Below are 57,671 nucleotides of genomic sequence, written 5' to 3'. Positions count from 1 at the left end.
CCCAGCGGCGGCCTTCGGCGATGCGGCCGGTGGTCGGGTCGACGATCGCGATCGCGGCACCGCGGGGGTCGGCGGCGCCGGGCGCCGCGCCGGCCGCCGGTGCGATCACGATGTAGTCGAGGTCGCGCTGCAGCACGTGGCGGGCCGCGAGTGCGGTGGCGATCGTGTCCTCGCGGTGGCGGGCGTTCTTCCAGACCGGTTGCAGCCGGGCGGCCAGCGCGCCGATGCGCGCGCGGCCGGCGTCGGTCAACGTGACGCGGCGCTCGCGCGGGTGCGGCACGAAGTCGCGCCCGGCGTCGAGCCGGCCCGACAGCGCCCAGGCCTGCCACAGGAAGGCGCGGCCGGCGCTGGCGTCGACCTCGCGCGACAGGACCAGCGGCGTCTGCGCTTCGTCGATCAGGATCGAGTCGGCCTCGTCGACGATCGCCATGCACAGGCCGCGCAGCAGGCGCTGCGGCCGATCGCCACCGCTCGCGCGCTGCGCGATCGCGTCGACGCGCTGCTGCAGCGCCGAGCTGCCGCCGCCGTGCGACAGGCGATCGCGCAGGTAGTCGAACGCGACTTCGCGGGCTGTGACGTAGACGATCGCGTGCGCGTAGGCGCTGCGGCGCGCGTCCGGCTGGTCGCGCTGCACGACGCTGGCGACCCCGAGGCCGAGCCGCTCGAACAGCGGCTTGAAGGTCCGCGCGTCGCGCACCACCAGGTAGTCGTTGGCGGTGATCACGTGGACCGGGATGCCGGCGAGCCCCGCCATGCCCGCGGCGAGCGCCACCGCGAGCGACTTGCCCTCGCCCGTCGCCATCTCGGCGAGCCGGTTGTCGAGCATGTGCAGCGCGGCCAGCACCTGGCCGTCGTAGGCCCGCTGGCCGAGCGCCCGCCGCGCCGCCTCGACGACGAAGGCGCAGCAGCGATCGGCCTGCTGGGTGGCCAGGCCGTGGCGCGCGATCGCCAGGTGCAGGTCGTGCCGCGCGTCGAGGAGCGCCGACTCGGTCAGGGTCGCCCAGGCGCCGGCGTGCGCGCGCACGCGCTCGAGGCGGCGCGCGGCCTCGCGGGCGCCGAACGGCCGGCCGGTGCGGCGCGGCGGCGCGTCGGGCGTGGCGCCGCCGGGTTCGGCCAGTTCGGGGTAGTCGCCCCAGCGGATGCCGGGAAAGGGCAGCGCGTGGGCGCCATCGAAGCGCGGAGTCATGACGGGTCTCATCCAGCGGGGTTGAAGTGCTGCAGCACGAGCTGCCGCAGCTGGCGCAGCGCCTGCTGCACCACGGGCAGGGTGCCGTGATCGAAGCGCACCAGCGCGCGCGCACCGATGCGCTCGCCGATGTCGGCCGGCCGGACGCCGGCGAGCTCCACGTCCAACAGCACCACCGGCGCGCGCGGGGTCATGCCGTCCTTCTCGGTCGGGTCGATCGCGATGGCGCCCCCGCCGAGTTCCCCGAGCGCGGCGCTGGGCAGGCGCGTGACGGCCCCGTCCATGTCGCGTCGCACGCTGCCGGTTCGCAGGCGGCCCGGGTCCTCGGCCAGGCGTACACCCACGGGGAGGGACGCGCTGCCGGTGCGGCGGCGCACCAGGTCGGCCTGCTCCTGCGGCAGCGCGACGCGCACGGTCAGCGGGTCGCCGGTGATCAGGTGGCCGACCAGGTCGCCCTTCTTGAAATGGCTGCCGACCAGATCGGCCTGGTGCGGCACCACGAGCACGCCGTCGGCTGGCGCGCGCAGTTCGAGCTGCGCGATCTTCTCGTCGTTGCGCGCGGCCTCGGCGCGGCTGTAGGCGAGCTTCTCGCGCAGCGCGGGCACCTTGTCGGGCTCGTTGGCCTGGGCCTGGAACATCGCGACCTCCAGATCGGTCGCGTCGGCGGCCAGGGCCGCGGCCGTGGCTTGCAGCCGGTCGTCGCGCAGCGTCGCGATCAGTTCGCCGGCGTGCACGCGCTGGCCGTCGCGCGCGGCGAACTGCGCGATGAAGCCGTCGGTGCCGGCGCGGATCTGCGCGCGCTCGGGCAGCCAGACGACGCCTTGCGCCAGCGTGCTGAACGGCACCGGGATCAGCGTGAGGGCGACGCACAGGGCGGCGCCGGCCGCCACGCCGCGCAAGACGCCGCGCAGCGAGCCGCTGCCGAAGACCACGCGCAGGCCGGCCCGCAGCGGCTTGAGCACGGTGCCGTAGACGATGAAGATGCCGATGGCGACGCCGAGCAGCGCCGAGAAGCTGCCGACCCACAGGCCGACGGCGAGCGCGAGCGCGAACCGGTAGAGGGTCGCCAGCGGCGCGTACGCCGCGAGCCACACGCGCTCGCCCGGCAGCGGGCGCAGCGGGGCGGCCGGCGGCGTGCCGAGCAGGACGCGGGCGAGGCACTGGGTCCACCACTGGGTGCTGCGCAGGCCGAGGTTGCGCAGGTCGAGCAGGTCGCAGAAGAGGTAGTAGCCGTCGAAACGCATCAGCGGGTTGCCGTTGACGAGCACGGTCGAGACCGCGCCGATCAGCACCGCGAGCAGCGCCAGGTCCTGCACCAGGCCGGGCTGCACGACCGACCAGACGGCCAGCGCGAGCGCCGCGATCGCCAGCTCGGCCATGATGCCGGCGGCGCTGACCAGCGCGCGCTGGTGGCGGTGGCGGAAGCCGTCGGCGGCCGAGGCGTTGACGAACGGCACCGGCGTCAGCATCAGCAGCGTCACGCCGGCCTGGTGCACCGCGGCGCCCCAGCGCTGCACCGCCAGCGCATGCGCGGCTTCGTGCACCGCCTTGATCAGCGGGTACATCAACCAGGTCATGAAAACGTAGCCGGGCGAGGCCAGCAGCCGCGCGGCGTGCGCGAACAGCCCGCCGGCCTGCATCGCGGCGGACGTGGCGGCGCACAGCACGCCGACCAGCCACAGCGCCAGCATGCCGCTCGAGAAGACCCACGGCGCGAGCGGCTGCAGCCGGGTCAACAGCGCCGACGGATCGAACATCGCGAGCCGGAAGGCGAGCGGGTTGACGCCCTGCAGGCGCTGGCGCCGTCGCTTGACGGCGCGCGCGCGGAACACCGCCTCGACGTTCGCCGCCCGATCGAAGTCGACCAGTCCGCGCTCGTGCAGCGCCATCAGCAGGCGCACGATCTCGTCCTGCGTCATCGCCTCCTCGGGGCGGGCGGCGAGCAGTGCCTCCCAGATCTCCTGGACGGTCAGCGTGCCGTCGCAGCGGCCGACGAATTCATAGGCCAGGCGGTTCAGGCGCCGCACCTCGTCGGACGATTCGTCGAGCAGCAGGAACCACGCGACGCCGCGCTGGTCCTGCCGGCGCAGCTCGACCTGGGCGCGCAATTGCGGCCGCAGCGAGGCGACGCGGTACCAGCGCGGGCTGAACAGGGTCTCCTGCATCACGCCCACCACGCCCACGCCTTCAGGCGCACCCAGTCGACGAGTCGATGCGACCAGGCCCAGGCGAGCGGGCGCTGGTCCACGGTCAGCTTGGCGACGCCTTCCAGCCCGGGCCGGATGTGCGCGGCGACGTCGGCACGGGCGGCGCCGCTCAGTTCGGCCTCGACCTCGAACACGTTGTGGCCGTCGACGCTGCGCGCGATCGGCGTGACGCGGCTCACCGCGATCGGCAGCGTGTCCCACGGCAGCGCGCCGAGCGCGAGCGCCCCCGGCTGGCCGGCCTGCACTTGGCCGATGTCGCGCTCGTCGACCTCGACGACGATGCGGTAGGCCGCGCTCGGCGCGATCACCAGCAGCGGCTTGCCCCGCTCCACCGGCGAGCCGATCGCCTGCGCCAGATCGCCCTGGATCACGACGCCGTCCAGCGGGGCGACGATCCGGGCGCGGGCGATGTCCGCGTCCACCATCGCGAGCTGCGCGCGGGCCTGGTCGGCGCGCGCGAGCGCGACGACCAGGGCCGACCGATCGGCGCGGGCCAGCGCCAGCGCATGGGCGCTCTCGTGCTGGCCCAGCTCGCTGGCCCACTTGCGGCGTTGCAGCTGCAGGTCCTGGTCGGCCATCTCGACCAGCACCTGGCCTTGCGTCACGTGGTCGCCCGGGCGCACATGCACCGTCTTGAGATAACCGTCTGCGGGGGCGACCACCGAGCGCTGCAGCAGGCCCTCGACGCGCGCGTGCCCACCGACGCGGTACGGCGCCGGCACCGCGCAGAGCGCGGCCAGGCCGAGCACGCCGGCGGCCAGCAGTACCTGCACGCGCCGGTCGTGCAGGTCCCGCAGGCGCTGCAGGCCACGGCGCACCACGCCGCGGGCCCGCTCATGCCACGGCGCTTCGCGCAGCCGCATCAGGTTCAGCACCGGGCCGATCAGGTTGACCAGGGTTTCGATGCGGTCGACCTCGTTCGCCAGCGCGGCCGGCACCGCGGCCCATTCGCAGCTGACGGCGCCCACCACGTCCCCGGCATGCAGCAGCGGCACGCTGGCGATGGCGCCACCCTGGCGCTGCAGCTGACGCAGGTGGGCGATCCGGATCACCGAGCGCGCCCCGGGTTGGGCCGGCAGGTGGACGCTCGCGCCTTGCTGGACCGACTCGTCCATCGCCGCGGCGATCGCGTCGAAACCTGCGCCCACCAGCGCATCGCCGCGGCCGTGCGAGGTGGCGACGAGCTCGATCACGCTGCGGCGGACGAAGCCGAGGGTGACCCGCGCGCAGCCGAATCCGGCCGCCAGCTCGGTCGCGAAGGCGGTCGCGGCCGGCTTCATCGTCGCGTGGGCCAGTACCGCGGCTTGCAGCACCAGCGCGCGACGCGCCAGATCGGCGTCCGAGCGCTGCGCGACCCCGGGCGAGCCGGCCAGGTCGGCCAGTGTCGAGGGGGAGATCGGCGGGGCGGCGAGTGTCATGCGGGTGGGGCGTGGGGTCGAACGGCAGTCCGGCTGTCCGGCTTGTGAAGCTCTTCGACGTGGGACGGAACCCGCTTGAGCAGACGCGCGGCCGGGCGCTGCAGCGTTTGTCAGCATTGGGACAATGACGAGAAAGTTGTGGCAATGCCAACGAATAGCGCGAACTCATTCGCGTGTAAGTCGGCGATTTGCTTGATGGTGCTTATTGGCCGCGCAGCAATAACGTGAACTGACTTTCACGCCTTAGATGCACCAACGCTTGACAGACATTTCGTAAACCGGATTTCGCATCCCGAAATAGCGTAAGCGCGGCCCTAAGCAGACTCGGGTCATTCGGAAGACATGGCGCAAGGCTTTCGGTGCTACGGTGCGAACCATGAAAGACGCAGTTCCAGCATTCCGCCGTGCGCTGACGCAGGCAGAGTTTTTTGCTGCCGGCGAACGCGCGTGGCAGGCCTATCTGCGTACGGGGCTGTCGCGTCCGGCAAACCAAGTCTTCGACCGCATTCAGAGCCGCATCGATGCGCGGCGGCGGGAGCTAACTGAGAAGCTCTAGCGGCAGTCCGTCACCGGCTCTGGCTAATTCCACGACACCTCATTCCCTATGTACTTCTCTGCGAGGAAGGCAAGAGTCGGTTCAGGCATTGCATAGATGTAAACCTAGGTTCAGTCGTGGTGTTTAGCTTTCAGCTTGGGAAGAAATCGCGCATGGGCTGAGATCGCGGAGATGAAGCCTACATCCCCAAATCGAAGCAACGTCGGTTTTTTTGCTTTGATGCGACTGGGGTGAAAGCCTGAGAAACTCCGAATTCGGCGACCGGTTGCATGACGTGAATGTTCGTGCGCGCGGCGCACGGATCGTGCAGGAGCACGAGCCGATTCCCGTCGCTGTGGGCCGCCGTGGAGTCGATCGCTCTGAAGATCGGTTGCAGACCACAGACGCTGCTCGGATGGGTGAAGCTGCAGGAGGCTGATGCTGGCGTCCGCGAGGGCGTGACCACTTCCGAAGCGCAGCGCGTCAACGAGCTAGAGCGCCTCGGCCAACGAGATCCAGCAACGACGTCCCGAGCCCACGTGCCAGTCATTAGGGTTTCGCGCAGCCACACTCGTTTGGCGACGAAAAAAGGGACGATCGCCATCTGGCGGTCGTCCGAGGAATGACTGACACCCTTGTCAGGTCACTCGCGAATAAAGCGGGTGACTTTCATCGTCGGGCACCACGAAGAAGGCGTGATACCACTTGCAGGCGCGGAGCAGCGGTACCGAATCCTCTAGGCAAGCGGGCAATGCATCGACGAGTTGCTCTGCACCGGCCAACCACTCGACAGCATCGACTCTTGCTCTACCTTCTGTATCGGCAAGTGCAGTGTGCCAAAACGGTACCTTCGGGAGGCTTAAACAGAGCAGGCCGTCCTTGGCGACAACCAGCTGTGGCAAGCATTCCGCGTCGTGGTGCTGTTTCATGGCGCTACGAAGTGCGGCGTCCAAGGGATTCAGCAGTTGCATGAAGACATGGTGCCCAACTGTGATTACGAACAATGCTGTGGGGGTTGAACTGTCTCCGTTGAGCAATATCCCGAATTGTTGGTCCTGGGGAGTACGAATCGGCAGGTTGGTATCGAGGCCCAAGAGAATTCCCGGGAGGCGCGAGTGCGGGTGGTCTGGAGCCGCCGGCAAGATGCGCGTCAGGTCGGTCATCAGGGCGAAGTGCTTGGTGATTGGTCTTGGTTTAGCAAAAATCTTAATTCGGTTGTTCGGATGCATGAGAGTCCTCGAAGTGAATGCCTAGGACTCATGTAGCGAGGCCACTTTATACGCAGCCTCTTTTCCAGACCCTAGCGTGACAAATTAACGCTAGTCCCGAAGAAGAAGCAACGGCACTTCCTTTTTCGCTTACCAGGATCTGGGTAAGGCTCTCCTGGCTGGCAGCATCGCAAGCTGAGGCATAACAAAAAAACAGCCAATGTTTGGTCGGCCGCTGTAAAGCACTTGAAACCGAGGTGGGTCACCTTACTCGCCAGTGGAGCGGGTGATTCTCATCATCAGGCACGACAAAGTACATGTGAAAGTGGCTGGCTGAATTGAATCGGCCGCTCGTCCGATAGGCATCAGGCAAATCCTCAGCAATACGCTGTGCGCTTAAGAGCCAAATCTCCGGGTCAACTGACCCACGTCCTTCAGTTTCCGCCAGCGCGACATCCCAGTGGCGCATTCGAGGTAAGCGCGGCTTCGCGTTACCTCCTTTACCGATAATCAGCTGAGGGAACGTCATAGCGTCTCTATGTTGCTCCATAGCTTTGCGAAGAGCCGGGTCTAGGGGATTAAGCAACTCAACGAATACGTGCTGACCGAGCGTCATCGCGTACACGGCCGTTGGCGGCTGCGAGTCACTGTCCAGGAGGCATCCGCTGTACTTTTCTTGGCTATCAGGGTTGGGCAAATATTGCTCGAGCCTCATCACTACACCGGGTACAGGAGACGAGTGATGCTCGGGCGCAGTGGGGGAATAGCGGCTGAGGTCGGTCATCATCGCGAAGTGCGTCGAAATTGACGGCGGTCGCGCGTGTGGTTTGGAACCGAAGATGGTCTGCATGGCTGTCCTATGAGGTAGATGGCTAGGACACGTTTAGGAAGCCAGCTTATATGCGCCGGAGTTATTGGCTTCGACGTGACAAGTTCACGTTCTTGGCGCATGGCGCGAGGCAGAGGGAGACATGGCTCCAAGACTCCGTGAAATGAGGATGTTCCTTGTGGAAAGCGGCCCGGGGGCGCGCTTGACTCGCATCTGCGCGTAATCGAGGAGCGGCTGAATGGGTGCTTTCACGCCGCGTTAGACGGTTAACTCCCATGAAGCAAGCGATGAATCGTCATCCGCAATGCCCCGATGTCCGACTTGGCGCTTGTTAACCCCAGCCGGTCTTGCCAAACGGTCTCATCTCCGGACACTTCCGTGGACTGTTTGGGCAGTTGACGAGCATTCAGGCTCACAGTGCACCGGTGGCTGCGATGCGAGCGAGAACAACCGACAGGGCATCTGTCAGCTTCTTGCGTGCGCTACCAACGAGCCTGCGTGCTCTCGGGTACGCCACACCGCTTTCCGCACCTCAGCGAGAGCGCGTGTTGACGTTCACACCGCGGACCGGATCCTACGTAGCTCGGACAGAGCGGCAGCTGATGCGAGCTCGCTCCTCATCCGTATGGATGAGGGCTGCAATCACCTAAAGACTTTACAGTTTCGGCGCACGCCAGCAGCCGTCGTCGACGATGCTACAGCTGCCATGTCGACAGCCAACGGAGCTACTGATGACCGCTCGTTTTCGGCTCATTGATCGCCTTCGATGCATACATGGTCCTCTTGTCCCGCGCGTCAGCTGCGGTAGCTGCCGGCTATACGCTCGTAAACCCTGTAATCGCGATGCTGCTTGGGGTCTGGCTCGCTAACAAGCAGGTCACACCGTTCGAGGCCATTTCCGCGGGCGTCATCCTTCGCGGCGTGCTCCTGTTGTGGCGGCGATCAACTACAGCTTGAATCTCCAGCCTCGAGCGAATGCATGTAGCAAGTCGTCCCATGGGCGGAATCTCTTCGCTAAACTCTTGACGATCAATCATGAAAATCATCCGAACGCGGGATTTCACCGGAACCAGAGCCTGGGATGCGATCCCCGTGGCAAACATGCGCGGAATCACGACTCGGGTTCATTGGACTAACGAGCCCTACAAGTGGCACACGAACGAGGGTGAGGAAGTCTTCGCAGTGCTAGACGGCGAAGTTGATATGTACTACCGGGTGGATGGCGTGGAACACAAGGCACAACTCGCGGCTGGCGATGTGTTCTTCGCGTCAATAGGGACCGAGCATGTGGCTCACCCAGTGGGTGAGGCGCGGATACTGGTCGTGGAGTCAGAAGGTACCGTTTAAGTTTCGGGGAAATCGGCCTCACCGGCGCTAGCGGCGCAGTGTTAGCTCTCAGCAGTGAATCTGTGCCGAGTCGAGCAAACCTCCAGCGCTAGCGCTGTGCCTGAAGCACCGCTCCGAAGGTCTGATTGGCACGTTCCGTTTGCCAGGGCCTATGTCCGAACCGCGGGTGCCGCAGTGATTGGTTGTTTCCCTATGGTGTTAACAATGATCACCGGTGAGGGCTAACAAGCCACCCATGATTGCCCCCACTGCAGGGGCCTCATGCAGCCAGACGACACTGATGACGGTCGAGATCGGCGGCACCAGGTACAAGAAACTGACTGCTCGGCTGACGGGCAAACGCGCCATGGCGTACGACCAGGCGAGATACGCGATAGCAGCCGGTCTAACTCCCAGGAATACGATGGAAAGGATGGCTGTTGAAGATGCGGTCTTCAAGGCGTCGAGAGCGGCGGGCGCGAACGGCATCAGCAGAAGTGTTCCCGTCCAGATCCAGATAAGCCATGCGGTCACAGGCAAGGCGCCGTAGCGGGCCATCGGGCTTTTAAAGTACGAACTGAGCGGCCATGCAAACAGCGGCCCCGAGCACGAGCAGGGTCCCCGACTTGAACTGCAGCGTACCTTGAGTCGAAGCAATGACGGCGATGCCGCTGAAACTGATCGCGAAGCCGCTCCATGCCCAGACCCGCGACCGCTCCTTCAGAAAAAGCATCCCGAATATCGCCGTGAAAATAGGGGCCATGTTGACGATGAATGCAGCGGTCCCTGCGTCAACCGTCAACTCACCTGAGTTCAAAAGCAATTTGTAAGCTGCAATGCCCAAGGCCCCGGCAACCACGATTCTAGGTACGTCCCTCAATGCCGGCGCTGCAGGTCTGACAAGCGCCATGTACGCGCCCAGGACAATGGACGCAATGCTAAAGAGAAGGGCGGCGAGTTCGCCGGGTTGAAATGAAGTCAGTGCAGCCCGGATTGCAGGGAAAGCGCATGCCCAAAGAACTACCGGCATCTGTCAGCTTCTTGCGTGCGCTACCAACGAGCCTGCGTGCTCTCGGGTACGCCACACCGCTTTCCGCACCTCAGCGAGAGCGCGTGTTGACGTAGCGAATCAGTTTCACACCGCGGACCGGATCCTACGTAGCTCGGACACAGCGGCAGCTATGCGAGCTCGCTCCTCATCCTTATGGATGAGGGCTGCAATCACCTAAAGACTTTACAGTTCCGGCGCACGCCAGCAGCCGTCGTCGACGATGCTACAGCTGCCATGTCGACAGCCAACGGAGCTACTGATGACCGTGTACGTGATCTCCTATGACCTCAATCGCCCGGGTCAGAACTATCCAGAACTGTTTGAAGCCATCAAGGCATGCGGCAGTTGGTGGCACTGCTTGACGTCGACTTGGATGGTTTCTTCGTCAATGTCTGCACTGGATATCGCGACCAAGTTGTGGGCCGTGATGGATGCAAACGACAAGCTGCTTGTCAATCCGGTTGCAAAAGGCTCCTCGTGGGCCGGGTTCACTGGCGACTGTGAGTCTTGGATAAAGAACAACCTCTGAGATAACGACTCCTACTGATTGTCCAGAAATTGGCCCGGTTCGGGCGATCAGTCGCCAGCGCTGCTCGTAGCCTTGGGCCTCGTAAACCACTAAGCGACTCAAGACCGTCCTTTCGAAGCGGGTGACATCAGCGAGTCGCGCTCAGGCTTTCACTGCACTTGCCAGACCCACGACCTACCGTGAATAAAGACGAGATTCGCAACACAAGAAGAGCAGTGGCAGCATTGACCTGTGGGCGCAAAAATGGGCATGAAGCAACAAACCCCGCAGGGAGCCAATCAGAACGACCGCGGATCACATAGCCAAAGGCGGTCGTGACATGAAGTAGCTCACCTTGTGAGCTGCCCGTCTGCGAAGATTGCATCCGATGAGGGTGACCGAATCCAATCGAGGCTCCGCCGCGCCAGACTATGACCTTGGTCTGTGGCGCGTCGTTCTAGTCGGGCACCCCGGCCCGCACAGGCAGACCACCATCCATCTTGTCGGATGCGACTTTGAGCGCATGCGCTGTCGGGTATCCAGCCAGATCCAGACGTACGACGCGAGCACATCGTGCATGGGTACGTCCACCGGCCGCATTTACCGGCTCGTAGGGCCTACTCGATATTACGCTCGTGCTGCAGAGTTCTACCGGGACTGGCTGGCGAAGCGAGGTTGCACGAGCGCAGGACATATCAGCGACGATTTCAGCCGGGTGCTGTTGGAACTAGCGCTTCGTTCCCCAAACCTTCGCTCTTGAGCGGTCGACTTCTTCGGCCGCTGCCCCTGGCCGGCGCGCGGTTCTTGCTGCAGGGTGAAGAGACGTGGTCTACGCTAGAACCGCACTTCAGAGTGCTGAGACTTCATGCCTTGAACTGCGCGCGGTTCCCACATCTGGGGTGACATGACAATACGAGAGAAGATGTAGGAAAGCGTTCGCGATCCAGGCGGCGCCCTGCAGGGCGCCTGCGCGAAATCGCGTTGCCGCTTGCCACCCGTATTCGGCGCCGATGTAGGACTGTCAGCTGGACCACGCCGCGAATTCCGCCTCACGAATGCTTTGCTCCTTCTTCAAGGCGGCGGCCATGGCTTCTGTAGTCTCGTTAACGATGGATAACCAAAGAGCGTCCTTCCAGCTAGAGCAAGCCGGCAGCTTGTCCTTTTCAGTCAACAGAATAGCCAACAAGGTCTCTCGTGTAGGCAACACCAATTCTTCCTGTATCCAGATGAGCGGGTCCAAGTCACTACATGCATCCGGGTCCATGCGCAGAGCGACGCGTAGCAAGGGCAGGCCATCGCTCGTGGGCGACAAGTTCCACGAACGCTCTTCCTTCCGGATAGACGTCGGGCCGCGAGGCGCGTCTAACAGCGTCAGAAACTTTCCTAGCCACGCCCGGGTCCAGCTCGCCTCGCCCTTAAGCGCCATTTGGAGCTCGTTGAGCTTAGTTAGGCTGGTGCACAAGAAGTCCAGGTATTCATTTAGTGCTTGTTCGCCTTTAGCGGACTTCGCTGCTACTGCGTTTCTGAGTTTCCCCATGTAGTTCTGGGCATCGTCCATAGTGAACGATGGAACGCGGGCGAGTAGCCGATAGAGAAACGAAAACGACTGAAAATCATGTCCTCCTCCCATTCCCCAGGAGCGTACAAGGTCCGGAGAAGCGCCATCAAGAACCGTGCTGGCCGCCACATCTTGCTTATTGAGGCGTTCCGCATGCGCCTGAAGCTCGATTGGGAGGTGCCAATTCCTAGTTGTTGTGTCCTTCTCCCGCGCTGCGCTTCCAGCATCGCACAAAATGGTTTTAATGAAGTTCTCGTCGGGAAGTTCACCCACGCCGTCCTCGAGCCACCGCAGCGCCACGTCGAAGCATTCATGAAGCCTCCACAGCTGTTGGTGGCATGCGAACTTGTCGGCCAATGCTCTGATAACTGCGCCCGCCGCGAGGTGGCTCGCCATTTGATGCACGTATTCCGCGCGTAGGTCAGGGCCCTGACACCAAGGCCAGTAGTTCTTGTCGTTGTCCACGGCTCTGTCGGGATATCCAACCCTGAGGGAGGCGGCCTTTCTCGCGAGTGCTCCTATGAGCATGGGCCCCCGTGCCAGCCAGGCATCCGCGCTATCTGAGCGAAACTGAAAGCCGCCAAAGGCCTTCAGCACTCGAAGCTTCGGCCCACGCAGGCGATCGCCCTTGTGCTGGAAAGACTCACCTGCGTCATCGAAGAGCGGCGAAAGCCACCCTGCTGGTCCGTCCTGGAGGGCCATCGCAGAAACTTGGCGAGCCTCTTCTATGACTTTTGAGAGATAGGGCGGCGGACTGAGCGCAGTTCGGGTCCACCGTTCGCCAACGGTGCCGCACGGTGGGTCGAACTCTGAGTCCATCGCACTTTCGTCCTCCCCGTGCCAGTGGCGGTAGTTGTATATATTGTCTTCCGTAGGAGCTATAGGCCAATTTCGAGTCGCTTTGCTCCCTAGCGGAGGATGCAGGAGTGAAAAATGTGAGCGATTGGAAGAGTCGATGAATGTCCTGACATCAAACGCCATTGACGAAAAGTCGTTCCATAGGGCGTCCGCCGGTGACATAAATGTCGCGAAGAACATGGAGCGAACCGATACATCGACACCCATCCGGCGAAGCTCTGTTCGCCTGCGATGCGCAATATCAATGACCATGGCACACACTTCAATTTCAGCACTCTTTCGATAAAGCCGCGTTCCATACATTCTTCTTGACGCGAGCCTCGGCATGCCAGGACATGCGTCAATCTGCGAATGGATATGACTCCCAGAAGTGGCGCAGACGAAGGTCAACGGCAGCTTCCCCGTGAACCACCAACGGTCAAAGTGCATTCGCGTATGCAAGCTTGAGAGCTGAAGTTGCAGAAACAGGTCTACCGTACCGACGTTCAAGAAGAGCACGGGCTCGCAGTCGGCAGCCCTCGCCCCCAATCTGTTCGACCAGCTAGTCAGACTCCACATCTCCGCGATGTCGAATGCCAGTTCCGAAGGGGCTTCGACCGAGGTGAATTGACTTAGTGAATCGAAAGTCCGGGCATCAACCTCGACCTTTAAGCGCGGTGGAAGAGGGATGTCGTCCCGGCCGTCAACCATTGCTTGCAGTGCGCCGTACTCTTCATAGCCGTCTCCCCAGGGTTGGGGCTTGAGAATTGTGGGGCCGATGTTCACGAGGTAGACCGGAAGTTGTGGTGTTCGGTCTAGCGGCGGCACTTATATCTCGCCCTCTCTCGAAGTCGATCATGCAGCACGCCAGGAAAGGCATTGCCAACAGGGACAGGAGGCGGTTGCGTTTCGGTCGACGACGTGGAAATCTCGCAAATCTGCGTCCGCGGGTGCACGCTCTTGCGTCGCGAGGTAGCGCTTCACAGGGTTTAGGCTGGCGGCCCGCGACGCTGCATCTTGCATTGAGCCGGCTGCACAGTGGTCACCCGGTTGCCGATAGACGCCAGTCGGAACCAGCGGACGGTCAGGCGCAGTCGTGACGCTTTAGTAGCTCCTAAGAATGCGATCACCGGGCTAAAGCCAGGCTTTTAAAGGTAAGGGATAAACCCACGAACCTATTCGTGGGATGACCTTTCATCTCTCCCCTCCCGTCGCCCCTTGTGCCCTCACAGACTTCCTACCCGCATCGCTCAGGAACGTCTCCGTCACCAAGGACCTAATTCCCCGACTAGCAAAGGACCCGGGCGCCATGGCCGAGCTTGCCGGTGCCGCGCGCTCGGTGCCAACGACCCACCAGCTTCTGAATGCTGATGCCCGCGAGATGGCATTCCTTGCGCCCGCCAGCGTTCATCTGGTCCTGACCTCACCACCGTACTGGAACTTGAAGGAGTACGAGAGTGCGGACGGACAACTCGGCTCGATGGCCAATTACGAGCTATTCCTCAAGCAACTCGACTTGGTCTGGCAACGGTGCTTCGATGCCCTTGTCCCCGGTGGGCGCCTCATCTGTGTTGTCGGCGACGTCTGCCTGAGTCGCCGGAGGAACGGCGGCGTTCACACTGTTGTTCCGCTTCACGCTTCGATTCAAGAGCATTGCCGCGACATCGGGTACCTTAATTTGACACCCATCCTCTGGCACAAGATTGCGAACGCAAGCTTCGAAGGGTCCGCTGGGGGAGGGCTGCTGGGCAAGCCCTACGAGCCAAACGCTGTAATCAAGAATGACGCGGAGTTCATTTTGATGGGCCGCAAGCCCGGTGGGTACCGGAGCCCCAGCGACGCTGCGCGCCTGCTCAGTGCCATCAGCGCTGAGGAACACAGCGCGTGGTTTCGTCAGCTTTGGTGCGACGTGCCGGGCGCTTCCACCCGCGGTCATCCGGCGCCATATCCGCTGGAGCTTGCACGACGACTCATCCGAATGTTCAGTTTCGTCGGAGACACCGTCCTTGACCCATTTGTGGGGTCCGGTACGTCCATGTTGGCAGCAGCTGGCTGCGGCCGCAACTCGATTGGCGTGGAGGTCGTCGCGGAGTACTGCGACATGACTTACAAAAGACTTTCCGGGGCAATGACGGAAATCTCGACCGCAACAGTAATTAGGGGTTCCCGCTAAGTACTGGCGCAACGGTGTCAGCCAAAGGACGATGTCGGTTGGGTCAGACCACGCCTTCGGCAAGCAGTCCGGGACGCACACCAGTTGCTCTAGTTTCTCGCTTTAGGCTCCAGACTGATCTCGGACATGCGGACTTCGCGCGCGAACGACTGCAGCGGAGGCCGAAGCGGACGTCCACACGCGCGTTGACCGAGACCGATTGCTGCCGACACCGCCGCAGTTCATCCGCTGGGCTTGATTCTGCAAAGCCGGCCGATCAGTGACACTTCGCGAGCGTCGCGGGCCCGACGACATTTGTTACTGAACGTGCCAGAATCGTCAGAAGAATGAGAGGCGGAGGACGGATGGTTCGAGTTCGCGAAGTCGACCTGGGGCAGCTCGGCGTAGAGCTGCCGCTCCACAGCGTTGGAATGGCAATCGCGCAGCCCTACGTCGATTTCACTGCGCACGAACCTTTCACTTGGCTGCCAGTCCAGCGCGCGAGGGCGCTTGAGTGCGTGGACACCACGCTTGCTGTAGCTCGTATAAGAGCGCATCGCGCCGATAAGACGCACTTCACAGTTTTTCCTGAACTGTCGATACCCGGTATCGAAGGCGTTGCGCGCATCCGTGCCGCGATGCAGCAGGACGACTGGCCGGTTGGAACCATCGTCATCGGCGGAGTCGAAGGGCTCACGCGAAACCAGTACGCAGAGTTGCTGGCACAGCCCAATACGAACCACGATGCAGAGGTGAACGGACCGAAAACCGTTCCCGTCGGGCAGTGGATCAACAGCAGCATGACCTGGGTCAAGGCTGAAGATGGCGAGGTCCACTGCTGGGTTCAACCGAAGTTGGTTCCAGCCTGGGTTGAGCTCAACCGCAACTACGAGGCGATGTACAGAGGGCGCTCAATTTACGTCTTCAAGGGGATCTTTGCCGGTACCCAGCTGCCGTTCCGCTTTGCGACTCTTCTTTGCTTCGACTGGATTGGCACGACCGAAGCCCTCCGCGTGTGGGCATGGCTTCTCCAGGGCATCAACGACGCCGCCGCGGCAGTCCACGCGACCTTGCCTCTCACATGGCTGTTCGTTGCACAGTGCAATCCCCAGCCCTCCCATCCCTCCTTCATGGGCGAGGTCCCAAACTTCTACGACGGAACGAACTTCCTAAATGTCTCTCGCGACGACACGTGCCTCGTGATGGCGAATGTTGCGGGAGCGAAAGCGCCAGGCAAGGCATTGGAGTACGGGTGCTCTGCCGTCATCAACACGTCGAAATTCTCGAAGCCAACCTGCATGCCTACCTACAACAATGGCGGCGGGAACTATCGAGGGGGCCACACGTTAGATAACTTCCGCGATGCAGTCTTCCGCGAGCGCGGCGCTTGTGTGCACTCCTTACTCGTCGTCAATCCCCGCTCGCTTGTGACGGGCAACGCGGGAAAGGACATCGCCGTCCGAGAGGCTACGGTCCATCCCTTTGGGCCGTCGGTCGACCCCAGGGCCCCTGCCGCTGCTGTGCAGGCGGTCGTCAAATGGATGAACGATGACTTGGACGAGCCCAGCAAGTCCTTGGCGGTGCGTCACGCAATGGCCAGCCTGGCCGGCGTTTGTGCGACTGCTCATAGCCAAGTCGTCTCGTCACTTCGACCGATGCCTGCGCCGGATCTCACAGACTTGGTGTTGGCGTCGGCTGCTGGCATGAAGACTTCTAGCCCGGACACCTGGACCGACAAAGAGTCCACGGCGGTCGAGCACGTGCTACACACGTTCTCAATCTTCGGGACTGCACAGTATCCCTGCGAGTTTCACGGCCAAGGCTCACAAGCTACCGTCACCAAGGGTGACCGAACCTTCGAGGCGATAGCGGTTCGCGGAGAGACGCACGAGGCGTGCGCAGACCATGTTAAGGAACGAGCGGCACAGCGCCGTGGAATGCTCGTCGTGGTCTCTAGAGACGCCGATAACCTTGCCTGGCATACAAGGCTAGGGAGCATCCTTGATGCGGGCAAACCGTTGTCCGAGGATTACAAGTTCACCGACCCGAGTAGCGCCGTTATCCAGGTTGGCTATCGCACCTTCATTGATGCATATCTGGGCGCAGCCGAGCGCGCAGAGTTAGAAGAGGCAATCCATGACGCTATCGGCTGAGCTCAAGGCCTTGCCGGCCGCCTTGAAGGCGGCACTGGGCGATGCGATTGGCAACATGGACTTAAGCGAGGTGCAGCTCGTCGAGAACTGCCCTCCGATGGTCTTGATGCAGCGTGGGCACGCGCTGGAAGCTTTCGCGTTTGGCAGTGAGGCCGAATACGCGCCGCTGTACACGGCGTTCAAGAAGCATTTCATGGCTCAGGGCGCGTCCTGGGCTACGAAAGACGTGTCCTTCATCTATTGCCTTCCCACCGGGATCCCGGCAACGGAGGAGTTCTGCTCGAAGGTCGAAGTCGATGTCTATTTCTGCCGCAAGTTCGTCGTCCAACTGCATCCAGACATCGCCGGCAGCCTGACACGTCTGCCCTTTCTTCCGCTGGAACCCATCAAGGGCAAATCCATCCGACCACCCTCGGCGCAGGCGCTTCTGCGCAGTCGGAACGTGATGGCGGAGTTGGCAAGTCGTCTGGTCGTTCCCGGCACGGGGGCGCAGACCCTATTTCAAGCATGCCTGGAGGAGAAATACGGACAACCGTCCGGTTTGACCACCGATTCGGTCGACGCCATTCATGCGGTCCCCGAAGAACCGCGGAGTCAGTCCGTTCTCCGGTCAGTATCAATCCAGAACTTCCGCGCATACCGAGCCCCGAAGGAGTTTCCTCTTGGCTCCGCGGTCACGGTTCTCTACGGTCCCAATGGATTCGGCAAGACCTCACTTTTTGATGCAGTCGACTTCGTGGCGACAGGCGGCGTGCATCGCTTCCCGAAAGGCGCAACCGCGTTCGCAAAGGCCGCGAAACACCTCGACTGCGGCGACGAGCCGACGACCGTCTCGCTGACGTTTGAGCGCGCCGGAAAGACGCACACCATTGTTCGGGACCTTGCTGAACCTAACAAGGCGACGCTTGACGGTCAACCCAAGGAACGAAAAGACATCCTGGCCTTGCTGACGGGCGGCGAGCTCTCGGCCAGCGACCGCGTCGACAACCTGGTCGCTCTCTTTCGCGCGACCCACCTGTTCAGTCAGGACCGACAAGCGTTGACGGAAGAGATTGCTGAATCCTGCCAGCTGCCAGGAGACCTCGTGTCGCGGATGCTTGCGTTCGATGACTATGTTGTAGGGCTGAACAAATCCAAGGAAGTTCTCGACCTCGCGAAGAAGCACGTAGATGACGCCGAAGCGCGGCTTCGACAAGCGCGTGACAAAGCTGCCGACGACCAGTCTGAGCTGGACCGGCTCCAAGGTCTTCAGAGTGCGGGCGGCTCTTCCGAGACCCTTGATGCTCGCGGGCGAGCGCTGGAACAGGACATCGAGAACGCCGGGTTCGGCCTGGCCGAGATTGGGACGGCGCGGGATATGCGCAGCTTGCGCGCGTTCCTCGAAGGCAAGCGCGGAGAGGCTGCGTCCAGCAGGCCCGCATTGGCAAAGTGCCTCGAGTGCTTGACGGAGCTGCGAAGTGCGCAAGAAGAGCTGAATGCGCTGGCAGCGCCGCTCTCAGACTACGTTGAAACTCTGGCGAGGGCAGAGACCGCCTTCAGGGAGCAAGAGACCCAGTTGCAAGAGTCAGAAAGCGGCCTTGCACGCCTGCGAACTATGGAGCTCGACGAAAAGGCGACCCGTGACGCAGCTGTTTGGGTCGTCGAAGCACGACCTCAGTTTGCGCGGCTCTCGGCCGAGTTGGCTGGTCTGAAGGCGAAGTTGGAGGAAGGGGCGCTTGTACGCCAGACGCATCGCAGTCTTCAGTCTGACGCAGCAGCAGCGGTCGCCGCGGCGAGCGACTCATTGAGTCAGGCCGAGTCTCAGCATCGCTCGGCTGGTGAACGTGTTGCCGGAGTGCAAGCGGTACAGGACCAGGTAGAGCGTGGCCAGTCGCTGCCGACGCTAACGGTAGAAGTCCAAGGCATCGAAGACCGTCTATCTCATGTAGCACTTGGACTGAACGAGAGGCTGAGCAAGGAGCGGCAAGCCGTCGATGACCAAATCCTCGTCGTTGAGAGAGTGCGGCGCGAACTTGCCGCTGCACGTCAAAACGCTTCAGAGATCCAGGAACAGGTAGCTGCGCTTCGGTCGCGCGTCTCCGATGGAACTTGCCTCTTGTGCGGGCACGACCACGGGACGCTGGAAGGGCTGTTGACAGCCATTGACCAGCGTCTCGGTCAGAACGAAGCACTCCTTCAAATCTCAGAGCAGTGGACCCAAGAATCGACAAAGCTGGACGGGTTCAAGGAGTCGCAGCGGCGAGTTGAGGAAGAGTTGCAGCAGGTCGACCGCGAGAAGGCACATGCGACGGCCCTGCGCGTGGCGCTGCTGCGCGAGCGGGTCGCCTTCGATGCGGCTCTTGCGACGGTTGGACTGCAGTTCTCAGATGGCTTGTCGCTCCAGCTCGACGGGATGCTTGCCCAAGCGAAGGTTGCACTCGAACAGGCAAATGCCAAGCTAGAGGTAGCCCGGCAGGCGAAGAAGGACGCAGAGAATACGGTGCAGGCACGCGCACACGCCGAGCGCTCAGCCGCTACTTTGGTTGACGCTCTTTCAGGACACTTGGCCGCGAGCCAGCAGACTTTGGATGCACTGGTGAGCGACAAGCGCCGTGGAGCCTTCGACATCGCTGCTGACCTTCCACTGCTTGAGCAGGCGCTAACGGAAGCGGTTCGTCGCCAAGCCGATGCCACGGCGGCCGTCCTGGCGGCGAGCAACGCCGTGGACGGTCGTCGCGCGGAACTCGCCGCATCCAATGCTCGGCTGCTAGCCGCCCGAACTGCACATCAAAGCGCTGTGCGTCACCTCAGCGCGCTAGAGGGCCGGGTTCAGGCGTTGACGGCGTCGCTCGCTGCCGCCGGTTTTTCGGCCGAGGCAACCACAGACGAAGTCTTAGCTGCGATTGCGGCGGCCGTTACGCGACAGGGCTCAGCGGAAATGCTGGCGACCCGAGCGGCCGAACTGGAAATTGCCCTCGACGCGGCGGCTACGTCTGCGGCGTTCGCCAGCATCAACAACCGGCTGCTGGAGCACAAGCGCTTAGCTAACGAGAACGAAGCAACGATTGCGAAGGTTGCGCCGTGGGTGAAGTACTTCGACGGCATCAACAAGCTCCTCGGCAGCCAGCAGGCGGCCGCCACGCAGCACTTTACCCAAGAGTATGGCCCTCGAACGGCGGTGATCCAGCGCAGGCTCCGGCCGGTATACGGTTTCGGCGACATTGAGGTTGCGAGCAAGGGGTCGTCCATTTCGGTACAAGTGAAGAGAAACGACGAAAAACTTCGACCGACGGACTATTTCAGTCAGTCGCAAGTGCAGACCCTGGTGCTTGGACTGTTCTTAGCCGCCTGCAGTTCGCAGACCTGGTCGGGGTTCTCTTCCGTCATGATGGACGATCCGGTGACCCACTTCGACGACCTCAACACGTATGCACTTCTCGACCTAATATCAGGTCTGCAGAACTCGCCGGAAGGCAGCAAGCAATTTGTGATTTCCACCTGCGACGAGAAGCTGCTGCAACTTGCTCGGCAGAAATTTCGCCATCTCGGCGATGCGGCGAAGTTCTACAGCTTTTCCGCAATCGGTGCGAACGGCCCGAAGGTCTCGGAGATTCCTTCCTGAGTTTGCAGGGAAGGCGACTTCGATCGTTCGGATGGGCCGAATGTCTGCAACCTAGCGATGAGTCGTCGTTTTACCGGCTGGGCGCAACGACTCCAACCGCTGCGAAGCGGTCAATCGGCCCGTCGGCGGGGTTTCGGCAATGACGGCGGAGGCCGGCCTTGGCGAAACCAGCGGTGCCACGGGCCGGCTCGGCCGGGACCGACGCCGAGCTTCTAGTCGACGCGAAGAACAGGAGACAAATGCTGACGACTAGTAGGCGCTCACCCCCAGAGAGGCTATGAAAAGCCTCCGCGTTAGAAAGTCCACGCCGAGGAAGATACTTCAGAACGCGGCCATGCCGATCGCGCGACGACTTATCCGGATGTTCAGTTTCGCGGAGACACGGTCCTTGACCCGTTTGTGGGCTTTGGCGCGTCCATGCTGGCAGCAGCCGGCTGCCGCCGCAATTCGATTGGAGTGGAGGTCGTCGCGGAGTACTGCGACATGAATTACAAAAGACTTTCCCGCGATTGCGAAAATCCCGGCCGCAAAAGTCATTGGGAGTTCCCGCTTAGTACTGGCGCAACGGTGTCAGTCAAAGGACGATGTCGTTTGGATCAGACCTAACGCCTTCGGCAACCAGTCCAGGACGCACATCAGTTGCTCTAGTTTCTCGCTTGAGGCTTCAGACTGAATGTCGCGGGTGGGCTCCTATGCTCGTGGGTCCGGTACCGGCCATCTGCAGCTGGGCGCCGCCGTCCGCTTTCGGGTAGGCTACTGCAGTGACATCACCGCAGGAGTGTCGATGACAGACCTTAAGAGTTTCGTTCAGTCGCAACTGGCCCAGCAAGCCGTTGTCGAGAGAGTTGACTGGTTCAAACGAAAGGAAAAGTGGTTGTTGGAACTGAAGAACCTGTTCGAGATGATCAAGACATCGCTGGTCGACGCAGGACTGAACGCAGCCCAGATAGTTGAGCTTGAACAAAGACTTCAAGAAGAGACGCTTGGGGTCTACAAGGCTCCAAAGCTGACCGTCAAGTTGCCTGCTGGCGGGACGGTCGAGTTTAGGCCGGTAGCATCGGTCATCCTTGGCGGTTACGGGCGAGTGGACGTGGGAGGCCCAGCGAAGTATCGCGTGCGACTAATCGCGGAGGATGCATCCGAGGATCGAGCCGAGGACGACAGCACCCCCGCTTACGAGCGCGAATGGAAATGGTCTGTTTACCCCGGCGTCGGAATGAGCGCGTCGTTTCCGTTCGATGAGCAGGGTTTGGCTCGAATCCTTGCGATTGTGACTGGCGCTGCCAAATAGGTGGACCTTGACATGGAGTTCGTCGAAGTCGAGGAAGCGAAGAACTGGTACGTTGCGGCGCTCGATGGGCTGCGGCATTTGGAAACCGCTATTCACACGAACACTAAGACTCGACTTAGCGAGGTGACGCTCGACCAGGTTCACGGTATGACCGTGCGAGAGTGGCATGAGTTCTTGAATGACCGCGAGCTGGAACACGAGATGTTTGCATCCCTCGCAGTGCTCGCATGCTTTGAGGGAATTATTCGACGCGACGCAGAAAACAGAGGCGCCGTAAATAAAGGGCAACAGTTCTTTCACAGGTTCCACCCTATCGCCTCGGAGGATCACGTTTCGATCATGAGAATCTTTGACCTTTGGGCGGCAGAGTTCTCTACAGGGCATACGCTTAGAAAGCGGGTGTCTGCTCTAAAAAACCTGTATCGAGACAGGAACACGCTCGCACATGGCCGGGCTACGAGAGGCCAGTTTACGTTTGATGTGATTTCTGAAAAGCTGGAGGCCGCGCTGAAGAAGTGGAAGCAGTTTGTTCCGGATTTCGGCAGCTTATGAATGCCAAACACTACCTTTGGAACACAGACAAAGGCCGCGAGAATCTTGGCACTTGGGTTGAAGCGGCAGCGAACGCGGCCGACTACTAGAAGTTAACCTCAGGCCCCAAACGGGATTCCTCCGCCAAACGCACGCCGCTGCGACTCTTAACCCTGATTCATGTTGATGGATGTCTGACCTGGTCTCAAATGGCGACGAAGGTTTCGTGCGCACCCCATTGACCCTAAGACTGCAGCAGTCAGGCGTCATCTGATTCATATCTTGGATCTTGCTGATGTCAAGGGTCAAGATGCCATTGCCCTTGGCGACACTTTGGTCTATCTCGTACTTAACCCTTTTGCTCTTGTCGGTCTTCGCGCCAACCAAGACAACGGTGACCGAGGTGCCTGGAAGTTGTCCGTCGATCCAATCCTTAATGGCTTTGTCTCCATTTTTCTCGACAACGGCCAGACGAGGACTTTCATCGAGAGCCTCTTACACGAAATTGCCTTGAAAGTCGACGCCGCGGCGGCAACGGCAGCGCAAACGTCGGAAAACCGCCGCGCCATTCTGACAAGCTTGGAATGCTCTCGACGCTTCGAAACGAGTGGACCACCCATGGTAGGAACTTTCTTAATGGTCGGTTCACGATGCAGCACACTGAAGGATCGCACCCCGATTTGTCGGACGAAGATCGGGGTGCGTTCAGGCTTCACGTTGTGCTGCTGACGGTGCGGACGGTTCTTCGCCGCCTCAAGAATGGAAGATGGGCATGCTGGTTGGGCTGAGGCAGGCGTAGGTAGCGCTGTACCGCGTTCCCTCGTCAGTAGGTGACCGCTGGCGGTTCTTCCGAGGTTTCTGGTCGCTCGCGTTGGGGCACTTCGAACGACAGTTGATTGATCGACATGGGTAAGACGTGAGCAACAAGAAATCCAAAGCGACGAGCAAGAAGGCCGGCTCAGGCAGTCATTCGATGATGGGCTATGAGTATCAGATCGACGTCTCCGTCTGGTTGGCGCTCGACCTGGTGCTGTCGAGTGAGTTCGCAAAGGAAGTTGTCCTCGAGCCGGCCACTGAGGAGGACATCGAAGCAGATCTTGCCGACACTGAGCCTGGCCGCCTGGTAACGACCGCCCAGGTCGAACAGTACCGCTTGATTGTGCAGGCCAAGCTCCGTAGCGGCGACGCTTGGTCTGTTGCTGGGGTGAAGGGGCTGCTGGAGCACGGGACAAACCGTCCTTCCGCGGCGAGCCGGTTAGTGGACCCGAATAGTCGATACCTCCTAGTGACCTCCACCGGTGTGAATGGCGGGGCTCGGGGCCTGCAGGTTCGCAGCGCAGGGCTCTGGCCGAAGGCTGCCGACATGGCTTCATCCATCGCGGACGCTATGCCTGTTGGTTCAGCGGGGCGGGTGGCGATCGTTGGAAACCAGGACTTCGAGCGGCTTGAGAGGGACATCAAGTCCTTGCTCTCGGAGAAGCTGCGCGTGCCGCACGCGAGGCTGGAAGGGTGCCGTCGAATGCTGCGAGACGAAGCTCGCGCCCGCATGGGTGGCGCCGGGGGTGGCCGCTGGACACGCGCGGAGCTTGAGGAGGCCATTCGCGCTCACGACGGCTACATAGCGAGCTATCCTGAACTGGAGCACTACGTAAAGCCTACCAACTGGCCGGAGATCAAAGCGGCAATTCTCCAGCACAGTGCAGCGCTGATTGTTGGTCAATCGGGCACAGGGAAGACGATGGCCACGCTGAAGCTATACGACGAGCTGCGAAGGGAAATTCCGGGGCTTACCCGGGTTCCCATCAAGTTCGGGCCTGACCAGATCAGGGACGACCGGACGCCTCCGCCGGTTCTATATGGCATCGAGGACCCGTGGGGGCGCTACGACTTCGATCCGAGAAGTCGCCCGTGGAACGATCAACTCGCTCAGCACTTTGTGCATGCCCGGCCCGACCGGCTGGTTGTTGCGACCTCGCGGCTGGACGTCGCCAGAAGCTCCGGCGCGCTTCATACCGTCAAGCGCTGGGAAGTGAGCCTTGAAGCTGAGCACTACGGGGTCCGTGAGCGTCAACGCCTCTATCAGACCCGCATTGGTAATTTGCCTCGCAACGTCCAGACGCTGGCTAAGGAGAACCAGTCGGTTGTGCTGGCTGAACTTGCCACTCCGCTCGAGATTCAGAAGTTCTTCGACGCCTTGGCTACGCCGGCGGACACAAAGAAGCGCTCTGACTCCCAGCTGACCAGAGACGCAATTCAGCGGGCCCATCACGACTCCATCGAACGCACGGTGGTGGACCAGGTAGAAGAGCGCAACGATGTCCGCGCTGCCGCTGTGCTTTGGGGGCTACTGAAGGCCAATGACAAGCTGTCGCTTCAGTTGCTGCGCCAGATCGACGGTGCGCTTGCCTACGCGAACGACGTCTTCGAGAAGGGGGCAGTGCCACTGGCCAATTTCTTCGTCGCCGCGCGGAACCTCCGCCAGTCTGAGAGTACGGTGTCCTACTACCATCCGCGGGTCGAGGCCGGGATCGAACAGGCGCTGAAGCGGGCGGAGACGGTGACGGTCAAATCCCTCCGGCTTCTCATCGAGACGCTTTGCTCCCCGGATGGTCCGGGCGAGGCATGGGGCGTTGCCGTCTCTGCCAGACTGCTCTATGCGTTGGATAGAACGCCGGAACTGCGGCCCAAGCCCTCAGCTGCTGTGCAGGCAAAGATCGACGAATGGCTTATCGACGCCGTCTGCGGAGATGGCAAGGAGTTCGAACTCAATCTCAGGCTTGCTGAGTCCGTCGGATCCAACGCGAGTAATGTTGCGGAGGTGGCGCGATTCCTTCTGCATCGTCCTGACCGGAGTTTCGGCGGAATCATGGTCTGGGGTGCGCCAACGCACCTTGAGGCCTGGTATGAACGCATGCGGGCAGACGCGTCGGTCAGGACTGTGGTCGAAACCTTCATTCGCGACGTGCTGCCGCATGGTCGCGATCACCTCGGAGCAGACTTCGTGGCGGCCATTGAGCGCCTGGCCCCGAATTTGACGCCCGTGTTTCTTGCTGCAGCCTCAACAGCAGTTCATTTCGGCTGTATCAACTCGAAGGATGCCATTTCGACGGGTGCGCTGAGGGACCTTCAGGGGTTCGAGAGAATCGTCGATCTGGCGGTTGTGGAGCTGACTCCGAGTGAGGCCGAGCAGCAACGTGCGGCGGAATTCCGGCTGGGTAGTAAGAACAAGGAGTTCAACGAAGACTACGCACAGCACTACGCCGAGGACGATAGCGGCTGGACTGCCAGCCAATTCCTGTCTAGTTACATCGACAAGGTCCGCGCAACGCTGGGTTGGCGGCATCTGCTTCAACATCGCCACCGTGACAATCTACTTCCGCTTTGGCTAGATCGCCTCGGTGGCGATGTTCCGTCGTCAGTCGAAGAGTTGAAGAGCATCTACGAGGTGACTCAACACAAGGGTGGCGAAGACAAACTTTGGTTCGTCTTGACCAAGCACTGGGTACCGGAGTTCGAGCAGGATTTGGTGGATTTGGTGACGGCCGGCCATCAACATTCCGGCATTCGCATGGGTGCACTGACGTGTTTGGTCGAGAATGCAGTCGATCGCTTTCCTAGCTTGATTGGCCGGCTCATCCAAGAGGGCAATGAAGCCCGGCTGGTCGAGATTGCTGTGGAACTCGGCGACCTGCGCGATCGGCGCGATGTTTCGAAGAAGCATCGCGAGGGGGGAGCAGAGCCGTGGACTGCTCCATCGCTCCAGAGCCCGTTGGACGAGGTCAGCGATGCTGCCTATGCGCTGGAGAAGAAGCTGCCGGCCGTTCTATCAAGCGAAGCGCAGTCTTTGGTCAAGCGAATCATCTCTTCGAGCGAGGAAGTTCGCGTTTTCCGGATGAAGCTGGATGCGTACGTGCCCGTCGGCTCCGCGGAAGATGCTCGGTGGCTGTTGGCTCACTCTGATGATGAGACGGCCGCAGAGCTCGCGATTGACTTGGCCATCCGGCGCAGCTTGGTTGAGGATGTTCAGGCTGGCCTGACGCATCGTTTCGCAGATGTTGTTGCGCCGGCACTGATTGCCGTAGCAACGCCACTGCCAGCTCCACTGCCTCCGTCTATTCTTGCTCTCGCCGAGAACAAGGGCAGCCGCGTCTGTCGGACCCTCGTCGATTTACTCGACGCGAAGCCTCATCCAGACCATCGTGCGGCACTGTTGCGGCTGTCCAAGAACGAGTGGTCCAGCCGGTCGGCCTACTACGGCGAGGAGGAGGATTTTCCGATTGCGCAGGCCGCTGTCAAAGCGTTAGGCAAGCTTGGGGCGTTGGACGCAGCGACTGCCGATGAGTTGTACAGCCTGGCCATTGACACCCGTGATTCAGATCTCCGGTACGCCATCTTCGTGTTGCTGGTCGACCAGGCGGAGGAGCGCTTTCAAGATGCCCTGATGGACATTGCCCTGAACCCCGGCGACAAGTGGATTCGGCAGCTGGCAGCGCACGCGTTATTGGTTGGACACGAGCGGATCGTGCCATCAGTCTTGGAGCGCATCACGCCGAGGGTGCTGACAGGCAAGATTCCGCGTGTGGCGTCTAGGCTGCTGTTGCTTCTGACCTGGGCGGGAGAGGACGAAGCAATTCTTAAGGCCGCCGAGAAGCTTTCGACCAGTTCTACCCGCCGCGTGCTGTTGCTTCTTGCCATCTGGGTGCGTCGGGAGCACGACCAAGGGTTGGCAGAACGCATTGGACGGATGCTGCCTACTGGCAGCTTGGGCATATCTTGGGCGCTTGCTGGTGGCGAGGGCAAGCTGGGCGATACCGCGCTGGATGACTTGGGCGAGCCGGCCTGCATTGACCAAGTGCTTCAGTTCATGCAACCCACTAGAAAGAAAAGATGACCGTGCCCCTTGGGGTGAATCGCCCGGGCAATGCGGTAGCGGGTGTTCATCAGTACGGCGCTGACTGGCGCGAGCTGCGCCTGCAGCCGGGGCACTTCGGATGTGTCGGGTTCGCGCTCGCCTCCCCTTAGCCATCCTCAGCGACCGGTTGTGGTCGTCAGCGTGCGTTCGTTCTGTGGCAGCGACAGACCGAAACCTGTGCATTTACTTGCCTAAAGCCCTGCGCAATTGAATGCACTTCGTAGCCCATAGCGGACGATGCGAGCTTGCGGCCCTCCAGAGGTCGATCCTCCGCCGGGCGGCTCCAGTACCGGCGGCCCCAGTACCGAAGGCGCGACTCCGAAATCAGTCTGTCGTAAAGCCGTTGCTGCCGAAGAGTCGGAAGTGCTCGTACCGCGCTCTCCCGAACTTGAGACCAAACTCACCGCGAATCGGCCTGCCTCGTAACCCCGCGGCATCCAACGAACTGTCGGGAACTAGCGGAACGACGAAAAGATTCCCGCTCTCTTTGGTTGCAGTGGGCCACCCGGCTTGATTGATCGCAGCGGCGGCGACGATGATCTGCGATCCCCCGACGCCCGTGACGGCGACCAGAAGCTTCGGAGAAGTCGTCGGATCATCAATCCAACGCGTGCGGTACTTACCGATTTGCCAAGAGCCTTGCATCCGCTGGCGAATTAAATCGTCAGGTGGCGGGTTCGCAGGATCGAACCGGAACCGGTGCTCCTTTTGGTGCATCAGTACGAACATCACTGGACCGGTTTGCCGTACCACCTGTTCAATTTCTACAGCTCCGCAAGGCTCCGCGATCCGGTGCGCCAGCGTTTCAGGGGCTCCATAAGAGCGGAACGAATAGGCTCCGCTCCCGGGATGGACATTCATCAACGTCAGGTTGGATGCAGGCCGGCAAGCACTTATGAGCGCAGTCTCGACCGCGTCTGCCATAGGTTTCGAACCCAGCGGGCCCATGATCTGAAGGCGATATCGGCCGGGATTCTGACGGAGCCACTCGTCGAGTTCGGGATTGTGGCTTCCCCCTAGGTGATCTGCGGGCCTCGCTGTGCCGAAGCCCTGACCGAAGTAAATCGGGTTGCCCCCCAGGTCACGGTAAACATAGACGAAATACTGGTGCGAAATAGCCAACGGGACCTCAAATCACAAGTAGCGCGGTGACTGGCGGACCGGAGCGTCGATCGCGCAGAGCAATGATCCAATCAATTGGTCGTTCGATGGTGGTGCTCTGAGCGATGACTCGAGCGTCCGCATACTTGGAAGGCAAGCCGAATCTGCGCCGTTAGGTCGCTAGGCGCGATCAGGCGGCAGCATCTTTCAGCTTCTTGAGCGCGCGAACCTTGATCTTGACCGAGGCAGGCTTCGGCGCAAACCAGCGCTCCGCGCCGGTGAAGGGGTCCTTGCCGAACCGCTTCTTCTTGGCCGGTACGTTTGTGGCTGTGATCTTCAGCAGACCCGGCATGGTGAAAGCGCCAAGTCCTTTCTTGTTGACAGATGCAACCACGGCCGCTTCAAGCGCCGCCAGAACGGCCTTAGCTGCCTTAGGCTCTACGCCGGCTTGCTCTGCCAAGTGCGCCGCCAGCGAAGTCTTGTTGAAGGCCGTTTTGATTGGCTTAAGAACCGTTGGCGATTTCGCTGCCGGCTGCTTGGTTGCCTTCATAACTGTTGCCGATTTGTTTGCTTTGACCGTTGCCATTTTGTCTACAGTTCCTTCGTTGTTCGAACACGCCACCGCCCGAGCCAGGGTGGCGCTGGAATTGTAGGTCTCCTCCGCAGTCGTCAAGCTGCCTTACCGATAGGATTGCCCTGCCGCGGGTGAGCAGTGTTCTTTATGAGTACAGCGCTCCGACTGCCTTGATTAACTTTCGGAGCGTGATTGCAATGTCAATAGTGGGCGAGGCTAAAGGTGTAATCGAGATTGTTGTCAAAGGCGTTCAATGGCTAGCTGGAAAGCGAGATCCTGTGCGCCTGCAAGCTCAGCGCTTGATCAACGCGTTTGAAGCTCACCACATCGCCCGGCAGCAGATTGCTCGGCTCTTACCGGAGTCGTTGAATGTCTCCTCGATCGGCTTCAGTTCTGCCGACAACCTGCGCGGGAGCGTGAGCCCACGTCTCCTGGACTGGGCGAGTGAGTACCTTAAACTAAGCCGAAGCTGGCTCGACGGCATCTCTGAACAGCCGCACGTCCGTATAGACCACTACAAGGACGAGGAGCGATACAGCTCTTGGTTACGGGAGCGCTTACTGGTCGAGCCGGATGTGAATCGACACATCGTAGTCTGGGCGACCGAGATCCCGAAACTTTCTTGGAGCAACGCTCCTGGCTACCTCACGATTGCGTACGTTGAGACGGGCGCATCGCTAGACGGCGCTGAGTTGAGCCGATATTGGCTTCTTTCGTACCAGTGGCCCGCGGATCACGTCCCTTGCGTCGAAAGCATGCTGAAGATCGTGCGGCTCGCTAGGGATCTTGACATCATGGTAGTTGGTCGGCTCGTGAACGCTCGGACGCTAGGAAGACTTGAACGTGGTCGGCTGTTTGCTCCACAAGTCGCCCGTGCGGAGGGCCGCCTTTGGCATCCCGAGGACATTTCATAGCATCTTTTGCGCGCTGCGATGGGCATCTGCCCATATCGCCTGCGTCGCAGTCCTCCCAGCCTACCGACAGTAGGAGAGGGTGACGTCGAAGGGACAAGCTCCATCTACATGGATAATTTTGATGGTCGACGTGTCGCCGATATTCGCCGGATTGAAGTTGCCTCCGCGGCCCACTCGCACCGCACGGAAGTCTCCGTAGCCGCGCGCGCTCAGCGCACTGATAGCCGCGAGCGTCTCTGCTTCGGAGAGGCCCAGTGCGTATTTGGCTGCGCCGTACTCGTGCCGTCCGTGTTCGTCGCTGAAAAAGACCTTCGCATCCTCCGCCAGCGCCCCAAGGTCATCAGAGGGGTCATGCCGAGTCATCGTGTCCGGTGTTGTTGGTGCCGACAACAGTCCCTGGCCAGCTGCGGTCGCAAGTGCGGAAGCGGTCTCGCAGCTCTCTCTTCGCTGCACCACTATGCCCCAGGTGCCATCGTTGAACTGGCAGTCATCGTCGACATCGCCGATTAGTTGAAAGCGAGGCGGCAGAATAAGTCGAGGAGACTCGCTGGCGAATACTTGGTCTACCGATGCTCTCTGACCATGTTCCAGTCGATAGGTAGCAATTCCGGAGGTCGCGCGACTGCCCAGTCCCCAGGTCGCAACTTCCCCGATTTCCCGGCGCAGAAAGTGAGCCGGATCGGCGATTGAGTCCAGCCAGCCTCTGGCGGAGGTGTCCGGCTCGGGGCCTTCGACGACTCTCCACATCATCGACCCATCCCAGTTGCTCGATTCGCGGAAATCGTTGAGGTGCCACGCGAGAAGGGAGGCCTGCCTGCGATTCATCAGACCGCTGCGCAGTCTAAGCATCGTCAGGCTGTTTGCACTGACGGGTGACTTGCCCTCAAAAGCCAAAGATTTAGCGGAGAGCCCAAGCAGCAGGACCGATGCTCTTCCTGCTGGCGCTCGCAGGTCGTCGCGCGACAGCTCTCCGACCACGACGTATCGGTACGCACGTCGGCGCAGTCCAGTGTGCTTTGGCGGCGTTGTCCGTGACGCATTTAACGGACGCGAGGTGTAAGGGCAGTCCAGGTGTGCTCCAAAAACCGCTGTGAGCGTCGCTTCTCCGTAAAAGTCGAGCGCGTCGCCGTTCGTCAGGGTTGCCAGTGCGCCGGTCGAGGAGAAGGCACGCTCTAGTTCCTGAAGGCTCGCGGCCCGGTCGGCGTTGCGAGGGATGTCAGTGAGATCCGCTCGAAGCTCGCGGTAGAGGCTTTCTGTATCCATGACTCGTAATGCGCGCGTTTTTAGCCACCTGGATGAGGATCCGTGCTGTCCGGACACGTGAAGACTCTCAACGGGCGCGTCCTGGTGACCGATTTAAATCGATCCCCCTTACCGAGGGGACCATTGCGTCCTTTCCCGCTTGCCATCACAACCCCGACGCAGCAAGATGCGGCACCGACAACCGTAAGGAACGTATATATATGCGCGCTCGATTTCATATCCCGCTGATGGCTACGGCACTCGCAATTGCCGTCCAAGGTGCGTGGGCCCAAGCGTCCTACGAGGCAGGCTCTGCTGCGATGGTCCACGCCGAAGGCGGTCGCGCACTGGCAAGCTCGCGCGGTCAGTCCCAAGCTCAAACGGTTGCAACGGTATTGGCGACGCGCGGGCGGGATGCCCGAACGATGGCGGCAACTCGACAAGTCGAGGCCCGAGTGGGCCGGAACGGCGTTACGCACGTTCGCCTCGAGCAGAACGTTGATGGCCTGTCGGTTTACGGGGCCTATGCGAAAGCAGCTTTCGACCGAAACGGCGACCTCGTGCATTTGATTGATCACTTGGCACCTGTCAGCAACGTCAGTCTGCCAGCCGCGAAGGTGGACGCCGCGCAGGCACTGACTAGCGTAGTGAAGTCTCTCCATCCGTCGGCGCCGAATGCCTTCAGCCGCCAGAATGCCAATGCAGACACCGTCACCTTTAGCGCAAGTCAGTACTTTTGGAGCTCGCCCACCGTAAAGGCCGTGGCTGTGCCGTTGGACGACGGAACGATGACCAGAGGTTGGCTCGTGCAGACCTGGAGCAGGGGAGACAACCAACTGCATTACACGCTGGTCAGCGCAAGCGATGGACGGATTCTGCATGTGGAGTCACGGACGAACTCTGACAGCTACAACGTGTTCGCGAAGAGCCCTCTGCAGGGTGGTCAGTCCACGGTCACCGGGCCCGGCGCGGGCAATGCCGTATCACCGAGTGGCTGGTTGAGCGGCGCGCAAACGACGATCAACATCAAAGGGAACAACGCAAGCGCCTATCTCGACGCCGACGCGAGCAACACTCCCGACGCGGGAGGGCAGGCGGTGAGCGGTGGCAACTTCCTCACTGGCGCAGACCTGGCGGCGGCGCCCAGTACGACCGGCAATAGAGCCGTCGCCGTACAGAACCTGTTCTATCTGAGCAATGTCATGCATGACGTGCTCTACGCATATGGATTCAACGAAGAGAACGGAAATTTCCAAGTCAACAACTTCGCCAAGGGCGGGTCTGGGAACGACCCTGTTCTGGCTGAAGCACAGGACGGGAGCGGTACCGACAACGCGAACTTCGCAACTCCGAATGACGGGCAATCTCCTCGGATGCAGATGTATCTGTGGACTGGAGACGCACCGTCTGGTTTTGTTCGCGTCAGTACGACCGACTACGGCCTTTACAGCTCTTCGTTCGGCCCGGTCCTGCCGCAGAGCGGAACGCCTGCACCTTTAGCCCTCTACAACGATGGAACGGGTGTCTCCTCTGACGCTTGCGAGGTGTCTACGGTGTCGCTTGCCGGAAAGATTGCGGTTGTCGATCGCGGCGCCTGCGACTTCACCGTGAAGGTGCTGAACGCGCAAAAGGCTGGAGCCGTCGCCGTAGTCATCGTCAACAACGTGCCTGGAAAGGCGTCCGCTCCGGGCGGGACCTCCGGGAAGGTCCGGATCTCGTCGGGCATGGTCAGCGCCGCGGACGGGGCGGCAATCAAGGCGGCAGTCAATCAACAGGCTGCGCTGCGCAAGAACTCCGTGGTCCCGCTCCAGATTGATGGAGACATCGACAGCGACATCGTCTTCCACGAGTACGGTCACGGCCTTACGTGGCGAATGATCGGCGGCATGAGCGGGCCGCTGGCAGGCGCAATTGGCGAAGGCGCATCAGACGTGAATGCCTTCCTCATGAACAAAGACGACATCATGGGCGAGTACGCGTTCAGCAACCCTGCAGGCATCCGCCGGTATCCCTACAACGGCTACCCGCTGACGTACAAGTCGGTCACCGGTGCGGAAGTGCATGACGACGGTGAAATCTACGCTGGAGCGATGTGGCGTGTTCTCGTCCAATACCGCTCCCTCGGACTTACGGAGGAAGCGCTCCACGCTGACTTCGTCAACGGCATGAATTACACGCCGGCTACTCCGACGTTTGAAAACATGCGCGACGGCATGCTGCAGGCGGTCGCCGGTTCGGGACGCGAATGCCTGATCTGGCGCGGCTTCGCTGGAAGCGGCATCGGCGTGGGAGCCAAGGGCGTGGTCGGCCGCCGGGGAGCGGTGACCATCACTGAGTCCTTTGCCTTGCCGGCAAACTGTCAGTAGAGCTCCGCTAAGCAAGGAGGGCGACGAGCCGTCGTCTCCCTCCCACATCGGCGCTTATGCGAGTTCGCCCTCATTTGCTGCATTGCTGAGCGACGGCTCTCGTAACTAGCTCGGTGTCTCCCGAGCTCTAGCACCTCGCGCCAGTAGTTGTGTCACTACGTCCAGTGGCCATCGAGCGGTTTCCTAGGAAATTCTTCACGGTTCCCATAGCTTGACCGAACGCAGGCAGATGGCCTTTCGCAGATAGAGTTGCGGGCGCTGTGAAAGTCAATGGAGTCATGAAACCTGAGCTGGAGAACGGACAGAGCCTCAACATTGACCTTGAGCCGGGAATCTATGAGATGGCTCGAGGTCGGAGCCGAGGAGGAGTGTTTCGTGCCGGCACCATTTGCGTGGGCGGCCTACAGACTACCGCGCTCATCACTCGGTAAGTCCAAGTGGAGTAGGGAGTTGACAGGTGATTCGGCCGGTCCATCGCTCATTCGCTGATCGGAACGGCTGCAATCAATCATCCCGGCTCCTGGATGTCTGGCGCTTCCACTGTTAGCAAGGACGAGTCGTCGAACTGCCCAGAACGGCTTATCCGACTCGCGTGCCGTTCCATCGTGCGCTCGAACAAATTTCGGGCGAATCGCCCATTGCCAAAGCCTTTGCCGGCAGACGCTGCTGCTTCCGTCAGCAATCGAGACGATTTCAATAAAGCGTCGTTCGTCTCCTTCATACTGGCTCTTCGAAGATATCCCTCGTATATGCGGTGCAACTCCTCCCCACTGTAGTCAGGGAAGTGAATTCTTTTTGCGAACCTAGACTCTAGTCCAGGGTTGCTTCGCAGAAAGCCGTTCATATCGTCTGGATAGCCTGCAACGATGACAATCATGTCATCTCGGCGGTCTTCCATGATCTTGAGCAGCGTCTCTAATGCCTCCTGCCCGAAGTCATTCTGATTTTGACTGAGCGAATAGGCTTCATCAATGAACAGAATGCCACCCGCCGCCGAGTCGCATAGCTGCTTGGTCTTTAGCGCTGTCTGGCCGACATAGCCGGCGACCATGCCACTTCTGTCCGTCTCAACCAGATGACCTTTCGACAAAAGGCCAAGCTCTTTGAAGAGCATTCCGACTAGCCTTGCGACTGTGGTCTTCCCGGTGCCTGGATTGCCGAAAAAGACTAAATGATGAGATAAAGTATTTGCCGGAATTCCACGCGACTCGCGCAGCTTGTTGACACGAATAAGGTCAACCAGCTTTCGAACTTCTTCCTTTACAGGATGCATTCCGACCAAGTCATCCAGAGCTGCCAGCAAACTCTCTAGACGGTCGTTGGACGTTTTGTCTTGAGGAGCTTCAACTACCGAGGACGGTGCGTGCGCTCGTGGGGCTTCGCGCTTCCTGGCTCCCGTAGACCGAGGTCCGAATTGCTGGTTGTTTATCCCTTCATCTGGCGGCAGCCCCAACAGCGACCGGAGCTCACCCATGTAAATCTTTCTATAGGTTTGCATGCCATCCAGCTTGTCCGTGCTAGTTATCGCGCCCTTCGCGTCAAGATAGCGAACGGCCGACAGGTCGTGGTCTTGTATGGTCGCGGCCGCATCGGTCCCCCTTCTCATCAAGTCAGCCGTAACTTTCGCCCAGGCAAGGACGATCGGTTCGAAGTCCCTCAGGTGTTCAGACCATTGCTCGTCGGTAAGCAGCGGCCGTCTGTCAATGTGAGCGTCATCCGGGATGCTGCGAGGCAACCGAGGACTCCCATAGGGCTCGTTTTTGCTATAGAGCCTGTTCTGAATCGCGATAATCGACCAGTCCAGATAGGTGCCGAACAGCGCCAAATACTCTTTATCGCTCAGGCTTGCCTGATGTTTCTGCCGAAATTCTTCTTGCAGCTCATCTTTTCGACGATCCGGACTCTTTCCCGCGTCGATAATCGCAACCAATTCTTCTGCTTCATCCGCTGCTAGAGCCTTGAGATGGCTGTAGATGTCAGGGGCGTTCATCATTGCGGTCTCCCAGAAAACATAGGAACAGTTATCCGTTGCGCGAGTGCCGCTCAAGCAGGAACTCGCCATCGCCATGTGAAGAAGCGACAAATTCCACGTCGGCATCCAGAAAGTCACGGGGCAGCGGTTGCACCGCGTTGGGGTTATGAACCAAAGCCGAAGGTTCCGAGTTGCCAAGTATCCCCTCGCCGTTGAAATCGACAGCCCAGATCGCGCTCACAGGTGCGTAACGGGGATCGAGGAAAGCAGACGTTGGAACGTTGGCGCCGGTAGGCTTGGTGACGTTAAAGCGCTCTTGGTATCCCTGTCCGACGGCTTTCAGCGTTCCTCGGTCGATGCGAATCTGATAGGGCCCGACCGGAAACACGGCTTCCACTGCATAGGGGAATTGGCTTATGCCGTTCAGCGCTGGAAAAGGCCCGTTTCGAAGGCGGCACCCGTTCACCGCGACGACGTAGACGTCGTTCGGTGAGACCACGCCAGTTTGGAGGTAGCCAGCAGTTCGGCCGTCTGCGCTGCCAATGAGCTTTTCAGCCTTGTCCTTTATGACGCTAGTCCAACGCAGCAAGATGGCTTCGTGGGGGACCGTCACCGCGGTGCTTGTCTGAATGTTTAGCCATTCTTGAGGAATCCCCACAGGTTCCGGACAAACGACTTCCACCCACACCTTCGTGTCACCGCACAAGAGCAGAAAGTCAGGACCGGAACCGATGGAAATCCTGGGTGCAAGTCGCGATCTCAGCCTGTCGAAAATCAGCGCTTCCGAGACGCAGGACCAGAACGTTCCCTCTGGGCCCAGAGTCAACTCGCGGACGTACTTACCGTCAGCGAACCCACTTTCGGCGAAAGCAGAGCAGATGCGTGCAAGCTCTGCTCGGTAAGTGGCAGTTGGTCCCTCGCCGGGGAACTTACTGCTTAGGCACTCCGAGATGCGTTGCATGTGACAGGGGCGTTTGACTGAAGCTTGCCAGAGTTCCACTCTTGAAAGTATTGGCCAACCGCTTAACTGGCTCACCCACATACGTAGGGGCTTGACTTGAAACGAATGTCTGACACAGTCGGTTACCTTTGCTCTGGCCTAGCTCACTGATGCGCACCAACCTACTTCTCGTCGCCGCCCTGCTGTCTGTCGCCTCTGTCGCATCCGCTAAAGGAGGGTCGCATTCTGTGAAGGGACACGTTACCAAGCAGGGGACGTACGTTGCTCCTCATCACGCGACTAATCCCAACGGAACCAGACGAGACAACTGGTCTAGCAAGCCGAACGTCAATCCGCACACGGGAAAGACCGGCAAGGTCGATCCTTACAGGCCTGCTAAGCCCCGCAATTAACCTTGCTAGGTGGCAGCTTTGCTGGCTGACCAGCGCCGTCCGTCCATTTGGAAAGTGCAGGGCTGCGCAGCCCCCTGATGGTCGAGCCCCACCCGCGAGCTCACCTGAATATCGGAAACTAGATGAACCTGTGCATCACTCGTGTGGCTTTTCTGGCGTGTGCATTCTTCTTGGGCGGCTGCTCAACGCTCGTTTCGTATCACCCCCGCGTTGTCACTGCTGAGCAAACCCTCAAGTTCGCTCAAGGCGTCGGTACGCTTTCCGAGAAGGCTGCGGACCACGAACTGTTCATGTACCCGACCTTCAAGATGCAGGGTACGAGCCAACCGACTTTCACGATCGGTTATGCGAACAATAGCGACCAAGCGCAGAACTTCTCAGTCGATAACGTCAAAGCGTTTTATCGCGGGATGCCTGTCCCGCTGTACACGTATACAGAGAAAGTCGAAGAGATCAGACAAGAAAAGCTCGGGAAGCAAATCGCCCTTGCGATCCTGGGCGGCGCGGCGGCGGTCGCCGCCGCCAACTCTGCTTCTCGCCAGACGTATACGTCGAACTACTCCGGCGTCGTGGGAAACCGCTACGGAGTGACTCGCTTCTATGGTTCAAACACCATACGCGTCTACGATCCGACAAGCGGCATGATCGCAGGCGCAGCTGTCGGTGGTGCGACGGGCATCGGAATCGGTCAGATTGAGTACAACTCTCAAGCACAGGAAGCGGCCGCAGACGCCATCCTTCAGGCAAACACCGTCGAACCGCAACGCATGGTCTCAGGGCAACTGATTCTGAAGAAGTGCTGCGACCAGTATGGTTCGCCAAACGACGCTATTCGCTTTGAAGTGACGGCCAACGGAAAACTGAGCGTGTTTGAGTTCTTACGGACTGCTGGGGGCGCTCCCGCGCCGCTTCCGACGGCGGCCTCTTCGTCGACGTCTGCACCCGTGACCTATGTCACTGCGGTGACGCCAGTACGTGGGCCAGAGACGCCGTTGTCCGCGTCCCGTCCGGTCCCTTTGACAGTCTCAGCTCCAGTTCCAGCTGCTGTGGGAGTCGTGGCACCGGCCACTACCGGCCCAGTTGCGCTCGGCTTGACCGGTGGAAAAGACTTGTTCCAAGCGGAACGCCTGCCAGAGACGAGAGCGTGTGCTTCTCCGCCGAAGCTGACGCTGACAGCAAAGGGAGGCGGCTACGAGACCTACTCGGTTCCTTGTGCAAACGGAGACTCGTTAGCCATTCGCTGCGAGTTCGGAAATTGCCGAGTGCTGAGGTAAGAGGTGGAGGCAAGGCTCGGGCGCAAGCGTCGCCTCCTTGCGACATCCCCGCCGCAGCACCCCCTAATGCTGCGGGTCCAATTGGCCGGTCAACTGGAGCACCGCCATGGCGAGATCGAGCGGCTACCGGTTTCGCGAGACGGCACCTGCCACTGACGCGGCAAGAAGGTCTTTTCTAGTGAGAAAGTCCGCTTCTGAAATCAATCCATTGTCGAACAGGTTCTTCAGAGTCAAGAAGTCAGCGTTTGCCTTTTTCATGCGACGGGACTTGAGGCGCTCATCAATCTTCGCCAAACTGGTGAGTGACCCGAATGCTTGGCGTGCGCCCGCGATGCGGGTGCTCCACTGTAGCGTCAGCCATTGCCACAGGAACCAGATTCCTGCGGCCGCGAATGCGAAGCAAACAGCAAATCCGACGTTCTCTAAGTAGCCGAGTACCGGCTCGATGTGTTCTCTTTCGAAGTCTCTGCGGTGGGCCATGAGTACAAAGTCCACCTCCTGCTGGTCCAATGCCGAGCAGTTTTCGGTAAAGCGGCGGTACGAGGTGTCGCATTTTTGGGCGGCCGCAAGCCGTGCCTGTTCCTGGGACATCGGCACATAGTGAGGCACGAACTTCCCTGCTAACGCGCTTCGGTCCGTGAAGTGGTACAGGATCAAGAGCGAAAAGAGCATCGCTGCCAGGAGAATCCAGCGCAGTAACAAGTTCTTGAACGTCATCTTGGCAGTTAGTGCTGCGCACCGCGCAACCGATAGTTGATTGTGGATGGCATTGACGGGCACTCGGCATGTTTGCGACACTCGCCTGCTTCCGATTTCCCATTGGCGCTGAAGCAATGGTCTCTAAGCGGCAATTAAAAATTCCGCCTGTACGCTTCAAATTCACAGTGCCTTAACCCAGCGAGCGTTCTTGCTGGCGGTAAATCTGCGTGCCCTGCAGTCGAATTCTCCTCTTGCGCATTGCTAGAGCCGGACTTCTTGTCAGCTGCTGGGTAAGCTGGGTTTCCAGCAATTCCTGTGCGCGTCTAGGACGACAGTTCTAAACTTCATTGCTCACTGAGAAACTTGACGATTTCAGTGTAGTGCACAGCGAATCCGATACCTTCGGTACCTTTGAACTTCATCGTGTTCACACCCACCACACGACCATTAAAGAACAGCGGTCCACCTGAGTTTCCTGGATTTATGGGCGTATCGGTCTGAATCAGCAGGGCCTTGTCGCCGCCTTGGGCCAACGCGCCCTTCATCTGACGCACGGCGCTAACCACACCGCGCGACAGACTGAACGTCAGACCTCGCGGATGACCGATTGCTTCCACCGTCTCTCCAGGTCTGAGGACAGTGCTGGCGAACTGGGCCGGCGGTCCGGGGCGATCAACCCGAAGCAAAGCGAGGTCCAACTGAATGTCTCGTCGCACGACCCTGCCGGTGAACAAGTCGCCATTGAACGCACGTAGTTCGACAGTCGACGCACCTTCAATGACGTGGAAGTTGGTCAGAATGAGGTTGGGCTCGACATAGAACCCAGCTCCTAATGAACCCTTGGGGTTCAGGACGACGACAACCGAACTCATCCGCGCATCAACGTCGGAAGTGCCTTCCGGGCGAACAGCAGACTGGCTCATGAGAGAAGCCTGCTGCAGGCCCCCGCGGGAACCAGAGCTTGCTTCCAAGACAGGAGCTGTCACGCGCATCGGTACGACTGGCGCAGTGCCTGTCGGCTCGAAAAGCGATGCCAGCCGAAGGCCATCGCCGACCTGCTTGGAATTTGGATCCACGCCCAGCACGAGCATTCGGGGATTTATTGACGGACCCGTGGAAGCAACCCGCTCCAGCTCGGCATCGCTAATCAATCCGCTCGCCCCAGAGCGGTCGGCATCCTTCTTCCCATATGCCACGCGGTAGGTCTTCTTGTCCTCCCTGCTAAAAGGATACGACTCGGCGGCCCGCTGCGATGCATCAGCCATGACGACGCGGCCACGAGCGACGCTGGCTACCTCTATCTCCGACACCACATAGCTGTACGAGGAATAAACATCTTCCTCCAGGTAGGGCGGCGTTTCGGCGAACTGCTGGCAAACGCGATTTGCGTTGCCATCAGACAGGCCAGCCGCGAGCCCTTGCAGCACGGAACCGAGCACTGATCTCTGTGGCGTCATCGTGTTTCGCGCGCTTTGCGCAGCGGCATCTGACTGAGCTCGTTGACAGCTGATGCGGGCGAGCTCGTATTGCGAGTTCGGAACCCGCCGCTGACCAGACACGTAAGTCGATTCGACGTCCTTCTTGTCGACGATTTTTCGGACGGTTCGGCTCTCGTCCAGCACGACAAAGATAGCGGGTCTCGCTCCGGCGTCGCTGACGTAGTCCTTCGCCTGCTGAACCGATTTCCGCCCGTCGGCTGGATTGTCGAACTGAGCGGCGGCCTCCCCTGATTTGGACGGACCGTCAACGACGAACAGGGCAGGGCGGCTCTGGGCAGCGCTAGACCGAAGGCCATACTCCTCAACAGTGTCCGCTGCCTTCAATTTCGCTAGCAGACTCGGATTGGACGACATTTTCGAGATCAACACCTCGCTGAAATCTGACTGAAGCGCCGGATCGGATTTCCACGCTGTGCTCGTGTTGCGAATGAAGGCCTTGCGGCTCGCTTCGTCTAGCTGACCCAGACGTGCGGAAAGCTTGGGCAGCGAAGCTCGAAACAGACCGCCCTGATTTGGAACCTCGGGGAATACGGATTCGAAGGCGATTCGCTCGTGCGGAAAGGCTTGGTAGACCTCCGAACTGTTCGCTGCAACCGCCTCCCGGCAAGCCAACACTTCGGCGTCGAGCCGTTGCAGATTCGGGTCGCTGGGCGCGTTTTCCGCAAGAAGGGTGTAGGCGACGTATGCAGCGCGATCGCGCTGTAGAGCATCTAGGAACGACCGAAAGCCCACAGGGTCCTTGATGAAATCGCCCTGGCCGCGCCGTTCTTCAACCTGTGCGATTCCGGGCTCGAGCAGCGGAGCTTTCACTCGCCGTGCATCGGCCAGCAAAGACTTGATCGAAGAATCGAGTTCCCTCTTGGCCTTAAAGTCCTTCGCGTTCGCTGCGTACAGGCTCAACGCCTCTTCGACTTTTCCCTCGGCGACCTTCTTCTTGAAGTCGGCAGCGGTCGGACTAACCATCGAGTCCACCAGGCCCCCGAGCAGCCCTAGTCCCTTGCTCAGACCCTGCGCTATGTCGTTGGCGATGTTGTCTGACGCGTTAGGTTCGGCAGCACGGGCCGAGCCGGAGATTATCAAGACTGCTGCAAGCGTTGACGCGCAATGGACAAGCTTCAGTCGAGTGAGTGGTTCAGACATTGCGCAGTCCAGATGCATTTTGTTACTTGCATCTTAGCTCCTCACACTGAGCCGGCGGAGGGTTACTGGCTGCCCAACAACACTACTGCTGCATCTTTCCTCCCTAGAGGTAGGGGAGCGCGGAGATTGAGTCGATGAAACGCGGGGAGGCAACCGGTGCCTAGGTCAAGGTCAATCCCTTTGGGCGCAATTCGTAAGGCACGCGACCTCCTTGAGCATCCAGACGACGTTGGCTGCACAGGAGTAGGGGCGGTAATACTGAGTCCTTTGCCTTGCCGGCGAGCTGTCAGTAAGAACTCCGCTAAGCGAGGGGGGCGACGATCCGTCGTCTCCCCCCTAAAGCAGCGCCGATGAGAGTCCGCGCGGGATCGGCCTCATGTTTGGTCAAAGGCTCTCGCCCCCAGCTCGGCCTCGCGAACTCTCGCGTATCGCGCCAATAGATTCAAGCTGCCTTAGGCTCATTCGACTGATGTCCAAGGAACTTTATGGCCTCCGGCATCTTCTGCGGATCCTGCGCAAAGCGGGGACGTAAATCGAAAGCAGACATGAGAAGGACCTTGCTGCGACTAAGCATCGCACCATCGGGATGTGCGCGGAAGTCTCGCGATAGACATTGCATCCGATTTCGCATGCAAAGCATTCGTGAGATCGGGTCGGCTTGCCACTCCCTCTAATAGCGACCCCGAGCAATAGCTTGCTGAATGCCGGCGGGTGAATCAATGACGGCGTCAAGCCTTCGAATGGCTGATGCCGTAACTTGCACGACCGTCGTATCGTTGAGGGCATGTTTACTGACGGTCCTTCCCCTTTCAGGCCGCGCCGCGAGTCACATTCGTTGGCGGTGACGTTGTTCCTCCTAATAGTGGCGGCGCTAGGCCTCTACGCGGTTTCCGAGCGCATGCGAGCCGCTAAGCCACGCACAGTACGGGTTGAATCGACGACGCGACCGGTGATCCATTCATCGCCGCCCGCGGAACAACTACGCGCGCCCGTAAAAGTTGAACGCCGACCGGAGACTGCCGTCTACCAGCGCCCGCGGTACGAGGCGCCCCCCGCGAGCTCCACTATTTACCTCTGTAAGAGCTACGCCGGCAGCACCTTCTGGACCAATGGCACGTGTAGCAGTCAGAAGGCGACCATCGATAGGATCGCCTCTGTGCCGGGCGCGCTACCGTTCGACGAGCAGGTGGCGATGGCAAGCCGAGAGGCGGCGGCCGCGGCAGAGCTTTACGGAGGGTCGATGAACGCTGTTGCGGTCGGCGCGACGGCCACGCCTGCACCTCAGGCATCGGAATGCCAAGCTCTCGCCGACAGAATCCGGGCCCTAGACGCATGGGCTCGACAGCCCCAATCAGGTCAGATGCAAGACTCGATTCGCACTGAGCGGATGTCTGTGATGAGCCGTCGTGCTGCCCTTCATTGCTAACGTGATGGGTGTTTGAAGAAGTCGCGCCTGCCTAACCCATCGAATGACGACATCGCGGGCAGAAGAGTCCCTTGGTTAGGGGTATCTTTTCGTAACAACGCTGCTACCGTGCCCGTACTTCAATGGCATCGGGAGACGGATGTGGCGAAACTGCGTGTGCTGGCGGCGATCGTGGCAGCTCTCGTCTGCGTGGCTAATCCGCAAGTTGCCGTTGCACGAGGGGGTGGAGGACACGGAGGCGGTCACGGAAGTTCTCACTCGGGTTCGCATTCGAGCTCACATAGGTATTCCGGAGCGCACCACTCCGGGTATTCATCTCACAGTTCTGCCGGACTGGCTACTTCGCGTGCAAGCGTTGCTCACTCGACACAGCGCACAACGAGCACATCACACGCCATCAAAGGCCACTACAGCAAGGATGGGACATACGTGGCCCCGTCGCGAGCGACCAACCCGAATCACACCCGGGCAGACAACTACTCCGCCAAGGGGAACGTGAATCCGTACTCCGGAAAGGTTGGCACCAAGTCGATCGCGCTAAACAACTCAATCCACGTCGCGGTCCCATTGGTAGCGGGCCGACTTACCAATGGATCGCAGTCCACTCGCTCGGGTGCTTCAACATATGCGCCAACAAGTCCTGTGTCTCCAGGATACGTTTCATCGGCAGACGCCGGCAGCAAGCCGGAACTTGTTGGCGCTGCGAAGTCTGCCGAGGAACAGCCAACGGCGCGTTGCGCTGACGGAAGCACGACGACATCTCAAAACAAGAGCATCGCGTGTGGGACGCGTGGTGGGGTTGCGCAATGGTTACGTTAGCCGCATGAGCGACGGTGCATCGACTTAATCGTGCCGGGCTCCGGAGCTGTTGGCCACCAGCGCCGACTTTCTCGTAGCTCTTGACTTCAAGCAGGATGTCGTTCTTCTTGACAGGGCGATTGCACCCACACAGCTCCATTCTGCGCAGATAAAGAAGTACGAAGGAGTGTCTGCACGACCCTGGACCTTGGACGAACTTCTTCTGAAAACCGGCACGTCTGCCAAACCGCCTCGTTCTGTTCTCGGCAAGCTCTACCAGCACCGCCCTCGATTCCCGGCTGCGAAGTCTTTTCTCGGATGCGTATCGAACGCAGGCTCAGTCACGACGCACCGAAGGTCGAGTGCGAGGAGTCGGAGGTTGCTTCATTGCCCGCGACGATCGTTTCAAGCGTCCAGGCCGCTATCGCCGAAGATCTAGGAATCTCGCCGTCCGCTGTAGACGCGGGTTGCGCCAGGGCGAGCCTTGACGCTTCCTCCGGTATCAGCCTGGGAGCCGACGTTGATCGACTGGCGAAATTTGTTGGATCTGCTCGGAATCAGCTTGGAGTCGTTCAAGGCCGGTCGCGGTCAAGGGATCGACCTGCGCTACGCGCCTTAGATTTCGGCTCCCCAAAACGTAGATTCCAGCTCCCCATTTTATAGATTCCAGCTCCCGGGATTGTAGATTTCAGCTCCCCGGAATGTAGATTCCAGCTCCCCAGTCAAGATGTCAGGAATCAGAGCTAACTTGCTGTCACGAAAGGGTAAAGTGGGACTTTCGTCGCTGGCCTCGACATGTAGAAAGAAGAAAGAAGAAAAGAGGGGAGAGCGGACGCCCCCGGCGTCCGCAATTGCTTCCCAAGAGGGCGCCAGTGGCGCCTGTGTGCCAAGTCGTGCGGACTAGACATGCTGAACGAAGTGTCGGCGCATCACGCCGATCACTTAGTGCTTGTTCCGCGCCCAACGAAAAGGGGTTGAGAGCTGGTGCCTATACCTTGAACAACTATGTTCAAGGGTAGGCAGACATGAAGCTCAAGCAATGGGCCGCCAGCAACGGCGTGTCATACAGAACGGCGTGGCGGTGGTTTCATCAAGGGACCCTGCCGGTGCCGGCACGCCAAGTCGCGTCGGGGACCATCTTGGTCGATGCCGCGACTTCGCCGGCCGATGGCGTGGCGCTTTATGCCCGTGTGTCCTGTGCCGATCAGCGCGCCGACTTGGACCGCCAGTTGGCTCGCTTGACGCAGTACGCCCTCTCCGAGGGATGGCACATCACCGCAGCAGTCAGCGAGATCGGCTCCGGCATGAACCGGCGTCGCCCCAAGCTGAGGAAGCTGCTCGCCGATGTAAGGCTCAAGGTCATCATCGTTGAGCATCGGGATCGACTAACTCGCTTCGGCTTCGACTATCTCGAAGCCGCATTGTGCGCCTCGGGAAGACGCCTATGCGTCGTCGAGAACGCCGAGGTGCACGACGACCTCGTGCGGGACATGTGCGAGGTGTTGACCTCGTTCTGTGCACGTCTTTACGGTCGACGCAGCGCCAAGCGCAAGGCCACCGCAGCTCTGCGAATCGCGAGCGCTGCAGTACGTGAGATGTGATCAGGTTCCGGGGCTAGTATCAAGGCGAACCTGGACGAGGGCGTACCGGCTACGCGTGTTTGCCGCTTGTGACGGGCCAAACCTCCGCACGGAGCTGTGCCCTTTAGGCGATACGCGCGCTGTTACCGCTGACTAGTTAAGGGGAGAGGTGCAGAGGACTGGTCATTGGCTACACAAGGAACTTGCCCATTCCTTCATTTAACCGCGTTCGCCGCTCGCGAGTCGTTCAACTGACGGCCCGCGAGACCATTGCCACTACTTGGCCTTCGTGCGGCCCTTGTGCCGAAAGCCACGACGTCTTCTCGATGCCATCGGTCACCGCTAAGCACTGGATCGCTAACGTTTAGAAGCGTAGCCGTAGCGTCGCACGCTCCGCGTTGGTCGGACGCCCGGAACCGGCCCGCGAGCATATCTAAAACGCCACACCGGGGCGCTGCATAGTGACTAGCAAGTGCTTGCATGATAAGTGTGCATGTGAAGAGTTGGCGTTTCAGTCTGATGCAGGATTCCATGGCCGCAACGAGCGGCTCACCCCTCTCCACATTCCAAATCGGAGCGCCCTTCAAACCGAGTATGACGTTATCGCGCTTCGGGTTGCCGGCTTCCTACTTGCTGGTCCCCGCAGGAACGTACGTCGTATTCTTCCAGCAGAAAAAGTTTGCCAAGGACGGGGCCCTCTACCGCGAGGACAGCCCCGGGTGACAGAACGAAGAACGCATAGGTGCCGCATGAGCATGAAGTCAGAGAAACTCGCGTCCCCACCTGGGGCCGCGGAAAACGGAGGGGTGAACTTGCCCGAGACATCAGGTCTACTTCAAGCGAAAAAGGAACGCAAGAAAGTGACATTGCATCAGCTGCGCCTAATGCATTCCGCAGGTGAAAAGATTGCAATGCTGACGTGCTATGACGCTACCTTCGCCCGAGTCCTCAACAATGCCGGGGTCGATGCGATCTTGGTAGGTGACTCGCTGGGCATGGTCGTACAAGGGCGAGATAGCACAGTGCGAGTATCGCTTGACGAAATGCTTTATCACACCCGCTGCGTTGCTCGAGGTAATACACACGCGTGGATCGTCGGCGACCTGCCATTCGGCTCTTATCATCAGTCTGTTGATCAAGCGATGCGCAGCGCTAGCGCGCTAATGCAAAGCGGCGCGCACATGGTCAAGCTAGAAGGAGGTGGCTGGACAGTCGACACCGTTCGCTTCATGTCAGAGCGCGGCGTTTCGGTATGTTCTCATTTGGGCCTGACTCCCCAGTCGGTTCACGCGCTCGGGGGATATCGCGTTCAAGGACGCGACTCGCTCGCTGCTCAGACCCTCGCTCTGCAAGCCCAAGAGTTAGCCGACGCTGGGGCAGCGATGATGGTGCTCGAGCTGATCCCAAGCGCGCTTGCTGCCAAGGTCACGGCTGCGCTGCCCATCCCGGTTATCGGAATCGGTGCAGGTGCGCAATGTAGTGGGCAGGTTCTTGTGCTACATGACATGCTAGGAGTTGCTGATGGTCGAGCGCCAAAGTTCGCCCGCGATTTTGTGAATGATTCCGACGGCTTAGACCGCGGAATCGAGTCTGCAGTGCGTCGCTACGTTGCTGCCGTCAAAGATGGCAGCTTCCCGGTTGAATCCGTCCATACTTACTAAGCCGGTCGATATGCGCATCATTCATACAGTGCTCGAACTGCGCAATGCTTTGGCAGGCGTGCGCGGCATAGCCTTCGTGCCGACGATGGGTAATTTGCACGAAGGCCACCTCTCATTGATTGAGCGCGCGCGAGACGTGGGAGATCTCGTCGTAGCAAGCATCTTCGTCAATCGGTTGCAGTTTGCGCCAGATGAAGACTTCGGTATTTATCCGCGAACGCTCGAACGCGATTGTGATTTGTTGCGGCACGCAGGGTGCGATGTCGTTTTCGTTCCCGCGGAAAGGGAGCTCTACCCTGAAGAGCAAACATTCAAGGTCCTTCCTTCTCCGGAGCTCGCGAACGTTCTTGAGGGGGAATTTCGGCCAGGATTCTTTACGGGCGTGTGCACCGTAGTGCTAAAGCTGTTCAATATCCTTCAGCCAAGTTTCGCGGTATTTGGCAAAAAGGACTGTCAACAGCTATTTGTAGTTCGCCGCATGGTTAAGCAGTTTGCGCTACCTATAGATATCGTCGCGTGCGAAACGATTCGCGCAGCGGACGGTCTGGCGTTGTCCTCCCGGAATGGGTACCTGAGCGCGCATGAGCGCGTCGAGGCGGCGACACTTTCGCGTGAGCTCATGCATGTGGCTTCGGAGGTGCGCGAGGGTCGGCGCGATTGGACCGCATTGGAGTCGGGCGCAGTATCGAGTCTTCGTAAGCAAGGTTGGGATCCAGACTACGTCGCAATCAGATCGCTCCGCGATTTCGGAACTCCGCGTGCGGGCGACGACCTAGTTGTATTGGGCGCGGCACGCCTAGGGTCCACTCGACTTATTGACAATTTTGATTTCGGAATGTTGATTTGAGCGGCTGACCTTGGTGATTTCGAATTCGCGATCCTGACTTTGCGGAATCACCAGCTAGTGGGGCGGACGGACAGCGTGCGTCGCTCAACGCTTCTGAGCGGACGTAGCCCGCCGTGCTTCAGTCTCACGTTGTCGGCCGGCGGGCGCGTGTGGCGGGCCGCACTGCCCGGCGCTTTTTTCCCCGCCGCCATGCATACCGAAAGGTGTATGACCCTTTCCCCGATCGCTCGCAAAGTGCCGGGTTCACTGGCTCGTAAGTTTCGTCCCCTCTTCCTTTCTAAACGGGCCGCCATATTGTCCGTGGAGTTATTCACCCGTACCGTTTTGAGACGCTCACCTTTGCTGTCCCCCGCTGCTCGCGCCAGCGTCGTCTAAGTCAGGCTGCAATGGACTCTTGGTACGAATTTCACTTCCAAGCGCGCGGCGCGCAGTTTTATCCAATGCGCACCGGTTTGCGTTTCCTACACGCATTCAATCCCGGGGGAGTCGCAACTTTCGGTGGCAGTCAAGGACACGTCGTCAACTTCGGCTCGTCGCTGTACTCGGTACCCGGCGGTCTCCCGTGTGGTCCCATGGAAAGCCGGCTTACTAGCGTTCTCGCGCATCTAGTCACACTGCTCGCTGCGTTTCGCGAGGCAGGCGCGAGCGAGTTTGTGCTGCATATGCATCGGCGTCTTGAGGGCGAGTGCCATGAAGAATTTACGCGAAAGGAACTACAGTTGCTTGCGTCACTTGATTGCCATCTGTTTTATGTCGCTCGACGTCAGCGGGGCAGTGCCTACTGACCCACGGGTCGATCGGAGAGGCATCCGACGATCCAGGCGGAGCAGGCACAGGGCCGCTCTTGGGCAGATGCATGCTTAGAGATTATGTGACGGGCGACGGGTCTCTTGAGAGACTTCCGAAATGTCCCGACAACAAGCAGCGGCTCGCTTTGGCATATTTTTGTTGACGCTTGTCAATTTGAGCGCACTGCTATCTGGAGCAGTGCTTAGTCTTGCGACTAACGGGGGTACTTCGGCGAGCCCGACTGGTGTCGTTCTCGAAGCTATTTGGGTGAGTGCGCTCACCTATTTCGCTTGGGCGTTAGCTTCGCAGGGAAAAAGCGGCAGAGGGTTACTGCTAGCTGCATTGGTTTGGCCGAGCGCAAGCGGTGCTGTCATGGGGATCGGATGGGGCGTCCGTACATTCGATCCTGTCGAAGTGCGCGCTCCCGATCCGGCTTTTGGAACTATGTGTGAGGCCGCAGGCGCTACATACTTCGCTAGTCCAGCCGTCCCTGTTCGATCAATTGCATACGTTTGGGAGGGCGACCGCTTTCCACGCTTGAACGTCTTTCGTCTGACCTCAGACGCGAGAGTGATGTCTAGCGCGTGGGTGATGCCGAAGTTTCCATCGCCCATTGTTTTTACTGAAGCGAAATGCTGCGCTCATGTGGGACCCGCAGCAAACGGGAACTGGCCCTTTATCCGACGCCCCAACAGTAGTGAAGACTATTTTGGCGTTTCAGATCTCTCGTCCGACGCATTGGTTGAGTACAAAATTACAGAGGTCCAGGCAGCGGCGACAGAATCACTCCTGCACCAGGTTGAACTGAAAGTTGCAGACAGACGTGACGGCCAGTTGCTTGGGTCACTTCTATACGTGCTTGATTCGTCGAATCACATGGTGTGTGGAACAACGTCCGCCGAAGTGATGGATGAAGCAGAGTTTGTTCGCAGAGCGGTTGGACTGAATTGAAGCTATAGGAAATGCTATTTTCAATCATCGGAATAGCTGCGTTCGTCTACCCCGTCTGGGGATTCGCGCTGATCTTGGCGTTCTGCAGCATGACGACAGCAGTCGACTTCGCCGTGGACGGCAGCTCAATGCAAACTGTTGTCGATATTGTCGAAGGGCTACTCCCGTGCAGGTGTGGAGGGTGTGCTGCATCGGCGTTTCCGCCATTCGCCTAGCTTATGAGCAACATACACCGTAGTCGCCTACCCCGGGATGCGCAGTGAGACTTCGTCAATCCTAGATTCGAAGTCAGCGTCGAAGGCACTCGCACTCGCGCGCGCCAAACCTCGCTATGCGCCGGTCGCGTCGCTATCGCACACTCTCTTGCAGGCCGGTTGATGAGGCGTTTGACCAACGACTCTTCCCTCAGCGAGGAACAGATCCAGCGCTTCCGCAGTGGCTGAGCAGAAGCGCAGCAAGCAGCCGTTACCTAGTCGCTCCTCGTCATTGCATGATAAGTGTGCATGTGATGCGCTCGCCTCTCAGTTTGGTGCAGCATCCCGGACTCATGGCTGGCTGCTCGCGGACAGATACCGTACGAATGAAAACTACCCGCTTCGTGGTCGATATCGATGAGGATGCGTTGGTTGATCTGCAGCGGCGTCTTGAGCTCACTGCATTCTCCGATGACCTTCACCACGACGATTGGGTGGACGGCATGCCTACAGCGGTTCTCCAGCGCGTCGTTGGCTATTGGCGGGACCACTTTAATTGGAGGGCGGCGGAACGGCGCATCAATGAGATGCCTCAGTTCCGCGCGGAAGTAGGCGGACTAGAGGTGCATTTCGTGCACGTCCAAGGCGTGGATGAAAACTCGCCAGCGCTCATCTTGACCCATGGATGGCCTGGGTCGTTCGTCGAGATGCTCGATCTCATTCCTCGATTGACCGATCCCTCGAACAATGGCTTGCCGGGTTTTCGGTCCTTCAGTGTTGTGGTGCCGTCGCTGCCCGGTTTCGCCTTCTCGGAAGCGCCTCGCCGTCCCGGAACCAATAGCCGTGTAGTCGCATCCATGTGGCACGAACTGATGCAGGGATTGGGCTACCACCACTATTTCGCGCAGGGCGGCGACATAGGCTCCAGTGTAAGTATCTGGATGGCACGCCTGTATCCGCAAGCTGTTCGGGCTTTGCACCTGAACTTCATATCGAGTGGTTACCAGCCGCCGCTTGGCAAGCCGGAACGGCCGCTCTCTCCGGCCGAGGCAGCGTGGAGGTTTGCCCGTGAAGATTGGATGCAGCATGAGGGCGGATACAGCCACGTCCATTCAACAAAGCCGCAGACTTTAGCCCACGCGTTAGTCGACTCTCCGGTCGGTCTGGCTGCCTGGATTATCGAAAAATTCTTCGCGTGGAGCGATGGCAAGAAGGACCTGTTCAGTCGATTTGACATCGACACGCTCCTCACAAATGTCTCGCTTTATTGGTTCTCAGCCAATGTGGCGTCCACTTTGCGAATGTACAAAGAGAACGCAGCACAGCCACTCGCTTTCGCGACTGGCGAACGGATCATCCCCCCACTATGTTTTGCCAGCTACCCAAGGGAGATCGTCAATCCGCCTCGAGAATGGTTGGAGCGTGTGTTTCAAGTAGCTCGGTGGAGCGAATTGCCTGCAGGTGGCCATTTCGCAGCTCTTGAACAGCCAGAATCCCTTGCTCGCGAAATTCATCAATCATTTGGTCTCTTTCAGTGAGACCCCACCGAATACGACTGTGGGCGCACAGACTTTCCCATGCGACGACACCGTTGGGACGATGTGCGCGCTCGCTGTGTATTGGTCTCCTGGGAGTCAATTGCGGCGCCTTTGCCACCTGCTCGGCCGATGGGCCTCTTGGGAGGACGGAAGATTTGTCGATCGTCTCGCCCAGCTTGGATGTTTCCGAAGAGGACGGGCAGCGGAACATCACCACTTTGGCAACGCTAAAAAACTCTTCATCAGGCTGTTTGCAGAGCGTAGTTATCGAGGCGAAGTACTTCGACGATCGGGGGCTGATGATTGACACCGTCACGCAGCCGATCTACGGAATCGTTGTAATGCCCAACCAAGAGGTGGCGTTTCGTATTCGAGATGCGGCTGCACGTCCGAAATCGTTTTATTCAACTCAGGCGCTTCGTGTTGTTTCCGCCGATGCCGGAAGCGCTCGAAACTCAAGGTCATTACCTATCAGCAAGTCGATCATAGATTTCCTAGCCAGCTGGGGTCCCGCTTTGCTTTTGATCGCGGTGTGGACGTACCTTGTGCACAGGATGAAGCAAAAGGACTCCCCGCAAGGGAGAACGATAGCGCTCTTCGAGCAGCAGAACGCGCTACTCGATACGCAGAACCATCTCTTGTCTAGCATCGCCGCATCACTAAAACAAGGTAATAGCTGATTCAGAGAGGCTCTGCGCTTCAATTTTTGTCAGGCTGGCCTAGATTGGCATACGTAGCGCGATTTCACATGGTGCCCTTCCATCGCTGAAGATTAGTCCCGCATAGAAGAGCATGGTGCAGACCCGCGAATTCGAAGAAACCGACTCTATTGTTGAGCTCACGGGGTTGCTTCATCGAGCGTACGCTTCTCTTGGCAAGGCGGGGTTGAACTACACCGCAGTAAGCCAAACAGCCGAGGTCACTGCCGAAAGAATGAGGGGTGGAAAATGCTTTATTGCCGTTAAAGGATCGAAGATCGTCGGAACGATTCTTGCTCAACCCACCTACGCAAAGAACGCATGCGAATACTTCACTCGCCTTGGCGTCGCAGCCGTGCATCAATTCGCGGTCGACCCCGAGTACCAGGGCTTGGGAATAGGCCGCATGCTCCTCCAATGCTCGGAACACTGGGCGGAGAAGGCCGGGTTCGTGGAACTCGCCATGGATACCGCCGAACAAGCGACTCATCTCATTGAGTTCTACGCTCGGCTTGGCTATAAGCGTGTTGGGTGGGTTCAGTGGCCGGGTAAGGTCTATCGCAGCGTAGTCCTCAGCAAGCGCCTCGCAGTTGCTGGGAACGACTAGACGCAGTTAAGGTGTAAGTCGCTTCCGTTTTTTAAGTCCTACCGTGCGACGCTTCGATTGAGCTTGGCCGCAGGCAACATCCATGCAGGTAACCAAAGGTCTGTGTTTACGATGATTGACTTGCGACTAGCGAAGCTTGTGGCCATTGTCGTGCTTACGGGAACTGCGTCCGCCGCGCCCCCTTCGAAGCTGGAAACGCCGGCGGTCGTTGTTCATTTCGAATACAACCGCAGTGAAGCCGCTCAGATCCGATCCCTAGAACGTAAGCTCGAACGCGCGCTAAAGCGCGCTCGTGTCGGAGATATTGGTGAATCCGAACTTCACGCCGATGGCAATGACGGCTACCTGTACTTATATGGACACGATGTTGAGCGAGTTCTTTCAGTCGTGCGCCCGATCTTGAAGTCTGACAAGTTGACGGCCTCGGCTGAAGTGAAAGTGCGCAAGTAAGCGGCTTTCGCCCCGGCTTTAATAGACCCATGCCGCCGTCACGACCCTAGGATGACGAGGCCCGTGTGAAACGTACTTATCGTGTTGTAGGTATCGCGGTTGTCAGAGCGCGCGCCGTTAAGAAATTGCTTGCTGCGACACGCCGCAAGCGGGACACGTCTCTGTATGGGCGGTCCTTCCGGCGCAGATCGCCTACCGAGGAACGTTCATGAGCGCCACGCCCCGATCGAAAGCTGCCCTGAAGTATCACACCGTCGAAGACGTGATCGGCAACACGCCGCTGGTGCGCCTGATCCGAATCCCCGGTCTCGAGAACGACCAGCGCGGCAACGTGATCCTCGGCAAGCTCGAGGGCAACAACCCGGCCGGCTCGGTGAAGGACCGGCCTGCGATCAGCATGATCCGGCGGGCCGAGGAGCGCGGTGACATCCAGCCCGGCGACACGCTGATCGAGGCGACCTCGGGCAACACCGGCATCGCGCTGGCGATGGCCGCAGCAATCCGCGGCTACCGCATGCTGCTGATCATGCCGGAGGACTTGAGCATCGAGCGGGCGCAGACGATGAAGGCCTTCGGTGCCGAACTGGTGCTGACGCCGCGCTCCGGCGGCATGGAATACGCCCGCGATCTGGCCGAGCAGATGCAGAAGGACGGCAAGGGCCGCGTGCTTGACCAGTTCGCCAATGCCGACAACCCGCGCATCCACTACGAGACCACCGGGCCGGAAATCTGGCGCGACACCAAGGGCCGGGTCACCCACTTCGTCAGCGCGATGGGCACGACCGGCACGATCACGGGCACCTCGCGCTACCTGAAGGAGCAGAACAAGGCGGTCCGCGTGGTCGGCGCGCAGCCGAGCGAGGGCTCGCGCATCCCTGGCATCCGCAAATGGCCCGAGGCCTACCTGCCGAAGATCTACGACCCGACCTTCATCGACGAGATGATCTACGTCAGCCAGGCCGATGCCGAGGACATGGCCCGCCGGATGGCAGCCGAAGAGGGCCTGTTCGCCGGCATCTCGGCGGCGGGCGCGTGCTGGGTCGCGCTGCAGGTCGCCAAGCAGGTCGAGAACGCGACGATCGTGTTCGTGGTCTGCGACCGTGGTGACCGTTACCTCTCGAGCGACGTGTTTTCCGCATGAACCTGGCAACTCGGAGACAAAGGGGCCCTAGTTGTCCGGTTTGGTCCAGAACGGACACCTTTTGGGGAAGGGAACACCCACTCTGTTCCAACTCCGTCGCCCTCACGTAGGCGTGCGCGCAGCTATTTTCTTTGGCAGCGACGGTGTAAAGCCAGTTCCGGATGCGCGAGCTTGCGATGTCCACGTGGACACACTTCGCCTCAGTGTGTCTTGTGCTCTCTACGAGTCGCCCCCGAAAAGGCGAAGGGCGACCTCCTAGCGTTTCTTACCCGTGGCCCCCGCGATTTTTGCCCAAGCGGTCACCTCCTGAGGGGAGCAATCCCATTCGCTTCCGAACAGTGCGGGGCCACGCGCGCACATCCACAGTGCATATTCTGCTGAAGCCGGATGCCCAGCATTCGCCAAGTCTACGAATCGGCCGTACGCTTCTGGAAAACGGCCACCTCGGAACAACACAATCGCCCGGTTGTGCACGCGTTCCACATGTGTCGCGGTAGGCGCCGAGTAGGCAGGCGATCCGCTAAATGAAACTATCGTCGCGCATAGCATCCCGCGGCACCAGAACCCATTCAATGTGTGCAAAACAAAGGCGGCGGTAAACGAAAAAGGAGAGAGATTTCGGATCTTGCGGTTGATTGACATGGACGCTACTAGAAGGCCTCGTGTAGGTATGGCGAACCCGCGACCCCGGGGAGCGCTCGATCGGAGTCACGCGCCGGTGCCACTGTCGGAACAGTCCGCCGGTATTTTTCAACGAACAGACGGTCGTCGGTCCTTCCAAACGATCATAGATTGGAACAGCGTCTCACACTGGTCGCATGAAAACTTGCCATGCGACTGAAGTGACCGCGGTTGCGCGCGGCTTTCGGATGTTTAGACAAGGCGTGTTCGCTTCCGGTGCGCTCAAGCCGAAACGTTTCAAGCCGATATGGCGGGGTGTTCCGCATCAGTATCGGCGCTCCAATCAGCCGAATCTCTCATGAACCTAAGTTTTAGCAAGAAGATCGCTCTGCTGATGACCAGCGCATTTCTGGGGATCGCTATTGTCTCCGGGCTTTCAGTGCTGCAAATGCGCACCGAGATAGTGGAGGGCCGCAAGGCTGCGTTGCGCACTGCGGTCGAGTCCGCGCACTCCATTGTGGTCGGGTACCAGGCGAAAGCGGCTGCCGGCAAAATCAACGAGGGCGATGCAAAGAAAGCGGCTTTGGACGCTCTACGCATTTCGCGCTACGGCGCAACGAACGCGGACTACTTCTACGTCTTCGGCTTGGACATTTCAGGCGTAATGCATCCAATCAAGACTGAATGGGACGGGACGAACCTTCTGGGTAAGGTCAAGGATGCACAAGGCGTCGATATCGTCAAAGCGCTCGCGGACGGCCTGCGAAATAGCAAGGACGGCACCGCTTTTGTCGATACGATGTTCCCTCGTCCAAAGACGACCGAAGCAGTCCCGAAGCTGCAATATGTAATCGCGGTACCGGGCTGGGGCTGGATGGTCGGCTCTGGTCTGTACATGGATGACGTCAACGCACAGGTACGCAACGCAGCCCTTCACCAGCTGTTGGCCGGGTTCGCAGTACTTGCGGCGATCGGAACAGCATCGATCATGCTTAAGCGCAGTGTGTTCGCCCAACTTGGGGGCGATCCGCAAAAGGCTATGGAAATAATGGATCAGGTCTCGGGGGGCAACCTGGACGTGCGCCTTCCAGACGCTCGAAAGGGAAGCCTGCTCGACGGACTTCAGCGCATGGTCAGTTCGGTACGCCAAACGATGGTCCAGGTCCGAAGCGCAACTGACAGTATCGGCACCGCAAGCGCGGAAATCGCTACTGGCAATCAGGACCTGTCGGTTCGAACCGAGAGAACTGCGTCTAACCTGCAGCAGGCGGCCTCATCGGTCGAACAGCTTACGAGTACGGTCAAACAATCGGCCGAGTCGGCGCGCCATGCGAATCAGCTCGCATTCTCCGCCGCGGAGATTGCCGCCCGCGGAGGAGTGGTGGTCTCCCAGGTGGTAGTCACAATGGACGAGATCAACGCCTCCTCCAAGAAGATCGCTGACATCATCAGTGTGATTGACGGTATCGCCTTCCAGACCAACATACTGGCGCTAAATGCCGCCGTAGAAGCGGCAAGGGCGGGCGAGCAAGGTAGGGGATTTGCGGTCGTCGCGTCCGAGGTGAGGTCCCTCGCTCAACGTAGCGCTGCTGCAGCTAAGGAAATTAAGACGTTGATCGGTGATTCAGTTGGTAAGGTCGACGATGGTTCCAAGCTTGTCGCTGACGCCGGCAAGACGATGACGGAGATCGTGAGTTCGGTGAAGCGCGTCTCCGACATCATCGGCGAGATTACCGCGGCCGCTGGGGAGCAGAGTCAGGGCATCGATGAGGTGAATCAGTCTGTCTCTCAACTTGATCAGATGACACAGCAAAACGCGGCTCTTGTCGAAGAGTCGGCTGCCGCTGCCCAGAGTCTGAAAGATCAGACCGTTCGACTATCTCAGGTCGTTGACACATTTCACCTGTGAGTGCCATCACACATCCGAGCGTTCGGGGGCACGGCCGTTGATTCCCTCCTCGCTGCGGAGGCGGCCGTCCGGTGCACCCCCTCATTCGTTACTCTGCACTCGAACGAGATCGTTGGCATCGGATGTCAGCAAGCCCAGAATATCGTCGTGTGAGAGTGCCGTGCAGAACTCTCCGTGCATGCTAGCTACGGAGAGGCGATGCACATCTTCGGGATCATGGTCGCGCCCATCTAGGTCGAAGCGATTCGTGGTCGCGCAGCAGTCGTGGGCCAGGTAGGTATCGAACCCCATGTTGCCAGCCATGCGCACGGTTGTTTCAACGCAGAAGTTCGTAAAAAAACCGACAACCACTAGTCGAGATACTGCGCGCCTGCGCAGTTCTAGTTCAAGGTTTGTTCCGATGAAAGCGCTGTTCACGTCCTTCGAGACCACCAGTTCGCCTGGAAGCGGTTGAAGGGGCTCAATGAAGTCTCCCCCTGGAAGAACGTCCTTCAAAGGAGACACCTTCTGTCTGGAATTGTGCTTCGTGAAAACGATCGGGAACGCCAGTTCCCGCCACCCGTCCAGAAGCGCTGCCATCTTCAGTTCGGCCTCAGGATTGTTCCGTCGTCCGGATGCGCCGCCCCAGTGCGGAAGGTCGTTGACCCCCTTCTGAACGTCGATGAGAAGTAGTGCAGTGTCGGATTGAAATCTGTTAATCATCGTACTTGTGGAATGGTGGAAATTTCTAGGTTGGCAGTGCGGCAGCCACGTCGAAGTAAGGCTGTTAGGACATGAGAAGTGCGCAGGCGGCAGAGCCTTAGCCTCTAAGTTTGGTAAGAGTTGACACGCCCGAAGCAACTCGCCTGATTGTGGCAGCGTGAACGTCGTTTCCGTCATGTGGTCCGCGCGCTCTCTCGAAACTCGGCGCGGAATGCGTAGCTCCCAGCTCGCGCAATCGCAATCGAACCTCACATGAAAAATCGGAATCTCGTACTTTCACGACTTCTCCGACAATATGCGTTCCGCCTGATTGACTGAAGCG

General features: G+C 59.7%; 40 protein-coding genes and 3 pseudogenes (1 of these 43 only partly in view). 26 read left to right on the top strand and 17 right to left on the bottom strand.

The window, feature by feature from the left end; all coding sequences use genetic code 11:
• The 3 genes in view from ASC76_RS10570 to ASC76_RS10560 are tightly spaced (at most 8 nt apart) and all read right to left on the bottom strand, a layout consistent with a single transcriptional unit that may run on beyond the window.
• Nucleotides 1-1,186, bottom strand: the 5' portion of a protein-coding gene (locus ASC76_RS10570; RefSeq protein WP_056465249.1) for a DEAD/DEAH box helicase. It extends 875 nt beyond the left edge of the window; 1,186 of the gene's 2,061 nt are visible here — the first part of the coding sequence; its start codon is at nt 1,184-1,186; its stop codon lies off the left edge, out of view.
• 8 nt (nt 1,187-1,194) lie between these two features.
• Complete coding sequence (locus tag ASC76_RS10565) at nt 1,195-3,351, bottom strand: PqqD family peptide modification chaperone (protein ID WP_157615545.1); 2,157 nt, start codon at nt 3,349-3,351, stop codon at nt 1,195-1,197.
• Nucleotides 3,351-4,811 (bottom strand): efflux RND transporter periplasmic adaptor subunit, encoded by a 1,461-nt coding sequence (locus tag ASC76_RS10560; RefSeq protein WP_056465245.1) that lies wholly within the window; start codon nt 4,809-4,811, stop codon nt 3,351-3,353. Before ASC76_RS10560 ends, ASC76_RS10565 begins: the two co-directional genes overlap by 1 nt.
• A gap of 376 nt (nt 4,812-5,187) precedes the next feature.
• On the opposite strand from ASC76_RS10560, the gene ASC76_RS25310 reads away from it, so the two are divergent.
• The gene (locus ASC76_RS25310) at nt 5,188-5,367 is read left to right on the top strand and encodes a hypothetical protein (RefSeq protein ID WP_157615543.1); all 180 of its coding nucleotides are present in this window, start codon (nt 5,188-5,190) and stop codon (nt 5,365-5,367) included.
• Between the two features lie 265 nt (nt 5,368-5,632).
• Nucleotides 5,633-5,846 (top strand): annotated as a pseudogene (locus ASC76_RS25305) (IS3 family transposase); the annotation flags it as partial.
• 138 nt (nt 5,847-5,984) lie between these two features.
• On the opposite strand, the gene ASC76_RS25300 reads toward ASC76_RS25305, so the two are convergent.
• Together ASC76_RS25300 and ASC76_RS25295 are read right to left on the bottom strand one after the other, a co-directional pair.
• Nucleotides 5,985-6,575 (bottom strand): hypothetical protein, encoded by a 591-nt coding sequence (locus ASC76_RS25300; RefSeq protein WP_157615541.1) that lies wholly within the window; start codon nt 6,573-6,575, stop codon nt 5,985-5,987.
• A 241-nt stretch (nt 6,576-6,816) separates the two neighbouring features.
• Nucleotides 6,817-7,404: a hypothetical protein gene (locus ASC76_RS25295; RefSeq protein ID WP_157615539.1), complete on the bottom strand. Its 588-nt coding sequence runs from the start codon at nt 7,402-7,404 to the stop codon at nt 6,817-6,819.
• Nucleotides 7,405-8,136: 732 nt separating this feature from the next.
• On the opposite strand from ASC76_RS25295, the gene ASC76_RS24680 reads away from it, so the two are divergent.
• On the top strand, nt 8,137-8,340 hold the full coding sequence (locus tag ASC76_RS24680) for an EamA family transporter (protein ID WP_256364450.1): 204 nt from the start codon (nt 8,137-8,139) through the stop codon (nt 8,338-8,340).
• Nucleotides 8,341-8,418: 78 nt separating this feature from the next.
• Nucleotides 8,419-8,730, top strand: coding sequence for a cupin domain-containing protein (locus tag ASC76_RS10555; RefSeq protein WP_056465243.1), 312 nt, complete (start codon nt 8,419-8,421; stop codon nt 8,728-8,730).
• Nucleotides 8,731-8,928: 198 nt separating this feature from the next.
• On the opposite strand, the gene ASC76_RS10550 is transcribed toward ASC76_RS10555, so the two are convergent.
• A complete protein-coding gene (locus ASC76_RS10550; protein WP_056465241.1) occupies nt 8,929-9,267 on the bottom strand; it encodes a DMT family transporter in 339 nt (112 codons plus the stop codon).
• Nucleotides 9,268-9,274: 7 nt separating this feature from the next.
• Nucleotides 9,275-9,739 carry a DMT family transporter gene (locus ASC76_RS24675; protein WP_082549027.1) on the bottom strand — a complete coding sequence of 155 codons (465 nt, stop codon included), beginning with the start codon at nt 9,737-9,739 and terminating at the stop codon, nt 9,275-9,277.
• A gap of 280 nt (nt 9,740-10,019) precedes the next feature.
• Here ASC76_RS24675 and ASC76_RS24670 point away from each other — a divergent pair, with 280 nt between their 5' ends.
• Nucleotides 10,020-10,289 (top strand): SinR family protein, encoded by a 270-nt coding sequence (locus ASC76_RS24670; RefSeq protein ID WP_082549026.1) that lies wholly within the window; start codon nt 10,020-10,022, stop codon nt 10,287-10,289.
• Between the two features lie 1,000 nt (nt 10,290-11,289).
• On the opposite strand, the gene ASC76_RS25290 is transcribed toward ASC76_RS24670, so the two are convergent.
• Nucleotides 11,290-13,449 carry a hypothetical protein gene (locus ASC76_RS25290; RefSeq protein WP_157615537.1) on the bottom strand — a complete coding sequence of 720 codons (2,160 nt, stop codon included), beginning with the start codon at nt 13,447-13,449 and terminating at the stop codon, nt 11,290-11,292.
• Nucleotides 13,450-13,972: 523 nt separating this feature from the next.
• On the opposite strand from ASC76_RS25290, the gene ASC76_RS10535 reads away from it, so the two are divergent.
• From ASC76_RS10535 to ASC76_RS10515, 6 genes and pseudogenes are all read left to right on the top strand, one after another.
• Nucleotides 13,973-14,836 (top strand): site-specific DNA-methyltransferase, encoded by an 864-nt coding sequence (locus tag ASC76_RS10535; protein WP_200947129.1) that lies wholly within the window; start codon nt 13,973-13,975, stop codon nt 14,834-14,836.
• Nucleotides 14,837-15,333: 497 nt separating this feature from the next.
• Complete coding sequence (locus ASC76_RS10530; RefSeq protein WP_157615535.1) at nt 15,334-16,968, top strand: hypothetical protein; 1,635 nt, start codon at nt 15,334-15,336, stop codon at nt 16,966-16,968.
• Nucleotides 16,952-20,569 (top strand): AAA family ATPase, encoded by a 3,618-nt coding sequence (locus ASC76_RS10525; protein ID WP_056465236.1) that lies wholly within the window; start codon nt 16,952-16,954, stop codon nt 20,567-20,569. The genes ASC76_RS10530 and ASC76_RS10525 overlap by 17 nt, the downstream gene beginning before the upstream one ends.
• Before the next feature lie 384 nt (nt 20,570-20,953).
• A pseudogene (locus ASC76_RS26595) lies at nt 20,954-21,175 on the top strand (hypothetical protein); the annotation flags it as partial.
• Between the two features lie 178 nt (nt 21,176-21,353).
• A complete protein-coding gene (locus ASC76_RS10520; protein ID WP_056465235.1) occupies nt 21,354-21,860 on the top strand; it encodes a hypothetical protein in 507 nt (168 codons plus the stop codon).
• Nucleotides 21,861-21,872: 12 nt separating this feature from the next.
• Entirely contained in the window at nt 21,873-22,412 is a 540-nt protein-coding gene (locus ASC76_RS10515) for a hypothetical protein (RefSeq protein ID WP_157615533.1), read from the top strand.
• Here ASC76_RS10515 and ASC76_RS24665 read toward each other — a convergent pair.
• Nucleotides 22,407-22,817, bottom strand: a complete 411-nt coding sequence (locus tag ASC76_RS24665; RefSeq protein WP_235580460.1) for a TIR domain-containing protein — start codon at nt 22,815-22,817, stop codon at nt 22,407-22,409. The two genes, ASC76_RS10515 and ASC76_RS24665, sit on opposite strands and share 6 nt — an antisense overlap.
• Nucleotides 22,818-23,307: 490 nt before the next feature.
• On the opposite strand from ASC76_RS24665, the gene ASC76_RS10510 reads away from it, so the two are divergent.
• Nucleotides 23,308-27,282: a hypothetical protein gene (locus ASC76_RS10510; RefSeq protein ID WP_157615531.1), complete on the top strand. Its 3,975-nt coding sequence runs from the start codon at nt 23,308-23,310 to the stop codon at nt 27,280-27,282.
• Nucleotides 27,283-27,627: 345 nt separating this feature from the next.
• Here ASC76_RS10510 and ASC76_RS25280 read toward each other — a convergent pair whose 3' ends face one another.
• Nucleotides 27,628-28,425: a hypothetical protein gene (locus ASC76_RS25280; RefSeq protein ID WP_157615529.1), complete on the bottom strand. Its 798-nt coding sequence runs from the start codon at nt 28,423-28,425 to the stop codon at nt 27,628-27,630.
• A 169-nt stretch (nt 28,426-28,594) separates the two neighbouring features.
• On the bottom strand, nt 28,595-29,077 hold the full coding sequence (locus ASC76_RS10505; protein WP_371262110.1) for an HU family DNA-binding protein: 483 nt from the start codon (nt 29,075-29,077) through the stop codon (nt 28,595-28,597).
• Between the two features lie 32 nt (nt 29,078-29,109).
• Here ASC76_RS10505 and ASC76_RS10500 point away from each other — a divergent pair, with 32 nt between their 5' ends.
• A complete protein-coding gene (locus ASC76_RS10500; protein ID WP_157615527.1) occupies nt 29,110-29,892 on the top strand; it encodes a hypothetical protein in 783 nt (260 codons plus the stop codon).
• A 60-nt stretch (nt 29,893-29,952) separates the two neighbouring features.
• On the opposite strand, the gene ASC76_RS25275 is transcribed toward ASC76_RS10500, so the two are convergent.
• Complete coding sequence (locus tag ASC76_RS25275; RefSeq protein WP_157615525.1) at nt 29,953-31,155, bottom strand: hypothetical protein; 1,203 nt, start codon at nt 31,153-31,155, stop codon at nt 29,953-29,955.
• 299 nt (nt 31,156-31,454) lie between these two features.
• Between ASC76_RS25275 and ASC76_RS24660 the strand changes: the two genes are divergently transcribed.
• Nucleotides 31,455-33,500, top strand: a complete 2,046-nt coding sequence (locus ASC76_RS24660; protein ID WP_162247107.1) for a M36 family metallopeptidase — start codon at nt 31,455-31,457, stop codon at nt 33,498-33,500.
• Between the two features lie 508 nt (nt 33,501-34,008).
• Here the strand turns inward: ASC76_RS24660 and ASC76_RS24655 are convergent.
• Nucleotides 34,009-35,490, bottom strand: a complete 1,482-nt coding sequence (locus tag ASC76_RS24655) for an AAA family ATPase (protein WP_162247106.1) — start codon at nt 35,488-35,490, stop codon at nt 34,009-34,011.
• A gap of 31 nt (nt 35,491-35,521) precedes the next feature.
• Nucleotides 35,522-36,433 (bottom strand): hypothetical protein, encoded by a 912-nt coding sequence (locus ASC76_RS25270; RefSeq protein ID WP_157615521.1) that lies wholly within the window; start codon nt 36,431-36,433, stop codon nt 35,522-35,524.
• Between the two features lie 514 nt (nt 36,434-36,947).
• Between ASC76_RS25270 and ASC76_RS26590 the strand changes: the two genes are divergently transcribed.
• Nucleotides 36,948-38,099 carry a hypothetical protein gene (locus ASC76_RS26590; protein ID WP_157615519.1) on the top strand — a complete coding sequence of 384 codons (1,152 nt, stop codon included), beginning with the start codon at nt 36,948-36,950 and terminating at the stop codon, nt 38,097-38,099.
• Between the two features lie 123 nt (nt 38,100-38,222).
• Here the strand turns inward: ASC76_RS26590 and ASC76_RS10490 are convergent, their stop codons facing one another.
• On the bottom strand, nt 38,223-38,816 hold the full coding sequence (locus tag ASC76_RS10490; protein ID WP_056465229.1) for a hypothetical protein: 594 nt from the start codon (nt 38,814-38,816) through the stop codon (nt 38,223-38,225).
• Nucleotides 38,817-39,142: 326 nt separating this feature from the next.
• A complete protein-coding gene (locus tag ASC76_RS10485; protein WP_162247105.1) occupies nt 39,143-41,437 on the bottom strand; it encodes a S1C family serine protease in 2,295 nt (764 codons plus the stop codon).
• 2,288 nt (nt 41,438-43,725) lie between these two features.
• Between ASC76_RS10485 and ASC76_RS26585 the strand changes: the two are divergent.
• The 11 genes and pseudogenes from ASC76_RS26585 to ASC76_RS10450 form a co-directional block, all read left to right on the top strand.
• Nucleotides 43,726-44,100, top strand: a pseudogene (locus tag ASC76_RS26585) (dsDNA nuclease domain-containing protein); the annotation flags it as partial.
• A gap of 586 nt (nt 44,101-44,686) precedes the next feature.
• On the top strand, nt 44,687-45,262 hold the full coding sequence (locus ASC76_RS10480) for an IS607 family transposase (RefSeq protein ID WP_056465227.1): 576 nt from the start codon (nt 44,687-44,689) through the stop codon (nt 45,260-45,262).
• A gap of 728 nt (nt 45,263-45,990) precedes the next feature.
• Entirely contained in the window at nt 45,991-46,902 is a 912-nt protein-coding gene (gene panB, locus ASC76_RS10475; protein ID WP_371262109.1) for a 3-methyl-2-oxobutanoate hydroxymethyltransferase, read from the top strand.
• Between the two features lie 10 nt (nt 46,903-46,912).
• Nucleotides 46,913-47,749, top strand: coding sequence for a pantoate--beta-alanine ligase (panC, locus tag ASC76_RS10470; RefSeq protein ID WP_056465225.1), 837 nt, complete (start codon nt 46,913-46,915; stop codon nt 47,747-47,749).
• A gap of 906 nt (nt 47,750-48,655) precedes the next feature.
• The gene (locus ASC76_RS25255) at nt 48,656-49,489 is read left to right on the top strand and encodes a hypothetical protein (RefSeq protein WP_162247103.1); all 834 of its coding nucleotides are present in this window, start codon (nt 48,656-48,658) and stop codon (nt 49,487-49,489) included.
• Nucleotides 49,490-50,069: 580 nt separating this feature from the next.
• On the top strand, nt 50,070-51,221 hold the full coding sequence (locus tag ASC76_RS10465) for an epoxide hydrolase family protein (protein ID WP_056465224.1): 1,152 nt from the start codon (nt 50,070-50,072) through the stop codon (nt 51,219-51,221).
• A 155-nt stretch (nt 51,222-51,376) separates the two neighbouring features.
• The gene (locus ASC76_RS25250) at nt 51,377-51,901 is read left to right on the top strand and encodes a hypothetical protein (RefSeq protein ID WP_157615512.1); all 525 of its coding nucleotides are present in this window, start codon (nt 51,377-51,379) and stop codon (nt 51,899-51,901) included.
• Nucleotides 51,902-52,013: 112 nt separating this feature from the next.
• Nucleotides 52,014-52,526, top strand: a complete 513-nt coding sequence (locus ASC76_RS10460; RefSeq protein ID WP_056465223.1) for a GNAT family N-acetyltransferase — start codon at nt 52,014-52,016, stop codon at nt 52,524-52,526.
• Nucleotides 52,527-52,589: 63 nt separating this feature from the next.
• Nucleotides 52,590-52,976: a hypothetical protein gene (locus ASC76_RS25245; RefSeq protein ID WP_157615510.1), complete on the top strand. Its 387-nt coding sequence runs from the start codon at nt 52,590-52,592 to the stop codon at nt 52,974-52,976.
• A gap of 238 nt (nt 52,977-53,214) precedes the next feature.
• The gene (gene cysM, locus ASC76_RS10455) at nt 53,215-54,117 is read left to right on the top strand and encodes a cysteine synthase CysM (protein WP_056467268.1); all 903 of its coding nucleotides are present in this window, start codon (nt 53,215-53,217) and stop codon (nt 54,115-54,117) included.
• A 979-nt stretch (nt 54,118-55,096) separates the two neighbouring features.
• Entirely contained in the window at nt 55,097-56,647 is a 1,551-nt protein-coding gene (locus ASC76_RS10450; RefSeq protein WP_056465222.1) for a methyl-accepting chemotaxis protein, read from the top strand.
• Between the two features lie 81 nt (nt 56,648-56,728).
• Here ASC76_RS10450 and ASC76_RS10445 read toward each other — a convergent pair whose 3' ends face one another.
• On the bottom strand, nt 56,729-57,349 hold the full coding sequence (locus ASC76_RS10445) for a cysteine hydrolase family protein (protein ID WP_056465221.1): 621 nt from the start codon (nt 57,347-57,349) through the stop codon (nt 56,729-56,731).
• Nucleotides 57,350-57,671: the final 322 nt, after the last annotated feature.

The sequence above is a fragment of the Rhizobacter sp. Root404 genome (assembly GCF_001425865.1).
Taxonomy (GTDB): Bacteria; Pseudomonadota; Gammaproteobacteria; order Burkholderiales; family Burkholderiaceae_C; genus LMDS01.
Note: the sequence above shows the minus strand (reverse complement) of the source record. Positions and strands in the feature narration are given on the sequence as shown.

What these genes read in the sequence shown, in the direction of transcription:
- panB (WP_371262109.1), top strand. Translation starts at nt 45,991, where the DNA reads ATGAGCATGAAGTCAGAGAAACTCGCGTCCCCACCTGGGGCCGCGGAA.
- ASC76_RS26590 (WP_157615519.1), top strand. Translation starts at nt 36,948, where the DNA reads ATGAACCTGTGCATCACTCGTGTGGCTTTTCTGGCGTGTGCATTCTTC.
- ASC76_RS10465 (WP_056465224.1), top strand. Translation starts at nt 50,070, where the DNA reads ATGAAAACTACCCGCTTCGTGGTCGATATCGATGAGGATGCGTTGGTT.
- ASC76_RS10535 (WP_200947129.1), top strand. Translation starts at nt 13,973, where the DNA reads ATGGCCGAGCTTGCCGGTGCCGCGCGCTCGGTGCCAACGACCCACCAG.
- ASC76_RS10450 (WP_056465222.1), top strand. Translation starts at nt 55,097, where the DNA reads ATGAACCTAAGTTTTAGCAAGAAGATCGCTCTGCTGATGACCAGCGCA.
- ASC76_RS10515 (WP_157615533.1), top strand. Translation starts at nt 21,873, where the DNA reads ATGGAGTTCGTCGAAGTCGAGGAAGCGAAGAACTGGTACGTTGCGGCG.
- ASC76_RS10460 (WP_056465223.1), top strand. Translation starts at nt 52,014, where the DNA reads ATGGTGCAGACCCGCGAATTCGAAGAAACCGACTCTATTGTTGAGCTC.
- ASC76_RS24670 (WP_082549026.1), top strand. Translation starts at nt 10,020, where the DNA reads ATGACCGTGTACGTGATCTCCTATGACCTCAATCGCCCGGGTCAGAAC.
- ASC76_RS24675 (WP_082549027.1), bottom strand. Translation starts at nt 9,739, where the DNA reads ATGCCGGTAGTTCTTTGGGCATGCGCTTTCCCTGCAATCCGGGCTGCA.
- ASC76_RS25300 (WP_157615541.1), bottom strand. Translation starts at nt 6,575, where the DNA reads ATGCATCCGAACAACCGAATTAAGATTTTTGCTAAACCAAGACCAATC.
- ASC76_RS10550 (WP_056465241.1), bottom strand. Translation starts at nt 9,267, where the DNA reads ATGGCCCGCTACGGCGCCTTGCCTGTGACCGCATGGCTTATCTGGATC.
- ASC76_RS10555 (WP_056465243.1), top strand. Translation starts at nt 8,419, where the DNA reads ATGAAAATCATCCGAACGCGGGATTTCACCGGAACCAGAGCCTGGGAT.
- ASC76_RS25255 (WP_162247103.1), top strand. Translation starts at nt 48,656, where the DNA reads ATGTCCCGACAACAAGCAGCGGCTCGCTTTGGCATATTTTTGTTGACG.
- ASC76_RS10560 (WP_056465245.1), bottom strand. Translation starts at nt 4,811, where the DNA reads ATGACACTCGCCGCCCCGCCGATCTCCCCCTCGACACTGGCCGACCTG.
- ASC76_RS10480 (WP_056465227.1), top strand. Translation starts at nt 44,687, where the DNA reads ATGAAGCTCAAGCAATGGGCCGCCAGCAACGGCGTGTCATACAGAACG.
- ASC76_RS24655 (WP_162247106.1), bottom strand. Translation starts at nt 35,490, where the DNA reads ATGAACGCCCCTGACATCTACAGCCATCTCAAGGCTCTAGCAGCGGAT.
- ASC76_RS10525 (WP_056465236.1), top strand. Translation starts at nt 16,952, where the DNA reads ATGACGCTATCGGCTGAGCTCAAGGCCTTGCCGGCCGCCTTGAAGGCG.
- panC (WP_056465225.1), top strand. Translation starts at nt 46,913, where the DNA reads ATGCGCATCATTCATACAGTGCTCGAACTGCGCAATGCTTTGGCAGGC.
- ASC76_RS24660 (WP_162247107.1), top strand. Translation starts at nt 31,455, where the DNA reads ATGGTCCACGCCGAAGGCGGTCGCGCACTGGCAAGCTCGCGCGGTCAG.
- ASC76_RS10445 (WP_056465221.1), bottom strand. Translation starts at nt 57,349, where the DNA reads ATGATTAACAGATTTCAATCCGACACTGCACTACTTCTCATCGACGTT.
- ASC76_RS25275 (WP_157615525.1), bottom strand. Translation starts at nt 31,155, where the DNA reads ATGGATACAGAAAGCCTCTACCGCGAGCTTCGAGCGGATCTCACTGAC.
- ASC76_RS10520 (WP_056465235.1), top strand. Translation starts at nt 21,354, where the DNA reads ATGACAGACCTTAAGAGTTTCGTTCAGTCGCAACTGGCCCAGCAAGCC.
- ASC76_RS25295 (WP_157615539.1), bottom strand. Translation starts at nt 7,404, where the DNA reads ATGCAGACCATCTTCGGTTCCAAACCACACGCGCGACCGCCGTCAATT.
- ASC76_RS25270 (WP_157615521.1), bottom strand. Translation starts at nt 36,433, where the DNA reads ATGCAACGCATCTCGGAGTGCCTAAGCAGTAAGTTCCCCGGCGAGGGA.
- ASC76_RS25310 (WP_157615543.1), top strand. Translation starts at nt 5,188, where the DNA reads ATGAAAGACGCAGTTCCAGCATTCCGCCGTGCGCTGACGCAGGCAGAG.
- ASC76_RS10485 (WP_162247105.1), bottom strand. Translation starts at nt 41,437, where the DNA reads ATGTCTGAACCACTCACTCGACTGAAGCTTGTCCATTGCGCGTCAACG.
- ASC76_RS10565 (WP_157615545.1), bottom strand. Translation starts at nt 3,351, where the DNA reads ATGCAGGAGACCCTGTTCAGCCCGCGCTGGTACCGCGTCGCCTCGCTG.
- ASC76_RS10490 (WP_056465229.1), bottom strand. Translation starts at nt 38,816, where the DNA reads ATGACGTTCAAGAACTTGTTACTGCGCTGGATTCTCCTGGCAGCGATG.